Source organism: Syntrophorhabdales bacterium, assembly GCA_035541455.1.
Taxonomy (GTDB): Bacteria; Desulfobacterota; Syntrophorhabdia; order Syntrophorhabdales; family WCHB1-27; genus JADGQN01.
Genome location: DATKNH010000069.1, coordinates 1 through 51,845, shown reverse-complemented (window position 1 = coordinate 51,845; position 51,845 = coordinate 1). Strand labels below are relative to the sequence as shown.

Here is a 51,845-nt window from a genome sequence, read left to right as displayed (position 1 = left end):
TCGGCACATGTAACAGAACACGACTGATTCGGTTGCGCAATTTACCTATCCCGGTTGGGGCGTAGATGTTCCCGGACCGGGATTTTTTTGTGCCGCAATGAAACGTGTACGCTCAAAAGCGAATCGGTGCTACGCGGCGGATGCCCTCTTGACCTTAGAAGTCAGCGCTTTGATCGCCTCTTTGAGGCCATCGAGCGTCAGCTCGTACATGGGGAAAAGGCGGCTGATCGCATCAACAGTCGGATGGCGCCAGTATTCCTTTGGCGTGGGGTTGAGCCAGACACTGTACTCGTAGTGATTCTTGATACGCTTGAGCCAGTCCGCTCCTGCTATCTCATTGGAATAGTAGTAGTCGATGCACCCGTACTTGTCGAAGAGCTCCCCGGGCCCCATTCTCGCGTCGCCTACGAGTATGACCTTGTAGCCGCTGTGATAGGTCGCGAGCACTTTCTCCGTGGGGATCGGCTTTGCGTTCCAGATATCTTCGTAGAGATCCTGGTAGATACAGTTGTGAAAAAAGAAGTATTTGAGGTCTTTGAAATGTTCACTCTGCACGGCAGCCGAAAAAAGCCTTTCACAAAGATCGGCATACGGTGCCATAGAGCCGCCTGTATCCATCAGAAGAAGAAGCCTGATCGCATTCTTTCTGGACTTTGCAAAAACAAGCTCTATCTCGCCGCCTTCCTTTGCCGTCTTGTCGATGGTCTCGTCGATATCCAGTTCTTCCTCGGCCCCTTCCCGCCGCAGTTGTCTCAGTTTCTTCAAGGCAACCTTTGTCTGGCGCACGTCGAGGATGAGGTCATGCCGGTAGTTCTTGAAACGCCTCTCTTGCGCCACCTTGACCGCCGAACCCATCCAGCCGTCTCCACCGACCCTGATGCCTCCCGGATAGTAGCCGTATGCGCCAAAAGGAGACCGGCCACCGGTCCCGATCCACTTGCTCCCGCCGTCATGTCGTTCCTGCTGCTCTTTAAGTCTTTCCCTGAACTGCTTCAGCATTTCCTCGAGCCCCATTTTCTCTTTCATTTCCTCCAGCAGCCTTTTCATCTCCTCAAGCTCTTCGGGGCTCAATCTGGGAAGCTTGTTGAGCGGGTTCTCAAGCCACTCGGTTACTTTCTCCAGATCAAGAGGCTCTGTCGAAATGCCTCCAAAATACTCATTGAAGGCGAGATCGAACTGGTCGTAATAGGCTTCGCTTTTCACGAGAAAGGCGCGGCCGATATAGTAGAGCTGGTTGAGGCTGGTGCCCATGAAACCTTTGTAGATGGCTTCGGTGAAAGACATCCATTCAGTGATAGAAACGGGAACACCCTTTCTGCGAAGTTTATAGAAGAAATCTATGAACATGTTCTACCCTTCAGAATCTCCTTCTGAACCCGGTGGATGCGCCGCTCGCTACTTTTCCGACCTTCTCCGTGTCCTGCTCGGTCTTCAGGAGCGTTCCGAGGAAAGGAAGTTCGGACGAGATCCTGTCCACGTTTACGCCTCCCATGGAAAGCGCTTTTATCCAGTCGAGAAGCTCGCTCGTGGAGGGCTTCTTTCTCAAGCCGTCCACCTGGCGTATCCAGTAAAACTTCTTGATGCACTCTCTTACCAGCTTATCGTGGATATCGGGGTAGTGTACCCTGATTATCCTCTCCATCATCTCTTCGTCGGGGAACTCGATGTAGTAAAAGATGCAGCGTCTCAAGAACGCGTCGGGCAGCTCCTTTTCAGAGTTGCTGGTGATGACAACGATCGGCCGCTGCTTGGCGGTTACCTCTTCGTTCAACTCGGTAATGTGGAAGGACATCTCATCGAGTTCATTGAGAAGGTCATTGGGAAACTCGATGTCCGCCTTGTCGATTTCATCGATAAGGAGCACCACCTGCTCATCCGAGGAGAAGGCCTGTCCGAGCCTGCCGAGTTTGATGTACGCCCGGATGTCCGATATGTCCTTATCCTTGAAGCGCGCATCATTCAGCCGCTGGACCGTGTCGTATACATAGAGGCCATCCCGCGCCTTTGTTGTTGATTTGATATTCCAGATCAGAAGCTTCTTGTTGAGTGCCTCGGATATACTGTGGGCAAGCAGGGTCTTGCCCGTGCCTGGCTCGCCCTTGATTACCAAAGGTTTGGCAAGGTTAACAGCCACGTTGACAATCTCCATGAGAGGCTTTGACGCTATGTAATCAGCGCTCCCATGATATCCTTCCACTGCTTTGCTCATAACACGCCTCCAGATTCAAAGGGAAATTGAGCGAAATCGTTATAAACCGAAAATCTCAGTGAATAATATACGTTTTCAGGCCGTTTTTGTCAATCGAAGCAGCGGAATTCGGGCACGTAGCCCGGGTGAGGCTGCTGCGTGGTCTGTATACAAACCGGAAAGCGAATCGCGGCAGGCGGCTCTGCCCGCGATGTTGACTTTTCGGCGCTTATTGTACATATTCTTACGGCAATGAAACGGGAAATGCAGCGGCTGAAGAAGCTCAGGAACATAGGCATAGCAGCGCACATTGACGCAGGCAAGACTACCGTCACCGAGCGAATACTCTACTACACCGGCAAGACCTATAAAATTGGTGAGGTGCACGAAGGCACCGCAACCATGGACTACCTTCCGCAGGAGCAGGAAAGGGGCATTACCATCACGTCTGCCGTTACCACGTGCTACTGGGACGAACACGAGATCCAGATTATCGATACCCCGGGGCACGTGGACTTCACCATAGAAGTGGAAAGATCTCTCCGCGTGCTCGATGGCGTGGTCGCGGTGTTTTCAGGGGTGGAGGGTGTCGAGCCGCAGTCGGAAACCGTCTGGCACCAGGCGGACAAGTTCAGGGTCCCGAGGCTCGCGTTTATCAACAAGCTGGACAGGATAGGTTCAGATTTCTTTCATGTGCTGGACATGATGGTTGAAAAACTCGGGGCTAACCCGGTGCCCCTTCAGATACCCCTGGGGAGAGAGGATGACTTCTACGGGGTAGTCGACCTTATCACAATGAAGGCCATAGTGTGGGACGAGGAAGATCTCGGTGCAACGCTCCACTATATCGCCGTGCCCGAGGAGGTAAAAGAGACAGTCAGGAGCTACCGCGAGAAACTCTTTGAAAAACTTTCCCTGCTCGATGACAGTTTTATGGAGCTTTACCTGGACGGAAAAGATATAGAGGAGCAGACCATCCGTGACGCGATAAGAAAAGCGACGGTGGAATTGAAGTGCGTTCCTGTGATCTGCGGTGCGGCTCTCAGAAATAAAGGTATCCAGCCCCTTCTGGATGCAATCGTCTGGTATCTCCCGTCGCCGCTGGATGTCCCCCCGACGGAAGGGCGTGACCCGGTTACCGGCGAAAAGGCATACCGCGAGGCGGACCCCGACGAAGACCTCTGTGCCCTTGCCTTCAAAGTCGTGGTGACTGAAGGCAGGAAGCTCGTCTACATCCGGATCTACTCAGGCTCTCTCAAAGTAGGCGACGACATTTACAATGTGAACCTCCAGAAAAAAGAAAAAGTGTCGAGGGTTTACAAGATTCACGCTAACCACAGGGAGAGGATGGACGAAGCCCGGACCGGTGACATCGTCGGTATCGTCGGCTTAAAAGAGACCTCGACGGGCCACACGCTGACGAAGACGAAGCCCATCCTGCTGGAGCCGATAGAGCTTTACCAGCCGGTCATCTCCATGGCGGTTGAGCCGAAAAAGAATGCTGATCAGGAGAAACTCCTTCTTGCCTTGCAGAGAGTTGCGGAGGAAGATCCCACGTTTGTCGTCAAGACAGATGAGAGTTCCTTTCAGACCGTGGTCTCGGGAATGGGGGAGCTTCACCTTGACGTGGTCATGAGGAGAATAAAAGAAGAGTTCGGCGTGGAAGTCCTGGTCGGCAAACCGCAGGTAGTCTACAAGGAATCTATAGAGCGTGCAGCTATGGTCGAGCAGTTGTTTGAGAAAGTGATCAACGGCACGCTGTATCGGGGCTCGGTGACCCTGACGCTTGCGCCTAACGGGCGGGGTAAGGGCATCATGATTATTCCCGATATACTGAAAAAGGAGCCCGAATTCCCATATATCACGGCTATAGAAGAGGGAGTGACTGAAGGGTCTCAGATGGGGGTTATCCGGGGGTTTCCGCTGACAGACGTGCAGGTGACTGTGCATAATGCCTCCTTCAACAATCCTGACTTTGCCCGCCTCACACTGAAAATGGCTGCATACGATGGCTTCAAAAAAGCCTGCCTCGATGCCGGACCAATACTCCTTGTACCGCTCATGTCCCTCACCGTGACCACACCGAACGAGTTTCTGGGAGAGATAATAGCCGACTTGCACATGCGAAAGTGTCAGATCAACAACGTACAGCCGCAAGACAAGATCACGATTGTCGAGGCCGATGCCCCTCTCACCCGAATGTTTGGCTACTCCACGGATATACGCTCTCTTTCCCAGGGAAGAGCCTCTTTTACGATGTTCTTCTCTCATTACGACAAGGTCGAAAGTGAATAGGCTTGGTGAGATCCTTGGTTTCCTGACGGAGGGGGACGAGTATGTCTCCGGGGACTACATATCATCCCGGTTGGGTCTCACGAGGACAGCTGTCTGGAAATATGTAAAGCAGCTCCGGCAGATGGGTTATGCCATTAATACGCTCAAAGGCATGGGTTACAGTCTCAAGAGCGCACCCGATCGGCTTTATCCGTGGGAAGTGGAGCGTTACCTCCGCACGCGCTGCATCGGTCGGAACATCGAGTATAAAGAGTCTACCGATTCCACCAATGCCTTAGCCTTTCGGCTTGCTCTCGGTGGCGCCGGCGAGGGAACCTGTGTCATTGCCGAGGAGCAGAAAGCGGGCAAAGGCCGCCTGCAGAGAACGTGGTTCTCGCCCTTCGGTAAAAACCTCTATCTGTCGGTGATTCTGCGGCCGCGACTCCACCCTTCTCTTGTCTACCCTGTTTCTTTCTTGTCGTCTCTTGCAGTTCATAACACGCTGGTTGAGCTTGGTCTTGAACCAAGTTTGAAATGGCCGAACGATGTGCTCGTGAACGGCAAGAAGATCTGCGGAACACTCCTTGAACTTTCGACGGAAGCCGACCTTGTCCGGTTCGTGGTTGTGGGTGTCGGTCTCAATGTGAACTTGGAAAGAGCAGAGATGCAAGACGATATACGATCAAAGGCAACATCCCTGCACCTGGAGACGAAAATTGTCTATGAAAGAGCCCGCGTTTGTGGCATGCTATTGGGCAACATAGAGTCGTATTACGACCTTCTGAAGAGCAAAGGCCCGGTGATGCTCGCGAGAATGTGGGAGGAAAAAGCGAAGATCAAGGGGAAGTATCTCGAGGTCACGCAGCAGGGAGAGGTTTTTAGGGGAATTGCTCATGGGGTAGGTGAGGACGGCGCTCTACTTCTCGACGACCGAGGAAAGGTGCAAAGAATAATTGCAGGGGACGTCTCTTTTTAACCATGCTTCTGGTCATCGATATAGGTAATACGAATATCGTCTTCGGCGTTTACAGGGATGACACACTGGTCAACCACTGGCGCTTGAGCACGGCGATACAGAAGACCATTGACGAATACGCCATCCTGCTGAACAGCCTCATCTATTTTGAGAAGATGCGGCTCCAGGATTTTCATAGTGCCATCATATCCTGCGTGGTGCCGCCGCTCTTGATTCCGTTTCATCTGGTCTGCAAGAAATATATGGGTATAGAGCCCCTGGTGGTTGAACCGGGCATAAAAACGGGCATGCCCATTCTTTACGATAATCCGCAGGAGGTTGGGGCCGACCGGATTGTCAACGCCGTGGCCGGTTACGAACGGCACAAGAAACCGCTTATCATTGTAGATTTCGGAACGGCAACCACCTTTGACTATGTAACTGCCAAGGGTGAATACCAGGGTGGCGTCATCGCGCCTGGCATGATGATATCTCTGGAAGCGCTGTTTGAGAGGGCGTCAAAACTGCCGCGTGTCGAGCTTGTAAAACCGAAGGAGATAATCGGCAAGAACACCATCACGGCAATGCAGGCAGGCATCATATATGGCTACGTCAGCCTTGTAGACGGCATAGTAAGACGCATGAAGGATAAAGTGAAGACTGATCCTTACGTGATCGGAACGGGTGGGCTGGCTAACCTTATCTATAAAGAGTCAGAGACCATTGATGAAGTGGATGAGCTCCTCACACTTAAAGGTCTCAAAATCCTTTATGAGAAAAACAAGGACCAGCACAAGTTCAAGTAAGCCTCTAATTCCAGAAACCAAATATCTCAATTGATCGGTGAGTGCTTTACGTGAATTGTAAGCACTCGAGAAACAAGACCAATGAACGTATTCGCTTTGAAAGGGGCAGCATACGTGGTAGGCTTAGGTTCGTTAAAGTCGAATAATCCCGTTGGGCGTATGATGATGAAGGAGGCGAAAAGGACGATGTCTCGCTGCGCGCTCCTTTCGTTGATGCATGCTTTAGTGCTTGTAATCTTGTGCTGCCGCGTGTATGCAGAGCCGCTCTACCTCCCGGAAGGGCTGAAAATGGTCACGGCCGAAAGCAGGCTGGTAAAGATACGGGAGCAGGAAGAGAAGACTACGGAAGCCGATACGCTGGTGGCGCGGGCAAGGCTCCTTCCCAATGTCTATGCTTCGGCCGGCCAGAGCTATCTGAATAATACGCCGTCAGTGAAACTGAATAACGTCCATGCCCCGATCAGCCAGGAAAATTATTATGCGTACAGCGCTGCAGTGCAGCAGATTCTCTTTGACTTCATGGGAACGGCTTCCCAGTATAAGGCAAGTGTGGCTCTCCTGGACGCAAAGAGGCTGGATACAAAGAGGACGCGAAACCTTGTCGCGCTCGATTTTGCCTTTCTCTATTTTGACGCTCTGGAGTCGGAGAAGTTGATTGCGGTGGCGGAAAAGGAGAAGGAGAGTCTGGAAGCCCATCTGCAGGTTGCCCGCGACCTGCACAGCTCAGGTGTCATAACCAAGAATGATCTTCTGCAGGCGGAGGTGAAACTCTCCGACGCTAAGCAGAAGTTGCTCACGGCCCAAAACTTAAGAAGGATCAATGGAGCCAGAATAAACACGATGCTGGCACGCTCCATTTCCATGCCCGTAGAACTGATGGAACCGGCTGCCGCGGACCGAGAAATGATTTCTCTTGAGGCTGCGGCCGATAAGGCTGAAAAAGAGCGACCCGAGGTCCAGATGGTTGATACCACGATGAAGGGGTTGGGCTTTGAGGAGACAGCACGCAAATCGGAATACTACCCGAGATTTCTGGCTCAGGGCGGCTATAACTACACGGAGAATAGGTACCAGGTGTACGAAGGCATCTGGTCCGTGAATCTTCTCATGAACATCAATATTTTCAGTGGAGGCGCCACCAAGGCTGAACTGGATAAGATCAGATCCCGCAAGATGACCCTCGCAGTTCAGAAGAAAAAGCTTCTGGAGGATATCAGGCTTGAACTGGAGAAGTACTATCTCGATTGTGCCAACGCAAAGGAGCGGATCGTTGTAACAAAGAGTGCGATTGCACAATCGGAGGAGAATCTCAGGATCAATAAGGCGAGATACGCGGAAGGCGTCGGGCTGGCGTTGGATGTTACGGATGCCATTGCCCTGCAGAGTCTGGCGGAAACCAACTACTACAAATCCCTGTATGATTACTACCGGTCGGAGGCCGGCTATCTTTACGCCATCGGCAGAGAGTTGAGGGAAGCTTATCAATGAAAGAGCAATCGGAAAATTTCCGGAATCACCGCACAAAGCTGTTCGTTGTTGTCGGTCTCATAATGGTGGCAGGTATTGTCTCCATTTTGCTCTATGTGAAGTATAAGGCTACGCATATCAGCACGGATGATGCCTTTGTAGAGGGCAGGATCCACAGTATAGCCTCAAAAGTGGTGGGCACGGTAAAAAAAGTCAACGTGCAGGACAATCAGTTTGTCAAAACCGGCGAAACGCTTCTGGAGCTCGATCCCATAGATTATGACGTCCGCGTTAATGAAGCATCTACCTCGCTCGAGGCAGAGAGGATGAAATTAAACGAGCAGGAGAGCAAGGCAAAAGCAGCCGGGCAACAAATGGTTGAGTTGGAGGCTCAGCTGAAAGCGGCAAGAGCCAATCTGGCCGCTGAAGAAGCAAACCTCGCCCAGTCAAGGACAGACCTTGTTCGTTATGAGGGCTTGTACAAGAAGGACGCTGTTTCCAAAGAGAGGTATGAACGGGTGGCAACAGGGTTCAAAGTAACCGAAGCACAACTGGAAGCAGCGCGGGCGCGCCTCAAGCAAGCCGAAGCAGCCATTGCTACTCAGACAGCCGTTGTAAAGCAGGCTGAAAATGGGGTTACCACCCAGAGGGCGCAGATCAAGAACAAGGAAGCCATGCTTGCGCAGGCGGACCTGAACAGAAGCTATACCAGGATCCTGGCGCCTGTGGATGGCTACGTGACGAAGAAATCGGTCGAAACCGGCAACCAGGTAAGTGTAGGAATGCCTCTTCTTGCCGTGGTTCCACTGGATGATATCTGGGTGGTGGCAAACTACAAGGAGACTCAGCTTAAAAATGTCAGGCGTGGCCAACAGGTCAGCATAAAGGCCGACATGTATTCCGACAGAAAGTTTAAGGGGGTTGTGGACAGCGTTATGGCAGGAACGGGGACCGTTTTTTCACTCTTTCCGCCCGAGAACGCTACAGGCAATTACGTGAAAGTGGTGCAGCGGATACCGGTCAAGATACTATTGGACAAAGAATCAAACCGTGACCACGTATTGCGCGTCGGCATGTCGGTCGTGCCAACCATAGTCGTAGAATAAAGCGGGCAGTCAGTGGTGACGGGTGAACAACATAACGTGACAGTGAGCAGTGAGCGGTGACAAATGCGAACTGACGAGTTGGAAGTCACCCAGCAAAGCTATCAGGATTCAGCTTTAAGTCCTTCAGCTATGAGCCACGTGCAAAAAGGTTCCTAGTCGCACTTATCCCAGGATAAGGAGGTCTTTGCGGCGGCAAAGTAAAAAGCTCCAGCTGCCAGGCGCTCAAGTCGCGAGGAGCGGAGGCGTACCTTGCGGTACGTCGGAGCGACGCGCGGTGCAGTCAACGACGCAGATGGACTTTTGACAAAGCCGCCCTTCTCAGATGAATAAGTGGATCGTCGCTATTGTCGTCATGATCCCCACGTTGATTGAGATCGTGGACATGTCGGTAGTGAATGTTGCCCTCGATCACATCAGAGGAAGTCTCTCTGCGGGCATTGACGAATCAACGTGGACGATCACGACGTATCTCGTCTCCAACGCAATCATAATTCCTATAACAGGGTGGCTCAGCCGTGTCTTTGGAAGGAAGGTCTATCTTCTTTTCTCTATAGCACTGTTCACTGCGAGTTCTCTTCTCTGCGGCCTTGCATGGAACCTGGAAAGTCTCATCGTGTTCCGTATCTTCCAGGGACTCGGCGGCGGTGCGCTCCAGCCTATTTCGCAGTCAATTCTTCTCGAGACTTTTCCGCCCCGGCAGCACGGCATCGCCATGGCGTTCTTCGGCCTCGGCATTATGTTCGGGCCGATCGTCGGTCCCTTGATGGGCGGCTGGATAACGGACAACTGGTCATGGCACTGGATCTTTTTTATCAATGTCCCCATAGGTGTACTGTCTCTGCTATTGACCTTCCTCGTCATAAAAGACCCGCCTTACATGATGCGGATCAGAATGAAGATGGACTATCTGGGCCTTCTCTTTATCGTGCTCGGCCTGGGCTGCCTTCAAGTAGTGCTCGATAAAGGAGAGCGGGAAGACTGGTTTGCCTCGAATCTCATCGTCTGGCTTTCGGTCACCTCGGTGGTATCACTCGTTCTTTTTGTCCTCGCAGAACTCAGGGCAGAGGCGCCGGTGGTGAGCTTAAAGATTTTCAGGAACGCCTCGTTTTCGGCTGGCAACACCATCATGTTCTTCGCATTTTTCATCATGTTTTCTAGTATCGTGCTGTTGCCCCTGTATCTTCAGACGCTCATGGGCTACACGGCTACACTGGCAGGCGTTGTTCTCGGACCCGGCGGTTTTGCGACGGTCATCGCTTTGTTGATCGCCGGGCCGCTCATAACTAAAGTCAATCCCAAGGCCATCCTTCTGTTCGGCGTGCTCATGCTGGCGCTGTCGGTTTATCTGATGTCCGGATTTAACCTGCTGGCGAGTTTTGAGTCTATAATGTGGCCCCGCATCATTCTCGGTTTCGGTATGGGGTTCATCTTCATTCCTCTTACCAATCTTACACTCTCCACCGTTCGAAAAGAGGATATGGCCAATGCAACCGCCATATTTAACCTTCTTCGGAACCTCGGAGGAAGCTTTGGCGTAGCGTTCGTGACGACCCTGCTGGCGCGGCGGGCGCAGTTCCACCAGCTACGTCTGGTAGAACACCTCACGCCCTTTGATCAACCGTATCAGTTCATGCTCCAGAAAGGGCGGGCAATTTTTGGCAGTCATGGCATCGGAACAATGCTCGCGGATAAGGGTATCCTGGGGATGACGTACAAGAACCTCATCAGGGAGGCTACCATGCTCTCATTTAATGACACCTTCTACCTGCTCGGTATTATGGGTGTCTGCTTGATCCCGTTGGTCTACTTTCTGAGGAGGGGGGCGCATACGGACGTCGGGGCCATGCATTGACGGAGACGTGTTGCAGTCTCAATTCTTCTTTGTCAGCCTGCTTTTCGGCACCGGGGCTTCGGAAGGGTAAACTGGATTTGCGAGCGTCCACCAACCGGCCTCTCTCTTAGTGGTGAATTCGATCCTTGCCACAAATTTACTTCCCTTGTAACCAAGGTCGTAGGGCGAGACCACGCGCAGAGGCGCGCCATGCTCGTGCGGCAGAGGCTTGCCGTCCAGCGACAACGCGAGCAGGCATTCCTTCTTCGGATCGAGCAATTCTTCGATTGAAAACGACTCGACATAGTGATCGAGCGTGCCGGCAGGGGACTCTGTTTTTCCAAGTGAATGAAAAACCACATACTTTGCCGGGGGACGTAGTGCGACCTTTTTCATGATTTCACTGAAACGGAAACCGCCCCAGCGCAGCGCCTTGACCGACCAGCCCTCGACGCAATGAAAATCAGATGACTGCTCTGTTCGGGGCAAGGCTTTGAGTTCTCCATAGGAGAGACGAAGCGGTTGCTGGACAAGTCCATCAACCAGCAAGTAGTAAGGCTCTTCACGCTTTTTATCCGTCCAGTGGATTGAACCGGTTACGGGATTGAATCGGAACGTATCTTTCTCGACAGTCCTGACTTGAAGTTTTTCGACAAAGACCGCCCACACCCACGAGGGCGCGGACGCGGCGAGAGCGCTCCAAGCCGCAATCCTGAGAAACAACCTTCTGCCTATTTGTCGCACCAATGTTAACCCTATGCTGCCTGACCCGGCAGGCACTTCTCCCGGCTACCCGACCTATGAACCGGTGTTCACGCTGCTACGCGATACCCGGCTGCCGTAACGGCTGCTTCGAGATCCTCCCGCTTGACCACCGAATCATCGTAGCTGAGGCTGGCTCGACCGATTTGGACGTCGAGCGATAATATGCCGGGAAGAGTTTCAAAGGCCTTTTTCACGCGCATCACACAGTGCTGGCAGGTCATGCCTTCAATCTTGATCATTGCTTCCGCCATAATTCCTCCCTGAAAAAAAGGAGCCGATGATCAGTGAGCAGTCATCAGCGTTCAGCGTAACGTCTATGCTGAACGCTGCTCGCCGGCCACGGGCATTATACCCAAATATAGTGACGCTGCTGAGTATATGCAAGGGAACGTCGCGTTTACACGGGGCAGCCAAAAAAGGTAGAATAGCAAAGAGGGATGTATCTATGAACTGGGTGGCGGTTGTTGTTGCTCTCGTAGCAGGTTTTGTTCTCGGATTGGGCTCTGCTTTTCTGCTGCGGATCGTACAGAACAGAACTGCGCGCGAATTGGCCGGGGAGCTTTTTCGGGAGAGCGAGAGTGAGCGAAAAGCCCATGTCGACGCGATAGTGGAAAACGTGAAAGCCGCTTTTGGCTGTCTCTCTCTGGACGCGCTTGCCAAGTCCACCGAAGAATTTCTGAAGCTTGCCCACCAGCGACTGGAATCTGAGCGTGAACTGGGTGTAAAGGAACTGGATGCCAAGAAAGGCCTTATAGATCAGCAACTGCAAAGAATGACAAACCAGCTGGAATCGGTTTCGGTTCTCATGTCTTCTCTGGAGAAAGACAGGGTTGAGAAATTCGGAGAGCTGAGCAAGCATCTGAAACTTGCCGGCGAACAAACCGCAACGCTTGCCCAGACCACGGCCATGCTCAGGGAGGCTCTTGCAAGCACAAAAGCGAGGGGACAATGGGGCGAGCGTATGGCAGAAGACATACTGCGGTTGGCAGGATTTATCGAAAGCGTCAATTACGTGAAGCAGAAAGCCATAGAGGGCATAGGGTCGCGACCCGATTTTACCTTTCTTCTCCCCAAGGATCTGCGGTTGAACATGGACGTCAAGTTCCCCCTTGATAACTATATGAGATTTCTTGAGGCTGCTTCCGATATGGAAAAGTCAAGATTTCGAAGCGACTTTCTGAAAGATGTGAGGGCCAAAATAAAAGAGGTCACTACGCGGGAGTATATAAACCCCGAACAGAATACAATTGATTATGCCCTGCTTTTTATACCCAACGAACAGATATATGCATTTATCTACGAACACGACAGTATGATCGTCGACGAGAGCTTGCGAAGCAAGGTGCTCTTCGTTTCGCCGCTAACTCTCTTTGCCGTGCTGGCAATAATCCGTCAGGCGGTGGATGCCTTCGCGTTGGAGCAGACCTCGAACGAGATACTCTCTCTCCTGGGAAGCTTCAAGAAGCAATGGGATGAGTTTCAGAAGAAATTTGAAGTTCTTGGGAAGCGCATTGAGGATACCCAGAAGGAGTACGAGGCCCTCACAACAACGCGCAGGCGACAACTTGAGAAGCCGCTGAACAAGATAGAAGAACTCAGGAACCAAAGGGGACTGCCCGCCTCGTACGCCCCCGACGAGTGATTCTGTCGGCTAAGGACGCCGGGCCGAGCCAATGCCCCGTAAAGCCCTGTAAAATGGGGCAAAACCGGCTTGACAAACCTGGCGGATATCATTAGTTTATTACAGGTGTCAGAGTACCCCGGTCTGAGGCACGGCCGGGAATAGACCGATGTCTGGTAGCGCTATGGAAGCATTGAACGAGCGAGAAGTCAAGATTCTGGAATTGATCGTAACGTCGTATATCACGTCGGCTGAGCCCGTGGGTTCAAGGACGCTCTCAAAGCTTCTGGGACACCGGTGGAGTTCAGCTACTATCAGGAATGTCATGTCTGACCTTGAAGAGCAGGGGTTCCTGTTCAAGCCCCATGTCGTGGCAGGAAGAATCCCGACCGGTAAGGCTTTCCGGTACTACGTAAACAGTCTCTTGGTGTATCGAGGTCTGGGCCAGAACGAATTGCGCGTGATGGATGCTCTTTTTAAGCACCAGTACCCGTATACTGAACAGGTCATGGAAGACGCTTCCCGCGTCCTCGCCAACCTCGGGCAATATGCCGGGATAGTGGTTGAACCAAAAGCGGACACGATGTTTTTCAAAGAGATCGAATTCGTGAAGCTTTCCGGCCAAAAGGTCCTGGTTCTTTTTGTGACGTCGGCAGGTATAGTCCATTCCAGGCTTGTGATAACCGAGGAAAACCTCAGCCCGCAGCTCCTGCAGGGCATGAAACAGTACATGAATGAGCGGTGTGAGGGCATGCCCTTCTATGCGCTCAAGAAAGAGATCTACGAGGACATAAGACGCGATAAAGAGGCATTCAGCACATTGATGCGAAAAGTGCTGGATGTCCTTGACACGATCGTCGAAGACGAGGACCACAGGGATGTTTACATCGAGGGTACGTCGACGATTATTGGAGTCCCGGAGTTTTCAGACATCAAGCGGTTGAGGGAATTGTTCCAGGCCTTTGAAAAGAAGGAAAAACTACTCGGCCTTCTCGACCGGAGCCTGGAGGATGAGGAGATACACGTGATGATAGGTACAGAAACAGGCGTCCAGGAGATGCGTGACGTGAGCATCATTACGTCTGTCTACCGCATCGGTTCAAGAAACCGAGGAATACTCGGTGTGATGGGTCCGGTTAGAATGGATTACTCCAGGATCATCCCCATTGTCAACGAGACCGCGAAGATGGTGACACAGCTTCTGAGTACAATGTGAGGACAAGCATGCAGAATGACGGCAACGGCAAAACGCCAGAAAGCGAAACCCTGCCTTCAGAGCAAAAAGCTTCTGAGGCACACGAGGAACACAAGAAGAAGAAAAAGAAGGAAGAGATCATAGAGGAACTCAAGCAGAGCCTGGAGAATAAAGAGAAAGAGCTCGGGGAACTCAGGGAGCGGCTTCTTTACCAGCAGGCTGATTTTGAAAACTTCAAGAAACTGAAAGCCAAGGAAAAGGATGAGGCAGTTAAGTACGGCAATGAAAGACTCGTTAAAGAACTGTTGCCTGTTATCGATAATCTTGAGAGGGCTATAGAACACGGGGGCAAGACCGATGATTCAAAGGCCATCGTTGAAGGGGTCGAACTGACCCTGAACAGCTTCCTCAAAGTGCTGGAGAAGTTTAAAGTGACGAGGGTGGAAGCGCTTGAAAAGGAGTTTGATCCGAACGTCCATGAAGCCATTGCTCAGGAAGCATGCGAAGACAAGGCTCCAGGAACGGTCGTTACAGAGCTTCAGAAGGGCTATATCATGGACGGGCGGCTGCTGAGGCCTTCAATGGTCACTGTAGCTAAACAACCCGGGGAAGAATAAGACGTCACAGCCATGAGGAAGGATTACTACGACATACTCGGTGTACCAAGGACTGCCACCGATGAAGAGCTCAAGAAAGCCTATCGCAAGCTTGCCCTGACCCACCACCCTGATCGGAATCCCGACGACAAAACCGCGGAAGAAAAATTCAAGGAAATAAACGAAGCTTACGCGGTATTGGGCGATTCGGAAAAACGTTCGGCCTATGACCGCTTTGGAACGGCCGAACCGGGAGCGGGTTTTGACTTCGGGTTCGGCGGCAATTTCAACGATATCTTTGGCGACCTGCTTGGTGATTTCTTCGGCGGCACCCAGCGCAGGCGGCAGAGAAAAGGCGAAGATCTCCGCTACAACCTGGACATCGAGTTTGAGGAAGCAATTTTTGGAACAGAAAAGGAGATCGAGATACCGAAGGATGAGCGCTGCCCGCAGTGCAAGGGATCGAGGGTAGAGCCCGGGTTTCAACCCGTAGTCTGCAAACACTGTAGCGGTCGGGGCCAGGTACGGTACAGCCAGGGGTTCTTCACGATCAACAAGACCTGTGAATATTGTAATGGTGAGGGACATATCATCAAGGATCCGTGCAAGGCATGCAAAGGGCGCGGTTACGTCAGAAATTCGAAAAATATCAAAGTGAACATTCCTGCGGGTGTTGACACCGGAGTAAGGCTGAAGATGAGAGGAGAGGGTGCTCAGGGGTTACATGATGCGGTCCCCGGTGACCTCTACATTGTCCTCAGGGTCAAAGAACATCCTGTATTTGAAAGAGAAGGCGACGACGTTGTTTTGCATACGGAAGTACATTTCCCGCTCCTCTGCCTGGGTGGCGAGATTCGAGTCCCCACGGTAGAAGGCGAGACGGTCATCAAGCTGGGTCCCGGCACCCAACCGGGGAAGAGCTTCAGGCTCAAGGGGCTTGGGGCACCTAAAGCCAACGGCTACGGCAGAGGTGACGAAATTGTATACGTGTATGGCAAGGTGCCGACGAAGCTTACCGACAAACAGAAAACCCTGCTTGAAGAGCTGTCAAAGGAGCTGAATGGGGACAGTCCTGTTACACAGGCGAAGGGCATAAAGGACCGCTTCAAGGAATTTTTCGACCGCCAGTAGTCCTTGGGGGGAGACGAGCCGGGTAGGACGGTTTTCTCCGCGAGCCCACGCCACGGTTTTTGTTTGACATCGCGCACGTTTACGGTTACAAATCTACTAATTAAAATCAGGAGGCGTCGCATGAAGAAGAATGTACTGCTCTCCCTAATGATACTGTTTTGCCTGGCCGCAGGGTATGTGCCCTGTGCTGATGCAGCTTCCGCTGTCATCAAAGTAGGGGTAGTCGACACCTACTCGGGACCAGCCACTGCCTACACGATGGATGTCCTGGACGGTTTCAAAATGGCTATCAATGAGGTGAATGCAAAGGGTGGGGTGCTGAAGAGAAAAATAGAATTCGTGACGCGGGATGACAAGTTCAAACCGGACATTGCGCTTACCATGACAAAGGAGCTGGTAATGAGGGAAAATGTTGACTTGCTCATGGGCTCGACTAACAGCGGCGCTGCTCTGGCCATGTCCGATTTTGCAAAGAAGGAGAAGATCCCCTTCCTCGTCACCGATGCAAAGAGCGATAAGATAGTCGGTGAGCAGGGGCATCGTTATGTCTTCAACCTCAACGAAAACACCATGATGGTCGGAAAAGCCACTGCCCTGGCACTCTCCCGGAAGCCTTACGTTAAATACTGGATCATGGGTGAGGATTACGAGTTCGGCCATGCATGCGCCGAGGCCATCTGGAGCAATCTGAAAGTTCTTAAGCCAAACGTCCAGCTTCTCGGCGAGTCGTGGAGGAAGGTGGGGGAAACAGACTTGACGCCTTATCTCACCGCAGTCATGCAGGCAGCACCTGACTGTATCATCAGTGCTTCGGGCGGAGGCGGCATCGTCAACTTCATGAAATCGGTCAAGGCGCTCGGACTTGAAGGAAAGATTCCCATTTACCAGCACTATGCGACTGACCAGCTCGCCCTCGCTCCTCTGGGTCTCGACGCCCCGGAAGGCATCATGGGAAGCTCCTGCTATCACTTCTATTACCCTGCAAGCCCTGAAAACAAGTCATTTGTCGAAGCTTTCAGGAAACTTTACAAACGGTATCCGGGCTCTACCGCACTCTACGGGTACACTGCAGGTATGTTCATCGCGGGAGCTTACCAGAAAGCCGGCAGGGTGGACAAAGAGAAGTTTATCGACGCGTTGGAGGGCCTAACGATAGACAGTCCGATTGGCAAGCTGCAGATGCGCGCGTGCGACCACCAGGTGATCTTGCCCATGTATTACGGCGTTACCAAGAAGGTGCCCGGATATGATTTCCTCATAGGATCTGATATGGTAACGATTGCTGGTAAAGATTATCTGCCGAGCTGCGAAGAGATGATGAAGCTGCGCAAGTAATTGCTATTGGACGCAGCATGAGAATATCGCTGAAACATGATCTGTGGGGAAAGGATGACGCATTCGAACTTGACCTCCCTGAGCGTTGGAATGTGGACGTACTTCGCATGGAAGGAGATCGCGAGAGGCTCCTCGACGATGACGGCTACAGAAAGGCGCTTGCGCCGCTCGAGAGATTGCTGAAGGGCAAGAAGGAAATCTGCATCGTCTTCGACGACACTTCGAGGCCCACCCGCGTCTATCGTATCACGCCTTACCTGATTGAACTGTTCGACCGATGCGCCGTGCGCGATGAGCAGGTGAGATTCCTTTGCGCGCTGGGCACGCACGTACCTCTTGATAATGCGGCCCTGAGGAGAAAACTGGGCGAAGAGGTGCCGGAACAATTCGCAGTCTACAATCACAACCCTTACGAGAACTGTGAGTATCTGGGCCGGACGCGCCTTGGGACCCCTGTACTGGTCAACAAGGAGTTCTTGAGCTGCGACCTGAGAATCGGTATCGGTTCTTTTGTGCCTCACGGCTTTTGCGGCCTTGGGGGAGGATACAAGATTATCATGCCCGGGGTTGCTCACATAGATGCGATCATACACCACCACGGCAAGCTTCTGCAGGAGAACCTTTCGGTGTGTAGACCCCTCAGCTACCGGGATAACCCTCTCCTTGAGGAAGTGAAGGAGTTCGGCCGCACAGCCGGGCTCCACGCGAAGATAGACCTACTGGTGAACAGTGAAGCTGAGGCTGTGGCCATTTCGGCCGGCACGGCTGAAGATTCATATTCGAAATTTTCCGAGCGTTCACTCACTCATTACGGGGCGGCCGTTCCATGGAAAGCGGATATTCTCTTTGTCAACACGTTTGCCAAAGGCAACGAGGCAACGATTGGCCTTTCTCAGGCTTCTGCCCTGCTGAAAGAGGAGGGCGGTTACGTGGTGCTGCTTGCGGATGTTTCCAGAGGGCAGGTCGTTCACTATCTGCTCGGACGATTTGGAAGAGACCTATGGGGCAGACTCGGGCGCGGTGAGCGCATGAAAGAAAAGAACGTGCGAAAGATATTCGTGGTTTCCCGGCACAAAGATGTGGCGTCAACATACTGGTTCGGCAAGAAAGAGGACGTGTTCTGGTGCCGGGACGCCGCAGAAGTTGTGCGTATCCTGGACGAGGAATACAAGAAGAAAACTCCCGATGTTCATGTCATCCCGGACGGCACCCTTCAGGTTTTCAGGCAGTCGCCAAGCACGTGCGAGGTAATGGGTTAGGAACAGCAGACAGTAAGCAGTCAGCAGCGAGCAGTGAAAAGCCGGTACAGGCTGCTGCAAAGCGGATTCCACGATGAGCGGCACCTGGTGAATACGCAGCTGTATCTGATTCTACTGCTCACTGGTTACCGCTTAGTTCCTGATTTCGGAGAGAGCAGTCCTCTGAGGATGAGGCCGGAAAGCACTACAATGCAGAGTAGAACGAAGTAATCCCCGTGTTTGACATAGAATGTTGTTCCATCTCTCATTGCGAACGTGCCTTGCAAGACTCCTCTCGTGAATAAATCGGTCCGTGCAGTGATCCGGCCGCGGGGATCAATTATTGCGCTTATGCCCGTATTGGCAGCCCTGAGCACAAACCTGTCGGTTTCGATCGCCCTGAATGTATAGAATGCCAGATGCTGATACGGCGCTGAGGATCTGCCGAACCAGGCATCGTTGGTGATATTGACGAATACCTGCGCACCCCTTCTCGCCGTATCGACGGTGACGTAAGGGAACACCCCTTCATAGCAGATGAGAAGCCCTATCTTGCCGAGATCTGTCGCGAGGGGGTTGTGACCGCTTCCAGAAAAAAAATCACCGGTCGCAACACTGATCCTCTCGAGGAAGGGGAAGTAATCCCGAAGCGGTGTGAACTCCCCGAAGGGAACGAGGTGAACTTTCTCATACCGGCCTACGACTTGACCTTTCTGCCCCAGGACATACGCCGCATTGTAAAATCTGCCCTGTCCGTCTCTGTACAGTGTCCCGAAAAGTAGCCGAGTGTTAAGCGCCTCCGGAACTTTGCTGACCACGTTGCGGATGGGATCGGCATCAAAGACGAAAGGCATGGCTGTCTCAGGCCATACTATGAGGTCAGCACCATGCGCTTCCTTCAGCGTGAGTCGCGCGTATATGTCGACGGTTTTTAGCTTGAATGGCTCATCCCATTTGACATCCTGAAGGATATTGCCCTGAATGATAGCGGTCTTGAGGGCCCCTTCCGGTTGATCCTGCAAGCGGACGTAACCGAACAGAAGGGATGCGACAATGAGCACTGCTAATGAACCTGTAAAGAGAGCAGGTGCCGGCTTTCGACGGAGAAAGGAGAAAATGACAACATTGACCCCGGCAATAAGAAACGAAATAAAGTAGGTTCCTGTCAGGGAAGCAATCTGGATCATGGGCAGAAAGTTGTGCTGCGAGTGGGCGAGGTACGACCAGGGAAACCCTGTCAGAAACCAACCTCTCCAGTATTCGCAAATGACCCACAACAGAGGTACGCTCAGATAGAGAGGCACCCTCGCTGCCGTTTCAGCGAGAGGGCAGAGCCATGTGATAAGGCCGAGATAGAGAGCGAGGTAGAGGACAAGGAGCGCCAGAATGAGTATTGCCAGGGGAATGCTGATCCCGCCATAGGTGTTCATGGCTATCACTACCCAGTAGACAAGACCTGCGTAGGCCATGATGCCTGTGATGAAGCCTGCCAGGAAATTATCACGGGGCTTGCTTTTTTCAAGCGAAAACAACAAGGGGACGAGCGCGACGTATGCGAGCGGGAAGAGGGAAATTGGCGGCTGTGAGGCTACGAGCAGAACCGCTGAGGCGAGCGGGAGGCTAAACTGTCGGCTCTTTATAAAGTTGATGGTTGCGGACATAAGTGAGCAGCTTCTTTTCTCTGTGCCTCATCCTCTGTGCTTCCCGTTTTTCCTTTTCATGGTCAAAGCCTTGAACATGAAGCAGCCCGTGAATGATAAGAGAAAAAATCCGTTCATAGAAGGGTATGCCTGAATTCTCTGCTTCTTCGCGGGCCCGTTCCAGTGAGATTACCAGATCGCCTACTACTTCGCAAGGTAAACCGTCCATATAGGAGAAGGATATGACGTTGGTCGCACGGTCTCTGTTGAAGTAGATTTTGTTGATCCGTTGAATTCGTTTGTTATCCGTGAACAGGATACTCAGATCTCTATCCAGGCCGGCATACGACAACAAATCCTGGGTGATCGCTCGAAACTGTTCCCTGTCCACGGTGAACAGGTTTTGGGAATTTTTTATGAAGACCGCCATTGCGTGTCCCTATGGGCAACCGTTTTGTAGATACCGGGGAGAGTGAGTGGGATTATGATTGGCCGTTCTCTGTTGGATTTTCTTTCTTTTGGCCGGGAGGCTTCTCCGCCCGCGAAGCCTCTCTTCTCTCGTACGCTCTGATGATTTTCTGTACCAGTGGATGGCGTACCACGTCCCGTTCCGTGAAGTAGATGAATCGTATACCCTTCACGCCCTTTAGAATGTGTTGCACTTCTACGAGTCCTGATGAGCGTTTGTCGGGCAAATCGATCTGTGTGATGTCACCAGTCACGACACACTTGGAAGAATACCCCAGCCGTGTCAGAAACATTTTCATCTGTTCCGAGGCACTGTTCTGAGCCTCATCCAGGATAACAAACGCGTCGTTGAGCGTTCTGCCGCGCATGAATGCCAGAGGCGCTATTTCGAGGACGCCCTTCTCCATGAGTCTTCCCGCCCTGTCCATGTCCAGCATGTCGTAGAGCGCATCGTGCAGAGGCCTCAGATAGGGATTCACCTTCTCGTACATGGTGCCGGGAAGGAAACCAAGTTTCTCGCCCGCTTCAATAGCAGGCCTCGCGAGTATAATCCGCGAAACCTCCTTCTTGTAGTAAGCCGAGAGGGCCATAGCCATGGCCAGGTAGGTCTTGCCGGTTCCTGCGGGGCCTATGCCGATCACAATGTCATGTTTTCGTATTGCATCGACGTATGAAATCTGATTCTTCGTTTTCGGTACGACGACCTTTCGCATGGGGGGGATAAATATCTGATCTTTGTATAGTTCATCGGCCCCCTTCTGCGTGTGTGCGACGTACCTTACAGCCTGATCGATGTCAGAAGGCCTGATGACGAACCCCTTCTTTACGATTGTTGCGAGTTCGTTGATTACCTTTCCGGTGCTTTCGACCTCTTGTTTGTCTCCGATCAGGGTGAGGTGGGTGCCGCGAATGCTTGTCTTGACATTAAAATATTTCCGGAGGTGACGGATGTTTTCTTCTCTGGGGCCGAACAGGTTGCGAGCGACGTGTGTATCGTCAAAAGAAAGTCTCAGGACGTTTTCTTCTGAGTTGTTCTCCAATATAGGTTCTGGTACCTCCTGTTTGAGAATGTGTTCAGAATACTATAACACAAAAGCCGGGGAGGATAAAGGTGGGCCAAGGCGATCCCGGACGGGCGAACGATAAAGGTAAAGGCTTAATAGCCTCAGCCCTTTGGGCTATCAAGATGCTCTTGCTCGCGGACGATAAGGAGCCAGGCACCCCTCTGGGGCAACAGAAGCTGGAGGAGGGCCCCGAAGAAAAAGGCCATGTGTCCTGCCGGTCCGAAGAAAAAAGCTGCAAAGGCCCTCGCCATTGTCGTAGGACTGATGCTGCTTTTTGTCTGTATCCCCACCGCAGAGGGCCAGATTGCAGACGTCCGCACGGTATCCTTGTCTCCGACGGTCAGCAGGAATCATGTCCACCCCGCAGACTACGACCGAATCATGACCGCACTTGCCTCGATCCTGAGGGAAAAATTCGAACTGCCTGTTTCACAGCCGAAGCTTTTTCTTTATTCAAGTCGTGAAGCCTTTGAGTCAAACCTCGTCAAGCTAGTACGGTTTGATCCTGTCTACGCTCGGGAGGTGGCAGGGTGGGCGGCGGCGGTAGGAGCACCCGAGATGGTGCTTGCGAATGAGGAGGCTCTTGAACGCGTCTCCTGGCCGGAGCGGATCCGTGTACTTGCGCACGAACTGGTGCACACAGTCCAGTACGGACTGACTGGCGGTCGTCGCGGTACATCTGACCAGTGGCTGCGTGAGGGTTTTGCCGACTGGATCGCCTACCGTGTACTGGAGTCCCTTGACATGGGCAGCCTGTCGTCGAGGCGGGCTCTCCTGCTTGCGCGCATCAAGGGCACAGCGCGTCGCTCTTCCTGTGCACCTCTTTCTGACCTGGTGACGCTCGAGGACTTCACCAAATCGCGCGGGAGGCTCGGCGGCTCGTCAGTATATGGGGAGTCCCTCCTGGCCACCGAGCTTCTGGCGGAGAGACATGGGGTGCAGTCGATTCTCCATTATTTCAGCTTGTTCAAACAGTCCGAGGATCGGCTTCGGAACTTCCGCACCGCCTTCAATGAAGATCTGCCTGTGTTTGAAAAAGAGTTTCTGACTTATCTGGAAACCTCCCGCTGAAACACCAATGAACCGTAGATTGTCCGCAGGTTCCGTTTCGCTGTTTCTGCTCACCGCTCACTGCTTCTTGGCCGCCAGGTGCGTAACCTGAGCGGTGAGGTTAAGCAGATAGGCGTCATCGGGCTGCTTAAGGCCGGTTTTTGGATCGTGCTCCCTGGCCTTGATCAAACTCACGACGCGCTCGATGGAGCCTCCCTCGGAACGTAGCAACTCCTCCACACGAGCTGCAAAATCTTCGGATGCTTTGAGTGACTGTTCAAGGAACGTTCGGACAGCCTCTCTTCCCACGAACACGTAATGATGCCCCTGCGTAAAGATTTCAGCCGGGATAGCCAGCAGACGCTTGATGGATGCGATGTACGAATCGTAGTCGGCCAGAAATTCAACGCTGATACTGCCTGACGGTTCCAGGCAGCCCGCAGCCTCACCGCCTATCAAGATCTTTCTTTCCGGGATATAGTAGCTGAGATGGTCTCGGGTGTGCCCGGGCGTTGCCAATACTTCGACCGTCGTCTTTTCGTCCACGCGGATCACCTGGCCGTCATGCAGCACCACATCCACATCGAATGACCTGAAAGGCTCATCGATCAAGAGTGCGCTGTCCACTCCGTCAAATGTTGCCACGACCGGGATGACACTCTTCCCAAGTTCTGTCATGCGTCTCTGGACGCTGGGCCGGCTGATGATCTCGGCTGCCCGGCCTGAGGCGGCGACTTCGATTCGCGGAAAGACATTCCTTATATGGCTCGTTGCACCGCAATGGTCCCAGTGCACGTGCGTGAGAAAGATGGTGTGAGGCTGTCCCCCTCGTGAGAATTCCTTGAGTTCTTTTTCATAGAGCCGCGCTGCGCACGCAAAACCCGTCTCAAAAATAAGTGGCGGGCTGCCTTCAATCAAAAAAACGGGTGACCATGAAATACCGCAAACATATAATCCTTTCGAAACGTGGCCCGTCTTGCTAGAAATCATGTGAAGATACCTGCGTGCGGTAAGCGGTACAAAGTGAGCGGTGAACAGTAAGCGGTAAGCAGCGAAAAGCAAGCAGCGAACAGAAGGGTTCGGAAGCGTCAGGGGATCCACCGGGCATAGGGCATCTATTGGCTTCGCTCATTCGCTGTTCGCTACTCACTGTTTACTCCGTTCTGTTACTTTTTTTCTCGCGGCCAGATGGGCGACCTGAGCCTGTACGTTAAGCAGATAGGCCTGCTCGAGCTGCTTCACATGAGGATTCGTGTCATACTGCTCAGCCTTGATTCGCGCGACCACGCGTTCGACAGAGCCCTCCTCGGCATCCAGAAGTTCGTGGACTCTGGCCGCGTAAGCCCTGGCTTCTTTCCTGGACAGAGCGAAAAAATCCTTAACCTCCTGCGCGCCGGAGACGACGTAGTGATGGCCCTGGCAAAGGATTTCTACCGGTAGGCTTGCAAGCCTGTCAAGAGAGGCGAGATAGGCGTCGTAATCCACCAGAAACTCTGTGATGAACTGCCCTGCCCGGTCAATGCAGCCGCTTGCCTCAGTAGCTATCAGTATTTTTCTTTCAGGTATGTAATAGCTCAGGTGGTCCCGCGTATGTCCCGGGGTGGCCAGCACTTCAACCGTGATACCAGCCCCCTGCATGCTCACTTGCCCGTCCTGAAGAACCACATCAACGTCGAACGGAAGAAAGGGTTCGCGGCTCAACCCGGAGGCGTCGAGGCCCTCAATGGCTGCTACTTTGCCGGTCACTTGAGCGTTCAGTTCCGCAATCAACGTGACCGCATTCGGCCTCTTTATTATCTCGGCCGCCCTGGCCGATGCGCCGATGGACATTCCCGGGAAAGCGCGCCGGAGATAGCCGGCTGCGCCGCAGTGATCCCAGTGAACGTGCGTCAGGAAAAGCATTGCCGGGTGCCTCTGCCCCACTATCGAGCTGATCATCTGCCGGGAGAGCCGCCAGGTGCATGTAAAGCCTGCCTCAAAGAGCACGGGCTGATCCGCATCGAGGAGATAGACGGGGGACCAGGGGATCCCGCACACGTAGAGTCCATTTTCTACCAGGCCGGTTCCGCCGAACACCATGGTTTTCTCCTGAACCAGTTGGTTGTGCGCTGCCCTTTGTATGCAAATAGGCCGGACACAGGTCAAAAGCCGTGATCCGCAAGTTATACATGAAAACCCCCTGCGGAGGCAAGGGGGAAGCGGGCGAGTCGGATTTGTCGAGCCACTTCGTTGATCTTCGGACCCGGCAAAAAGGCTCCGGTCCAACCCTCAAAACAGTTGACATAAGTTGCCCGAATTAGTTATGATTGGCAAACTATGTGAATTTTTTTATTATCTCACTGGAGGTGGTAGATGGAGATCAAGACAATAGGGGTACTTGGTGCAGGAACGATGGGCAATGGCATCGCGCAGGTGGCCGCACAGGCTGGCTTCAACGTCGTCATGAGAGACATTGAGGATAGATTCGTACAGGGCGGTCTCAAGAGCATTGACAAGTTTCTCGCCAAGAGCGTGGAAAAGGGCAAGATGACTGCTGACCAGAAGAATGCGGTCATGGGACGTGTCAAGGGTACGACCAAGCTGGAAGATATGAAGTCCTGCGATTTCATCGTCGAGGCAGTGCTCGAGGTTATGGACCTGAAGAAAGAGGTATTCAAGGCACTTGACGAGATGTGTGGCCCGGAAGTGATTCTCTCTACAAACACTTCGTCCATGTCGATTACCGAAATCGCCACAGCGACGAAGAGAGCGGATAAGGTGGTCGGGATGCATTTCTTCAATCCTGTACCGCTCATGAGGCTTGTGGAGGTTGTAAGGGGTCACTTTACCAGCGATGCAACTGTGGCTATCTGTATGGACATGGTGAAAAAGCTGGGGAAAGAGGGGGTGGAAGTCAGGAAGGATGTGCCTGCCTTCATCGTAAACCGGCTGATGATCCCCCATTTCATTGAAGCCATGACGCTCCTCGAGGAGGGAGTCGCAAGCAAAGAGGACATCGATAAGGCCGCAAAGCTGGGCCTGAATTACCCGATGGGGCCTTTTGAATTAATGGACCTGACAGGCCTCGATATCAATCTGAATGTAAACGAGTATCTGCGCAAAGAACTGAAGTCGGAAACAAAGTGGCAGTCCTCCCACACGCTGAAGAATCTGGTCAAAGCAGGTCGTCTCGGCAGAAAGACCGGAGCCGGCTGGTACGAATACAAGTAACGAGGGAGGTCCCTATGAGCTACGAAACACTGTTGCTCGAAAAACAGGGCGCTGTCGCAGTCCTGAAGATGAATCGTCCCCCTGTAAATCCGCTCAATATAAGACTGTACCTCGAACTGTATGACGCACTGTGCGAACTTGAAAAGGATGATTCGGTGGCCGCCATCGTCATTACGGGAGCGGGAGAGAAGGCCTTTGCGGCCGGACTTGATGTCAAGGATGTTGCAAACAAGAGCGTAGCGGAAATACTCGAGTTCCAGAACACCGTTCCCAAGAAATGTTTCGAAAAGTTGACCGGCATAGCGAAACCGACAATAGCAGCAGTCTTTGGCCTTGCGCTGGGAGGCGGAAGCGAGGTTGCCCTCTGCTGCGACCTGCGCATTGCCTCGTCTGACGCCGTCTTCGGTCTCCCTGAGATCAATCTGGGGATAATACCTGGGTCAGGTGCCACTCAACGCCTCTCCAGGCTGATAGGAGCGTCGAAAGCAAAAGAGTTGATGTTTACCGGTGACACCATTGGCGCTGATGAAGCTTTCCGTATCGGGATGGTCAATAAAGTTGTACCGCGTGAAAAGCTAATGGAAGAGGCGATGGCGCTGGCCAACAAACTATCAGCAAAACCGAGAGTTGCCCTGTCCTTAATAAAGCAGTGTGTGGACAACGGAATGAATATGGATATTGGCTCCGGCTTAACGCTGGAGCGCAACTCATTTGTCATCGCCTACGCGTCGGAAGACGGGCGCGAAGGTTTGAGCGCCTTTATAGAGAAACGAAAACCAAGCTACAAAGGCAAGTAATGTAGCTAACATCTAAGGAGGAACTTATGGCAAGGAATGCGTGTATCATCGCTGCCGGCATGTCCAAATGGGGCGTGCGCGAAGCGAGCCTCGTGGATGTGTTCCAGGAGGCAGGAAAAGCCTGTGTTGAGGATCTGCCCGGGTTCAACAAGAATGACATTGACGGGTTAATTGTGGCCACATCGTACGCGGGAAGATGCTCGTTCCAGGTCAACACGGCGCCGGTAATCGCCGAGCGTCTGGGCTTGAAGCCCACGTCGATCTGCGCGCGCGTGGACGTGCTCTGCGCAGGTGGAAGCGCCGGTATGATCCTGGCGAAGGGGCTTGTCGAATCGGGCATGGCCGACTGTGTCATGGTTGCCGGTGGCGAGAAGCTCTATACTCCCCAGAAATGGGAAATATTCTACAGTGAGCTGGCCTCGATTGACCATGACTGGGATGCCCCGCACGGTCTTGGCCTGCCGCCGCCCGTTTTTGCTATGACAGCTTCAGCCCATTTCAAGAAGTACGGTAGCAAGAAGGAAGATCTGGCCGCGGTGTCGGTCGCGAACTATAACTACGCGAGCGACAACCCCAAAGCCCAGATGCAGCGCAAACTCACCATGGAAGAAGCCATGAGTGCGCCGGTTGTCACGTTGCCGCTTACCCTGTACGATTGCTGTCCGATTACCGACGGTGCTGCTGCGGTGGTCATTGCGAGTGAAGAATTCGCGAAACGATTCAACCGGCCACTGGTCTATATGAGAGGCCATGCACAGTATGCTCAGCACAGCGTCTCCACGAACTGGCCCGGCGAGCACGCAGCTGACTGGGCACACACCCGTATCGCTGCCGCCAAGGCGTATGAGCGCGCGAAGCTGGCCCCCAAGGACATCAACGTCGCACAGACCCATGACTGTTTCTCAATCTCGGAAATAATCGAGGCAGAGGAGCTTGGATTCTGCAAAAAAGGTGAGGGTGGCGATTACGCCTCTTCAGGGCAGATTCTTGTGGGCGGCAAGGTTCCCATCAACACTGATGGTGGCCTTCTTGCATGCGGCCATCCGTTCGGTGGCACGGGTTGCCGGCAGGGTGGCGAGCTGATGCGTCAGCTTCAGGGACGTGCGATTCACCAGGTGAAAGATCCGGTCTTCGCGCTCCAGCATAACCTGAGTGGCATGAACGTCGAGCACACCATCATCATCTACGGCAAAGAGCCGGTAAAGAGATAGAGAATCCCCACTAGCGAGCACGGCCCGCGAGAGGGGGAGGCTCCATGTGGCTTTGCCACTGGAGGGGGCGACGTGAGCCCCATTAATAACAAGGAGGCGAATATGGCAGTATTAGGAATCCCCGTATTGGAAGATAAATATCCGGTAACTATGGATATGTGGCCGATCGAGTGCAAGGAGTTCAACCGGGTCTGGCCCTTTTACGAAAACCTGAAACAGGGAAAGTTTACAACGACGAAGTGCAAGGGCTGCGGCAAGGTATCGTACCCGCCGCGAGTGATCTGCCCCGAGTGCTACAGTGAAGATCTGGAGTACACGGAGTTGCCCACCAAGGCGAAGGTTTTTGTATTCTCTGAAGAGCTGAAGGGCGTGCCGCTCGGCTACGATTCTCCACTCATCCATGCAACGATCGAGTTCCCGGCAGGAAGCCCCATCAAGAGCATGGTTACCAAGATTGTGAACTGTCCGGCAGGCAAGCTGAAAGAAGGTGATGAAGTGCAACTGGTCATCTTCCCGGTTCCGGCGCACCCGGTTGACGTGAAGGGGGGCGTCGCGATGAAGGAAAGAGTCTTCTTCGCGTTCGAACCGGTGAATAAGTAAGCAATAGCAAGAACTTAATATAAAAAGGGAGCGGCATGTCCGCTCCCTTTTTATATTGCCAGTTACGCATGCGGCTCACGGCCGCAGCCGCATCTCAGAAGAACATCCCGATACTGATGATATTCGCGTTAATGGACTGGTTCGGCCAGGAAGTGCCGCCGTTCGAGTAATGCCTGTACCTGTCTTCGATGAAAAAGTTTTTGTAGCGATAGCCGGCAGCGCCCTGCAGAATGAAGAAGGCATGGGTGCCCTGCTCGACAAATCCGAGTGTGCTGTACGCGCCACCAGTGCCGGCTGTAATGTAGAAGCCTGAACGGTCACGACTAAAGGGGTACACCTTTAGCTCCAGGTTTATACCCACGTCCATCCCATCAGTAGGATTCGTCACGTAGGAAAGAAATGGCCCGGCAGTGATAAGCCATTTTGGAGAGATCGGCTTCTCGTACGAGTAGGAAGCCACCACGAAGTTGTAGTATCCCTCCGAGACCCTTCCCAGGCTATGGCCGCTACTACCGAGACCAAAACCGTAACCCACGGAAAACGCCTGGTCAGCCGCTTCCACCGGGTGCCAGACCGATAGCAGCAAGATTATGAGAAGAGAAGTCAGCAGAACGTTCCTCATGGGGCCTCCACATGATAGAAATCTAGAAAATATAATCTGCCGCATGCTGCAAGTCCAGAGAGATCGGAAAGCCGTATGCTATTTATCACAACTGCAAAATATTGTACAATCAATTCTCAATGCGCCGATCCATTTTTTTGCTTCCCCTCCTTCTTCTCGCAATTCTTCACACCCCTTGCCTGAGCAAGGAATACACGGTGACCAAAGTGATTGACGGCGACAGTGTGCTGCTCGACACCGGTGAGCAGGTGCGTTACATCGGGATTGACGCGCCGGAACTCGGTAAACAGGCAGGCGGGCCTCAGTTCTACGCCAGAGAGGCAGCGGCATTCAACAAGCATCTGGTGCTCCTGAAGAAGGTGAGGCTTGAGTTTGACCAGGAGAGACATGATTCGTACGGCAGGCTTCTTGCTTATGTGTTTGTGAAGGATGTATTTGTGAACGCCGAGTTGGTGAGGCGTGGTTACGCAAAAGCCTTGATCAAGCCTCCCAACGTGAAGTACAAGGACTTGTTTGTAAAATATCAGAATGAGGCTATGTCAAAGGAGATTGGTCTCTGGCAGGAGAAAAAGAGTGACACGGCTTCATATTACGTCGGGAACAAGAGAAGCTATGTCTTCCATAGGCCTGATTGCCCCTACGCGGCAAAGGTGCCTGAAAAAAACAAAATCATCTTCAGAGACCGGCTTGACGCTATTAAAATAGGCTATACACCCTGCAAGAGATGCAAACCCTGAGGAAGAACCCGCTGAATCTCTTCTCATGCGCAATTCGTCCGCTCTTTAGTTTTAAAGAAAAAATCGAAACATGCCGATGAATCTGTCATGAGCTCCGAGTATCTCGGTTACTGGGGTTTGGACAAAGAACCCTTTCATCTCGCACCCGACGAGGAGATGATGTACCTCGGAGGACAGTACTACGAGTGCTTCGAAAGGCTACTCTACGCAGTCAACACTAACAAGGGAGGCGCCTTAATCGTCTCGGAGGAAGCGGGGCTGGGAAAGACAACCATTCTCCTCCGGCTGCTCGGTGAGCTCAGGACAGAGCACGGGGAGGGGCTGAGATACGCCATGATCGACCATCCGACGCTCACTGTTTCCCAGATGGTTGCCAGTATACATGCAGGCTTGACCAACACCCGACCCGAGGACGACAAGTTCAGGAATCTCCTCGCTATCAAAGACACACTGATGGACTTAAAGAGATCCGGAGGCAGGGCGATCATTATCGTTGACGAGGGGCAGCTGCTCTGCGACCGGAAGGAGGTGCTCCAGGAGTTGAGAATCCTCCTTAATCTGACGCACAGTAAAGAGTACCTGGTGACGGTAATCCTCTGTGGCCAGAGGCCTCTGTGGAACACGGTGAAGGGTATCCCTGAATTGTGGCAGAGGCTCCCCGTCAAATACTATCTCATCCCGCTCACCCTGCAAGATACCAAGGCGCTCATAGAATGCAGGCTTTCAAAGAGCGGCCTGGATGACGAGCGTGATATTTTTACAACAGAGGCCCTTGAAATTATCTACCGTTTTTCGAAGGGGCTGCCGCGAACGATCGTTGCGCTCTCGGATCTTGCACTGCTCGTCGGTTTCTCTTACCAGGCTACAAAGGTTGGATTCAAAGAAGTCTCAAAGGCGATCAATGCCATGTCCGGCAGGGGCGAGAGCGAGAGCCTCCCCTACGTGAGTGAAAAGGTGGCCACTGCGCCCGAAGAGCCGGGCAGTTCCATCATCGGTAACATCATCAGAAGACTTCGCGGCTGATTTGGCTTCTGCCAGGTCCGAACTTTGTCTTGACAAGAGTGCAGGTTTAATCTAACGTTTCGACGCAGATTATCACCAAGCACGGAGGTAGCAGCGTGATCATCGATGTCCATCGCCACTTCATGCCGAAGGAGCTTTTTGAGCGCTACGGAGCATTGGGCAAACCAACCTGGCGTTATCAGGACCCCGTTCTGGAGTTCACATTTTACCACAAGCTCTACGAGATCGACCAGCAGCTTCGGGATATGGATGAGGCGGGGATCGATATAGCGGTGCTCAACCTGGCGCAGTGGAGCTTGAAAGGTACTGAGATGTGCCGGCTAATCAATGACAGCATTGCGCGCGTTGTCAGGGAGCATCCGGACAGATTTATCGGCTGTGTGCATTTACCGCTTGAGGACACCAAGGCTTCATTAGAGGAACTGAAGCGCGGACTGGATATGGAGTTGAAAGCCTGGGCGATTCTCTCATCATTTCTGGACATCACCCTGGACGACGAGAGAATGTATCCCCTCTATGATGAAGTATCGCGCCTGAACCTGCCCATCGTCATGCACGCCTCGCTTCTGCCCAAGGGGGCCGAATCTGCCTTTACTATCGGACGCACCCTTGCAAGAGCCTACGACATTTCGGGAGCGGCGCTGCGCATCATGTACAAGGTCTTTCAAGGGTGGCCCGATCTGAAATTCATTCTTCCCCACATGGGGGGAGTATTACCCATGATGAAGGGGAGGGTCATGGCTTTTTTTGAACCACCACCCGAATTGGGATTCAACCTGGAATATCCGGAAGAGATTCGCCCGCTGCCTAAAACCTTGAACGAACTGGAGGCAACCGGTGCGATACCTTACTTTGATAAACTTTTTAGCAAGCTCTATTTTGACACGGCAGGTGCCTGCGGATGGATGCCGGCTATGCAGGCGGCAGTGAACGCCTATCTTCCGGAACAGATTTTGTTTGCTACTGACTATCCTATGGAATTCCACTCGGGTAGGGATAAGAAATGGTTCATCGACAACATCAACGCGATGAACATTCCCGCCGCTGACAAAGAGTCAATTTTCAACAGCAACGCCAAACGTTTGTTCGGCATAACTTAGTAATCAGAAGAGACTCACGCCGATCACTTTGTCGCAGCAGCTGACCCCGCACCCTTGAGTAGCTTCTTCACCATCTCGTACTCACTTGTCATCATCTTCTTGTACTCAGGGCCCGGCACGTAATCTTCGACCGCTCCCAGCTGCTCCATTGCCTTGACCACCTCAGGGGCTTTAATGGCTTTTTCCAGAGGAGAGGCCAGTGTCTTTTTGACTGACTCGGGTGTGCCCATGGGAGCGTAAAAGGCAAAGAGTACCGAAGACATGTCGTTCTTGTAGCCGAGTTGCTTCATGGTCGGGATATTGGGAAACTCAGGCGTCTTCTTGGAGATCAGAAGCGCCCGCAGTTTGCCCGCCTGCAGTTGTGGGTGAATGAGGCTCAACGAGAGCACTGACATTTCTACGTGTCCTCCCATGAGCGCAGTCATTGCGGGCGAGGCCCCCTTGTAGGGGATCATGTTGATCTGCGCCCCGGTTTCATTCATGATGACTTCGAGATTAAAGTGGCCGACTCCACCCACACCGGTGGAGCTCGCGCGGACCTTCCCCGGGTTGCTCTTCATGTACGTAACGAGTTCCTGGAAAGTTTTCCATGGGGCGTCTGTGTTGACTGCGACGGTCAATGGCGTAGACACGGCAAGGCAGAGGGGGTCCAGGTCTGTCAAAGGGTTGTAGGGAACATCAGCAGGGTTCATGGCGTGTGCGTAGTAGATATTCGAATTCGCAAAGAGCAGGGTGTAGCCATCCTTCTTGCCCTTGACTACAAAATCGGCGCCTACTGTTGATCCGCCGCCCGGTTTGTTATTGACAATCACGGGATTCTTGAGGATCTTCGCCAGTTCAGTGGCGATGGCCCTGCCGGCAAGATCAACCGTATCGCCGGGAGCCATAGGCACGATGAGCTGAATGGGGTGCGCGGGATACGTCTGCGCGTTTATCGGCCATGGTACACAAAGAAGTGAAGCTACTGCGATTGTCACGATTAACAAACTCGGTCTCCTCATGCGGCCTCCTTGTGATAGGCACTCTTCAAATCCGAATCTTAGCATACCCGGTGCCAACCTCAAAGGAAATCTTTCTGAAGTCAAAGAGTGAACGAACCTCGCTGGTTCTTATTCTTTTCACTCTTGACATGCTGCCGAATGTTTGTCAGACTTGAGGCCATTATGAAAAGCACGACCCCCCTACTTCGTGCGGAACAGGTGCGTAGAATCTATGTGAGGGATGGGCAAGAAGTTCCTGCCTGCGCTAACATCACGTTTTCAGTTAATAAAGGGGAATTTGTCTGTATTGTCGGCCCTTCGGGATGCGGTAAAACGACACTGCTCAAGTGCATCTGTCACCTCTTAAAACCGACTGATGGCAAAGTCTTTATCAATGAGAGAGCGATTGACCGACCGCCCAAAGAAATGATCCTGATTTTCCAGGATTACAGCCGTTCTCTATTTCCATGGCGCACCGTATTAAAAAATGTTCTTTTTGTGCTTGAAAAGAAAAACATGACCAGGAAAGAAAGAGTCGATGTCGCCAGGTCGGCCCTGGCCGCGGTATACCTGAGCGGATTCGAGAACCATTATCCCTGGGAACTCTCCGGAGGAATGCAACAAAGGGTTGCGATCGCCCGGGGGATAGCCTTTAACCCTGACATTCTGCTCATGGACGAACCTTTCGCATCTGTGGACGCCCAGACCCGCAGCGATCTGGAGGATGCAATCCTCGAAATCTGGAGCAAGTTTTCCCAGACCATTCTTCTCGTCACACACGATATCGAAGAGGCAATTTATCTGGCAGACAGAGTTCTCGTGCTGAGCGGGCGGCCTTCGGAAATCCGTGAAGAGATACAAATCGATTTGGGCCGGCCACGGAATCAGTTGACCACCAAAGAGGATAAACGATTCATCGAATATCGTCATCACATTTACACCTTGATACGGGAAGAAGGACAGAAATGTGAGCGTCGGGATGTATGTCAGGAGGAATGAGTGCAAGCGGGACAGGATAGATAGCCGTGCACACCATCAGGAGAGCGATCCTTGAGACCCGCGCTTCCGGCGCTCTGCTTCTCTTATTCCTGATCGTACTTTGGGAGATTCTTCCCCGCTCCGGTATTGTGTACGCCCGCTATTTCCCCCCTTTTTCCACGGTGATGGCAGCCCTCTTTGAAGGAATTCGATCAACAGAGATACTCAAGCAGGCGAGCATCAGCATTTACAGAGCGTTTTGCGGATACTGTCTTGCGATCCTTATTGGTGTTACCCTGGGCACACTCACAGGAACCATTCGATGGGTTTCTGACTTGCTGGAGATCACCATCGAACTCTTGAGACCTATGCCCTCGGTTGCCTTGGTTCCCATTGCCATTCTCCTTTTCGGTACGTCCAACAGCTATAACATTTCGATCATCACCTTCGGCTGCACCTGGCCTATTCTTGTCAACACGTATGAGGGCGCGAAAAGTGTTGACACACAATGGATTGACACCGCAAGGATCTACGGGGCTACGCGCTCTGAACTGCTCAGGAAGGTGGTGGTGCCCGCTGCCCTGCCGTACATCGTGAGCGGCCTCAGGATAAGCCTCGCGACTTCGATCATCATAGTCACGGTCACGGAAATGCTCGCAAGCTTTAAGGGACTCGGCTTCTTTATCATGGACACGTATAACGGCTATCGCATTCCACAGATGTATTCCGGCATCATCACGATCGGGCTGGTTGGTTACGCTCTCAATCGTCTCTTTATGATTGCAGAGGAGAGATTTATGGCCTGGCATAAAGGGTGGACCGCAAAATCTGTATGAGAGAATTTTTTTCGACGAAGATCAAAGGAGTATGCTTTCTCCTCTGCCTTGCGCTTCTCTGGGAGATTGTATCGAGAAACAAGCTCATCTCGCCTCTCTATTTCCCTCCCATATCCAAGGACCTGGTAACGTTCTATCAACTGATGCTGGACGGTACATTACCCTTTGAATTGATTCGGAGCCTTGGCAGGATCTTCGCCGGGTTTTTTCTTGCCGTTGTCCTGATGGTACCCCTGGGAATCGTCATGGGACTCTTCAGGCCGGTGTGCAATCTGTTTGAACCGCTTACCGAATTACTGAGGCCATTGCCGCCTCCGGCAATCATTCCTGTGGTGATGCTTTTTGTGGGTATCGGAGAGACCATGAAGATCATCGTGATCGGGTTTGCCTGCTCTTTTCCGATCCTCATCAACACAATGGACGGAGTCAGGAGTGTTGAACCCACGCTCGTTGATACTGCAAAGACATTCGGAAGAAGCCGCTACGAGATCATCCGACAGGTGATTCTGCCTGCGTCTCTGCACCAGATTTTCACAGGGTGGAGAGTCGCCTTGCCTATCGCGTTGATTGTGGATATTATTGCTGAGATGGTGGGAGCCGTCAATGGGATCGGTCGATTTATCTTGCTTATGCAGCGCAGGTTTGATATTCCAGAGATGTACGCAGGCATCTTTCTCGTTGCAATTGTCGGCTATGCACTCAATGCGCTGCTCCGTTACCTGAACAAGACCCTGATAGGTTGGCATAAAGCAAAGTTTGAAGCCATAACGTGAAAGGAGTACAGACAGCGGTTGCACATGGCCGTGATAAATCCAAATCCGGGAGGAGAAGATGAAAAAAGTATCGGCAATGCTTGTGGGTATTTTTCTTATGTTTGCATTTGCTACAGCGGACTCCGGAATTGCCAAGGAACTCATTCCCATGAAGGTTTCCTACATTCCCATCATGGATTGCCAGCAGCTTTATGTTGCGTGGGAAAAGGGTTATCTCGAGGAGGAAGGACTCAAGGTGGAAGGGCAGACTGTCCAGTCCGGATCCATGAGCCAGACGCTCGTGGAGAGCGGGTCCGTGGATTTGGGTTGGACTGCAGTAGTCCCTCTTTCACAGGCATACGTGAAGGGTTTTGATTTTGTCTTCATTGCACCCGGGTCTTTTGTGGACAGCACTAACCGGAAGACCGTCGGCATAGTTGTGAAGAAAGATTCCCCGATACAGTCCATGAAGGATCTGGCCGGCAAGAAGGTTGCCATCAATGCCCTCCAGTCCATAAACCATCTGGGCGTCCTCGTGCTTGCAGACTTCTACGGCGTTGATGCGAAGACAATGAAATTCGTTGAAATCCCTATGCCCAGCCAGATGCCAGCCATCAAGGAAGGCGCAGTGGACGCTGCCCACGCTGCCGAGCCCTTCATAGCAGCCGCAGAGGCCGAAGGCATAATACGGATGATTGTACCGGGATACTATCCTCCTGAAGTTGCTGAACGCATGATGGCTGCGAGCTGGTTTGCCAAGAAAGCATCTCTTGAGAAGAACAAGGACAAGTTGACCAGATTTCTCAAGGCCATGAACAAGGCAACGGATTTTATCAACAAGAACCCTGATCAGATACCCGCCATAGTAGCAAAATATACAAAAATGGACGTGAACCTTTTGAAAAAGGTGGTACCGCCGAGATTCTATACCAAGGTCAACAAAAAAGAGATCCAGGTATCGATTGACCAGTGCGCCAAATACGGCTTCATCAAAAATGGATTCGACGCGAAAGAGATTGTTGCGACTAATTTGATGCCCCTGCAATAGGATAGGCACTAACAGAAAAGGAGAATGCTTGTGAAGCTCAATTCAACACTTGTTGAGAGTATACGCCAACCGATCTCCACGGCTGAACTGGAGCGGCGATGGGCCGTAACTAGAAAAGCCATGGCCACGCAAGGCATCGATTGCCTCGTGATGCAGAACAGTAATCAATACCTTGGCGGCTACGTACGCTGGTTCACCGATATTCCTGCCCAGGAGGGTTACCCCGTAACCGTGATCTTTCCCGTCGATGACGAGATGACGATGATCACGAGTGGTGGAGCCCCCCTGCCGCCCGGTCCGCCCGAGTGGGCTGTGCGGGGAGTCAGGGAGAGAATCGGCCGACCCTATTTCCGGACGCTCAACTACACCAACACCATGGACGCCGAGGCAGTGGTCAGTCAACTGAAAGCCCGCGGCGCAAAGAAAGTTGGGATCGTGGCCAAAGGTTCCATGTCGGCCCCGACCTACGAGTACATCCAACAGAATCGCGGGCAGATGGAGATCGTAGAAGTCTCGGATCTGATTGATCCGATCAAGGCAGTGAAGAGCCCAGAAGAACTGGAACTGATCAAGAAGACAGCAGCCATCCAGGATGCTGCTATGGCTGCGATACCAGCCATTGTGAGGCCTGGCAAGAAAGAGTACGAAATAATTTCAGCCGCCATCCACATGCTGATGGATATGGGCAGCGAAGAACAACTGCTGATGATCGGTTCTGCTCCTCCCGGCAAGCCTACGGGTCAGAGGAGCGACTACTACACCAACCGGACGCTAGAGCCAGGGGATCAGCTTTTTCTCATGATCGAGGTGAACGGGCCGGGTGGCTTTTACGCCGAACTGGGCAGAACGTTCTGCCTGGGGGAGCCGCCTAAAGAACTGCTCGATGTGTGGGAAGTTGCCAAGGAGGCGCAGCGCCGCACAGTAGAACGCCTGATCGCGGGTGCCAGGCCTGCTGATCTGCTCAAGGCTCACAATGAGTTTATGACCGGCAAGGGTTTTGGTGCCGAAGGGAGGCTTTTTGGGCACGGCCAGGGTTATGACCTGGTGGAGAGGCCCGCCCTGCGGGCAGATGAGAACATGCCACTTGCTACCAACATGAACATTGTAGTTCATCCCATCGCGGTGACGGACAAAGCGTATGGCTTCTGCTGTGACAACTACATCGTTGGCGACAGGAAAGCCATGCCGATTCACAAGACGCCACAAGAAGTCCTGGTACTGTAGGAATTGCTTGAGCAGCAACTACCGAACTCGAGGGGCCCGCTTCCTTGAGTTCGGTCTATCTTGCCCCGCAGTGTTCCCTCTCTGAACCTCGCGTCCCCCTATCGCTCGCCGTACTCACCAGATAGGTTCCCCCGAGAATCTATTCGTGAAACACTGATCCGTGCGTAATTATCTTGACACATAGTCATGCCCAGAATAAGATTGCCTCAGTTAGGCCTGTTTTTGTGTGGGATATTTAGAACTTAAATAAGGGGGTATTAGCATGGGAGACGAGGAGACAGTCACCAGGCGGTCAGGTATGACGCGGAGAGAATTTATTCAGAAAACGACCATCGCAGGAGCGGCTTTGAGCATCCCAGCGCTCACTCGACGTGCCTCTGCTGCGAAGAAAAGGGATTTCATATTGATAGGGAGGGTCAACCCGAACTCGGGTGCTCTTTCCTCCTTCGGCGAGACAACGCCGTGGGTTGATGATCGCGTACTCGCGGAAATCAACAAGGACGGCGGGATTTTTATCAAGGAGGCGGGAAAGAAGCTGCCCGTTCGCATCAAGCTGATGGATTCGGAGAGTGATCCTACCAAGGCTGGCGACGTGGCCTCCAAATTGATCCTCCAGGATGAGATCGACCTCATGATCACACTGCACACGCCTGACACGGTCAACCCGGTAGATGCCATGTGCGAGCGCTATCAGATTCCGTGCATCTCTTCGAATGCGCCTGTTGAGTCGTGGCTCACGGGTGGCCCGTATAAATGGAGCTTCCATTTCTTCTTCTCCGTGCCGCAGATCGTGGACACCTTTGTTGCCATGTGGGACAGTGTTGCCGATAAGACAAACAAAGTCGTGGGCGGGCTGTGGCCGAACGATCCTGACGGCAAGACCTATGCGGAGATGTTTACCAAGCGATTGAATGAGAAAGGCTACAAGGTGGTGGATGCCGGCAGGTTCCCCAATAAGACACCGGACTATACTTCCTTCATTGATCTCTGGAAAAAAGAGAAAGTCGAGATACTGACCAGCATTCAGCCTCCGCCTGATTTTGCGGCAGCGTGGCGTCAGTGCTTTCAGCAAGGATTTATCCCGAAAATGTGTACGGGCGGGAAGCCCATTCTCTTCCCGTCTGCGGTCCAGGCCATCGGAGGGAACCTGCCCAATGGACTCACCACCTGCGTTTGGTGGAGTCCCTATCATCCTTTCAAGTCATCCGTGGCCGGGTACGGCTCCAAAGCTCTCTGCGATGCCTGGACGGAGAAGACCGGAAGGCAATGGACCCAGATACTTGGCTTCACCTATGCCACGTTCGAAGTGGCCATAGATGCCCTGAAGAGAGCCGGAACCGTTGACAAGGACAAGGTGAGGGAAGCTATTGCCCAGACAAATCTAACTACCATAGTCGGCCCTCTTAAGTTCAATAACCAGAATTATTCCAAAACACCGATGGTCGGTGGACAATGGGTAAAAGGAAAGAAATGGCCGTGGGAACTGGAGATCGTTGAAAACAACCAGTATCCCGAGATAAAGAAAACAGCCAAGCTTATTTTTCCCATACCGAAATCGTAGACTGAGCGAGCGCTTTGAGCAAGGCCCCTTGCCGATTTATTACAGCGAGGGGCCTTGTTATGTTACGTGTACTTTTCTGGGAACACGATATAATGTAAACTATATGTGACACGGCTGTGGCCCTGTGCAGTAGTTACGGTGGACAAACGAACGCTCGCAGCATGCGGGAGTGAGGTATGAGCAGTAAGCGATCTTCATACGAAGAGATCATGGGCGGGTTGAAGCCGCCCGAAGGCTGGGCTGAGCTTTCTCCTTACAAGTGGAAGCAGGTCGAGCCGGGTTCCGAGGGAGAGAAGAAGACGCTCTTCGGCCTCTGCCGTGCGTGTATGCAGGGAGATTGCGCCACGCTCGTGCATCTGGAGGACGGTGTGGTGGTTAAGGTGGAAGGCAATACAGGAGCGCCACCCAACTGGGGAACGCTCTGTCCCAAAGGGAACGCCGAGATCATGGCACTCTACAACCCCTACCGCATTAAAGCTCCCATGATCAGGACCAACCCGGAAAAAGGTCTCGATGTCGACCCGAAATGGAAAGAGGTCTCGTGGGATGAAGCCCTGGACTATGCAGCCGAGGGTTTGAAAAAGGTGAGGGAGAAAGATCGGAGAGGATTGGTGATCTGTGAGGGTTGGGGACAGCGGGACACGATCCTGCGCGGTCCGTTTGGCAAAGCATTCGGAACGCCGAATGAAACAGGTTCTCACGGAGCCTTGTGCACGGTCCATTTTCCGTCAGGTCTTGTTCATTCCGGATATCCGGTTGCTATTGTTGACCTGGAGTATTGCCAGTACCATATAACCATGGGTCGCTCTCTGGGGCCGAATTTCGGTGCTGTGCCGGGCATGCGCCGTTTCGCCAGGGCTATCGAGAGAGGAATGAAGCTCGTTGTGGTTGATCCCAGAAGCTCTTACGAGGCGTCAAAGGGCGAATGGGTTCCCATAAGGCCCGGAACAGACCTGGCATTTCTGCTGGCCATGGCGCATGTCATGTTGCACGAGATCAAAGTTTTCGACGTCTGGTTTCTCAAGAACCGCACCAACGCTCCCTACCTGATCGACGCGCAAGGTGAGTATTGCAGGAATCCGCAAACTGGCAAGCCCATGATGTGGGATCCGGTTGACAACAGGTCAAAGCCTTACAATGCCGAATTCAAAGAGATCGCCCTCGAAGGCTCTTTCACGGTGAACGGTGCGGCCTGCAGTACCGGCTTCACACTGGTAAAGGCAGCGTACGCGCAATATACACCTGAATGGGCCGAAGAGATCACCACGGTCCCGGCTGCGAACGTGCGGCGGCTGGCCAGGGAATTCGTGGAGCACGCCCGCATCGGCAGCACGATCGAGATCGACGGCTTCACCTTTCCCTTCCGGCCGGTCTCACTCAACGTGGAGCGCAACGTCACAAACCGGCGTGGAGGAACGTATGCGGACTTCGTCGGAAAGATCATAAACCTGCTAGTGGGCAATATCGAAGTGCCGGGAGGATGTCTGAGTTGCAGTATACGCGGTCCCATTATGGGCCCGACGGAAGACGGCACATCGGCACCGCGGTACGAGGCGATACCAAGGCCTTTCGCATTTCCTCCTGAGCACGCGACCCTGCAGGAGTTCTACCCCCATCAGCACACGGCACCACACTTGGTGCTCAATTCTATTCTCCACCCCGAGGAATGCTATCTTCCCTACAGGGTGGATGCGTGGCTGTCGGTGGGTGGAAACCCTATCCGGCAAAACGCACAGCCGGAAAAATACGTGGAGGGATTCAAGAAACTCTCTTTTGTGGTAAGCGTCGCCTTCCACATGGACGAGCCTGCAATTCTTTCTGACGTGCTTCTTCCCGAGCACAGCGCCCTGGAAAGGTTACGAGTAGTGCCCTTTTATCTCCAGCATCAATCGATTGATGATGAAGTGAACGGGTTGAAGATGGTCCAGTTGAGAGAACCGGTGCCGACTCTTTTCAATACAAAGAATGCAGACGACATCTTCATGGAGTTGGCCGATCGCCTCGGTATTCTCTATGGCGAAGGCGGGCTCTATGACTGTCTGAATAATGGGTTGGACTGGGTGGATAAAGAAGACGGGCTCAACATGAACGGCGAGTGGAAGCTCGATCTCAACCGGAGATATTCGTTGGAGGAGATCTTCGATCGCCAGATACGCGGTTGGCCGTACGGCGGCGGCAAGGGTCTTAAGGAACTTCGAGAAAAAGGATACATCGAATACTGGAAACAAAGAAAAGAGTTTTACCTCTACTACTATTTCCCGGACAACAAGACTCGGCACCCTTTTTATCTGATGGGCCTCAAAGAAGTGGGAGACCGTCTGAAGAAGAATCTGCTCGAGCACAAGATTTCCTTCCCCATGATCGACGACATGGACTACATCCTTGACCTCTACCAGCCGATTCCGCACTGGGTGGAAACTTCAGAGTTCCGGGCACCGGCCGAAGGTTATGACCTTTGGGCCATTAACTGGAAAACTCCCTATATTGCCAACGATGCCGGCAACCTTACGGGCAACCCCTGGCTTGCTGAGGTTTACGCGAAGGATCCGTGGGAGTCGGTGATCCTGCTCAATCCGGCGACGGCATCGAGGAAGAAATTGAAGGACGGAGAGACCGTGGTGGTGGAGTCGAGGTATGGCAGAATTGAAGGCCGGCTCAAAGTTTCGGAACTGTTCCATCCTGACACTGTCGGCATAGGTGGCAGTTATGGTCTCGGCACGTGTCAGTCGAACCCGTTGAACTGCCTGGGGCCCAATTTCAACGCCCTCCTTTCTATCGACCCCAGGACCTTTGATGGGGTGAGTGCCGGCCAGGACACGGCGCCTGCGGTGAAGGTATACAGGAAGGAGGGGCGCCGGTGAGATACGGGATGGTGATAGACCTGAAACGGTGTGCGGGCTGCAACAGCTGTACTGTCGCGTGCAGGGCCGAAAAGGGCACTCCTTCCGGAATACTCTACCACCGGGTTGAAAAATATGAAGCGGGCAAATACCCTGCTGCACGCATGAAATTCCGTCCGATGCCATGCATGCATTGCGAGCAACCGGCGTGTCTCGAGGTTTGTCCCACGGGTGCGACGTATAAGCGGGATGACGGTATAGTCCTCGTCGACCACACCAAATGCATGGGATGCCGGTATTGCGTTCTGGCCTGCCCGTATGAGGTGCGCTACTATCTGAAGCGTATCGACAACTATTACGGACTCGCCGCGAGGACTCCGTATGAGATGATGAAACAAAAGGATTTCGACAAGGGAACCGCTGTTAAATGCGATTTCTGCGTCCAGAGACTGGAAAAGGGGCGCCTGCCCGCGTGCGTGGAGACGTGCCCGGCTCAGGCGAGACATTTTGGCGACCTCGACGATCCCGCAAGCGAGGTCTCTGAATTGATAGCAGTATTCCGGGGTGAAGTGCTGAGAGAAGAGCTGGGCACGAAACCTTCGGTGTATTACATAAACGGATAGCGAGGGAATGATGGACCGGATGGAAGGCCAGAGGGAATGGGGTTGGCTGATAGCCATCTACGTGTTCCTTGCAGGGTTGGGCGCCGGCGCTTTTGTTTTCAGCTTTATCCTTATATTCATAGGCAAATATACTGCCGTGGCCCGAATTGGGGCGCTTGCAGGCCCGTTATCGGTTGCGGTGGGCAGCGCCTTGCTTCTTTTTGACTTGGGCTCGGTGACACGGGCTTACAGGCTTTTCACCACGCCGGCTACGCTCCTCACTTCGTGGATGATACGGGGCGCATGGATCCTTACTGCTTTCATTATTCTCGGTCTTGCTTACGCGCTGCCCGGCTTTGCTCTTTTCGATTGGCTGCCCTGGGAGCAGACATCGGGTTTCGGAGTGGCACTGGGCACCGTGACGGCCTTGCTTGCCTTGGTAGTTGCAGTCTACCCGGGCCTGCTGCTCGGTGTGATAAAGAGCATTCCGTTGTGGAACACGTCTGCGCTTCCTCCCCTCTTCTTTCTGTCGGGAATGGATACGGGATTGGCAACTCTCGTCCTTATGTCTCTTGTCATTCCTTCGGCTGTCGGAACGGACGGTCTTCACCTCCTCGGGATTATCGATGCGAGCCTCATAGTCTTACTGCTGGTCGCGCTTGGAGCGTATATGGAAATAGTGCGCCAGTCTGGAGCGACTGCAGCCGCTTCGGTTCGCCTGCTCGCAAGCCCTTTCTTTATATGCGGAGTCATACTATCCGGGTTGCTGCTACCTCTTGCCATGTACATCTGCAGCGCCTATATGTCTGATGCGCCTTTCATCCGCCTGATGGACGGCTTGGCCAGCCTGTTGCTGCTTTGTGGCGGACTGTTGTTGAGATTGAGCGTCATCAGGTCGGGCGTACGGATTGTGGTACGTTAAGAGGCGGCCCGGACGACAAATTCCAAGTCCCAATATCGAAATCCTAAACAATATCGAATGATGAAAATTAAAAACGTAATGCATCTCGGACTTCCAGGTTTGGGGCACTTGATATTGGAACTTGTTTAGGATTTAGATATTCGAATTTGAGTCACAGCCTGTAAGAGACTAACCCCTGGTGCGCACTAGACGGGCACCCAAAAGATATACACGTGAAGACAAATTTATATGATATCGCGTCAGGAAGGGCCGCCTTCTACCAGCTCCTGGTAGCTGTTTTTGAGCTTCTACCGGGTCAGCTTCTTCTCGCAAAGATCAGAGATGGTGAGTTTCAGCGGATGCTCGAAAGTTATTCGCGGTTGGGTGAGGAGGGTTTTGGCGCGGGATTGGAGCTGATTAGTCAGTATCGCTTCCATATACGGGATAGAGCGGATGAAGATGTGCTCACAGACTTAGCCGTTGATCGGACCAGGATTATGAGAGGCACAGGCCACACTGACATGAAGCCTCCCTATGAGGGACTGTACAAGAAGGGCAGGGCCTTCGAGCACTCTGTGCTGGGGGTCAAGCGATTCTATCGCAAAGCAGCATTGCTGCCCGATGAAACAAATAAGGATTCAGTCGACTACCTTTGCGTAGAACTGGACTTCATGAGACAGCTCTGCCTTCGGGAAGAAAACTTACGTTTGAAAAACGCTGCCGGGGAAACGATCGCCTCGGTGCTTGCGCTGGAGGAGGAGTTTCTCAGGGTGCATCTGGGAAGCTGGATTTCGGAATTCTGCAGCGCAGTGAAAAAACATGCGTCCACAGATTTCTTTCGCGGCTTCGCACTCATCCTCAATGCTTACATACGTACTGAAAAAAAATGGCTGGAGAGCGTTGTTCGCAGGGCTTGAACACCAGAGCTTCTTACCACAGATAAGAGCTGATAAGAACTGCGATAAGGTGGATGGTTTTTCTTTGGCCGGAGCTGTGATAAAGCGGCGTCTCCGGCCAATCTTCAACGCCCCCGGTGGGGTAAATCACTCGCGAAGCGTCACACACATACTCATCTGCTTACATCTCTTCTGCCTTCATCTGAGCACATCTGCGATAAAATTCAATTTTTTGCCTTTTCATTTCTGCATTTCATAAGCGGCGCTTATTACCGCATCCACAATCTGCTGATACCCGGTGCACCGGCAGAGATTACCCGAGATTGCTTTTCTCACGTCAGTGGTCGTGGGCTTCGGGTTCTTGTCCAAAAGGGCTTTGGCCGACATGATCATGCCGGGCGTACAGAAGCCGCACTGTATGCCTCCCTTTCTTACGAAGGCTACCTGAAGGGGATGAAGCTCCTCGCCCCTGGCAAGTCCTTCGATGGTCAGGATCTTTTTCCCCTGGGCATCGAGCGCAAGCACCAGGCAGGATGCCACCGGTTTGCCATCCATGATGACTGTGCACGCACCGCATTCTCCTTCATTGCACGACTTCTTGGTGCCTGTGAAGCCAAGGGTCTCGCGCAGAACTTCAACGAGGGTCCGGTGCGGTTCAATCTCCAACTGATACTCTTCGCCATTAACATTGAGTGTGATCTCGACTCTGTTTTTCATAGCTTTACCTCGTTCCATTTGTGATGCGTCTGAATGCTTCCATGACCGCTCGCCTCGTGAAGACTTCGACCATGTCACACCGATAGCCGAGCGATGCCCGGACATCACTGATTGGACTGCAGATGGTGCCGGCTACCTTGCCGGCCTCATCAACCACGCTTTCCGTAATTTCCTTGCCGGTGAGTAGTTCTTCGGCCATCGGCGCTCGTATAGGTGTCGGTGCCACGGCTCCCAGTGCGATCCTCACCTCTTTGCAAGTCTTGTTGTCCTTGTCAAGGCAGATGTAGGCTGCGGCGCCCACCAGGGCAAGGTCAAGGGCAGCCCGCCGCATCAGCTTGAGATAGGCAGCGCAACTGTTGACAGGCTGTTTGGGAATCTGGATGTACGCCAGGATCTCGTTCCTTGCAACCCTCGTCTCCGCCGGACCCTTGAACAGTTTTTCAACGGGCACCGTGCGCTCGCCCTTGGGCCCGATAAGCACGGCTTGTGCGCCCATGACAATCAAAGGCGGTGCGGTGTCTGCGGATGGAACGGCGCTGCAAATGTTGCCCCCGATGGTGGCCAATGTCTTAACTTGCGGAGAAGCCATGACGAGTGCCGCATCCCGGAGGGCAGGAGCTTTCTCGCGGACGAGAGAAGATTCTTCGAGATCTGCGCACGTCACGAGTGCGCCTATCTTGAGCCCCTTCTTCTCGTTGTACGAAATGCCTTTCAGGGCTTTTATATTCTTGATATTGATCAAATGTTCAGGCGTGACCGCTCTCTTCTTCATGGCCAGTAACAGATCAGTACCGCCGGCGAGCACTCTCGCTTTGGTGCCATAGGTTTTTAGGAGCTTAAGTGCCTCCGCTACCGACGACACTGTGTGATATTCGAATTTGGGTAGTCTTCTGATAAACATTACTTTCCCCCCTTCTCATTCTTCTTATCTTTCTCTTTCAATGCTGCCAAAATCTTTTCAGGAGTGATGGGCAGGTCTCTGATGCGTACACCGACCGCATCGTAGACGCCATTGGCGATCGCCGCGAGGCTCGAACAGGAGCTTGCTTCGCCCGCGCCCTTGGCACCGAAGGGGCCGTAAGGATCGTGCGTGTGTACGTGCTCCACGATGTATTCGGGCGCATCCAGGGCTGTTGGCTGTTTATAGTCGCGCCACGTGAAGTTGAGCATCCGTCCCTTCTCATCGTAGAGCGAGTCTTCCAGAAGCGCGTGTCCTGTCATGTGGGCACTCCCGCCGTTTACCTGACCTTCGAGCATGACCGGGTGAATCGGCTGCCCGGCATCATCTCCGTGAGCAGCTCTGATCAACCTGACCTGGCCTGTCTCGCGGTCCACATCCATCTCTATTGCCGTGGCTATAAAATCGATGCCATGCGCCAGGTTGCCGCGGCCTGTCTTCCAGTCTACGAGATCAATATCTGTGGCAGCCCAGTAACCGCGGCCATAGAGTGGCGCGCCGATATCGTAATAGGCAATCCTTACTGCCTTCAGCATATCCATCCCTTTGGCTGAATCACTCTTTACATGGATGCGGCCCTTCTTGAATTCCAGATCTTCGGGATTCACGTTTAACTCTTTCGCCGCGATTTCGGCGAGCTGGCGCTTGAGGTCATTGGCAGCCGCAATAGTAGCATTCCCGTCCCAGAAGGTACACCGGTCGGAGAACATGCCCGAATCGAGTATGGCTGTGTCAGAATCACTTGGTCCTTGAATCACGTCTTCGAAAGGAATGCCGAGGACTTCGGCTGCCATTTGGCAGAATACCGTGTTGGCGCCCTGACCGATCTCGGTGCCTCCGTGCGTAAGAATAACCTTGCCGTCCTCCTGCAGCTTGAGAAGGACCGAAGAGCCGAAATGGCCGCCGAGGCGCACACCGGAAGGATGCGACGCGCAGCTGAAACCAATGCCTCTTCCCTTGGGCCTTGATTTTCTGCTCTCTTTCCACCCGATCGTCCCGGCAGCCTTGTCTATGCATTCGGGAAGTCCCGATACGTCGACCACGATGCCATTGGCGGTTGTAGAATTGTCAGTCATCGCATTGATGGCGCGGATCTCCACCTGGTCTATGCCGAGGTCTTCGGCAACGATGCCGATCATTGAGTCGACTGCGTATTGGGCGAGCACGATCTCCTGTCCCCTCACGGTGCCGCAGGGCGCCCTGTTGGAATAGACCAGCTTGCCGTGATATTCGATGGCAGGCACCTTGTAGGGAAGGTTGAGCCACGCACCAAAGAAATAGATATTAAACGGTCCTATGCCTGCGATGGGGCCTCCTTCGAGCACGCACTCGGCTTTGAGCGCCATGATCTTTCCGCTTTTCTTGAGCCCCATCTTGAGCGTTGCGTTCATCGCATTGCGCTGGCGATAGCCGGCGAGCACTTCATCGTAATTGAGCACGATCTTGACCGGTCTGTTGGTGATCTGTGCCAGCTTCACGGCTGCGAAATCCACATCGAAGGGATCATGCTTGCCGGAGAACGCGCCGCCCACGAAGGGTGTCACCAGGCGCATTTTAGACAAGGGCAGATCCAATGCCCTGCACATGTGGCGCCACGTGGGATAGGGACTCTGCTTCGATCCCTGCAGGAGCACCCTGCCGGTTGCATCTACCTCTGCCAGGCAGGCGTGCGGTTCGATAAAGCCAACAGCAACCCGTTGTGAGCTGAACTTTTCTTCTTTGACATAATCCGATTGCCTGAAGCCCTCCTCCGGATCCCCGAAGACAAAATCAGAGGTGTAGGCGATATTGCTCTTGCAGAATTCATTGACCAGCGGTGCGCCCGGCGCCAGAGCATCCTCCGCAGTTAAAACGACGGGCAGTTCCTCGTAGTCCACCTTAATAAGATCGAGCGCTTCCTCAGCCGCATCCTCGTCCACTGCTGCCACTGCAACCACACCTTCGCCAAAGTGATGCACCTTGGTGACGGGCATGGGAAGCTGGTCTCTTGTGTCGGCCCGTGTGCCAAAGGGAATGCCGGGAAAATCTTTTCCGGTTATTATGGCTTTCACGCCGGGAAGCCTGCTCGCCTTACGTGTGTCGATATTCAGAATTTCCGCGTGGGCTAAAGGGCTCCTTAACAGCTTACCGTAAAGCATGCCGGGCGCCACCAAATCTCCCGCATATTTAGCCTTACCGGTTGCCTTTACTCTGCCGTCGGTTCTCTCGACGGGTTTGCCTACGACTTCATACTCTTCATTGTGCATCTTTTCCTCCTCTTAATGCTTCGCTCGCAATGAAACACGACTGGTTTATTCGCCTGACCGCAAGATTGTAACGTTCGCTACAGCTTGCGCTTATGCCTTGCCTTCCTGCTCCATTTTCTTCTTTATGATTTCACGGAGCAGTTTCTTATCCACTTTGCCTACCTTGGTCATGGGTATTTCATCGATTATCTCGATCCGCTCCGGCAGTTGCAGGACTGATGCGCCCTTGGCTTTCAGATAGGAAACCACCTCGTCCAGCGCCACTTTTGCCCCGGGCTTGACCGTGACGTACGCGCAGGTCCTTTCACCCAGTATCTTGTCAGGCATTCCGACCACCGCAGAATCAACAAGGCCCGGAAAACCGCTCATCAGGCTTTCGATCTCGACTGCGCTGATGTTCTCTCCTCCCCGGATGATAATGTCCTTGATACGGCCTGTGATCCAGATGTTGCCCTCGGCATCTTTTTTTGCCTGATCACCTGTTCTGAAAAAACCATCTGCGGTAAACATCTGAGCCCTGTCGGCTGTGGATTTGAAGTAGCCGGTGAAGATGCCGGGTCCCTTGGAGACGAGTTCGCCGTCCACACCGATGGGAAGTTCGCCCCCATCTGCGTCTACGATCTTCAGCTCATCATACGGACAGATAGCCTTGCCTACGCTCCCGCAGATAAGATCGATGCTGTCGCCCAGTTTTGTACTGGCGCAGGTGCCTTCCACAGAACCGAAGCCGTTGACAAACTGCGCACCGATTTTATCGTGGACGCTCTTAACCAGCTCAGGCGTGCTGGGCGCGCCACCCACCGATATCTTCTTGAGAGAGCTTAGATTGTATTTGGCGAGATCGGGCATTTGGACCACTCTGGCAACCAGGGCGGGTACTGTGGGGATCGCGGTTACCTTCTCCCGTTGCACCCATTCGCAGATATCTTCGGGCTTAACCGAATCGAGGAGTACCAGCTTCGCGTGGAAGAAGAGCGCTGCCGCCATCCCCCAATGGACGCTCAAGTTGTGGCCCAGAGGCGTTATGACCATGATTGTATCCTGGTTACTTATCTCCCACCGGTAGCCATGGTATTCCACGTTATTCATGTAACAGTTATGAGTCCGGGGGCTTACCTTAGGGAGCCCTGTAGTGCCACCCGTGGGCAGTATCTGTGCGACTTCGTCAGGATCAGGCCGCCGTTCCTCAAGAGCCTTCAGCGCAGATGGAGTCAACTCAGCCTGCTCCATCAGTTTCTCTAACGCATAATACTTCGTGGCGCCGCCTGTTCTCACCTGGATGACATTCTTGATTCCAGCATTTTCCCTGAGCACATCATCGATGACCGGTTGATAGTCGATCTTGCCGTACTGCGAGGGCAGAATCCATGCCGTTGGCTCGGTGAGCTTACTCAGGTGATTGATTTCACTCTGGTTGTGGCGCGGGATCAAGATGACGATAATTGCCCCTATTTTCTGGAGGGCGAGAAAAGAAAAGACGAACTCGTGCCAATTCGGGAGTTGAAGAAAGACACGATCACGCTGCTTGATTCCGATATTCATCAGGCCGATTGCGAGTTTGTCAACAGCCGTGCGAATCTCCCTGTTAGTCCAGCGGCCTGTCTGATCGACGAGCCCGATCTTATCCGGAAAGACATCCGTGTGCTTATTAAAGAGATCCCCCCAGGTCTCTCCCAGCCACCAGCGCATCCTTGCGTACTTTTCGATATCTTCCTTCGCATAAGGTGTGCACCCTTCAATGGGCATATTCATCATCCCCCTTCCTTTGTTAATAACGGTTCGTCGGAGCTGCCAGGACTAGAGTTTGCGGCCATTCTAACACGCAACTCTCTGACTTAGCGGGGCACTCGCGACCACCTTCAAAAATAGAAAGCCGCCAATTTTCTTCGCGGGTCGCACGCTGCGTCATCGTGACTCCTCGGTGTTTGCCACCCGCGAATGCAGGTTCTGGTGACCGCGGGTGCCCGGCGAAAGCAGTTGGTTCGTCCGATTCCTTGCGCCTCGATATACATCAAACCCGTCCTGCCAGTTCCGAGCGAAGCTTGCGCCGCGAGCGCAAAGGCTAGACGTTATTTCTTTCCTTGTGATGCCGGTTCTACCAAACTGCTTATGAACTCCATATTTGTGTAATATGTAAAATTGGCTCATCTTTCCTTACGGTTGGATTTGTCGGCGCACGGTTCAAATCCGAGCTGCCGCGAAATATGGGCCGCGGCATTGCGCAAGTGCGGTTCGATAAAACGCTTCTGTCCGGCATTAAACCTGATGCTCGGCATGGTAACCGTGACGGAACCTGCTACATCCCCATAGAAATTGAAAACAGGCGCGGCGATTGCGCTGACACCCTGCTGATATTCCTCACGACTGTACGCAAACCCTCTTGTCCGTACGTTCCGAAGCTCGCGCATCAGGAGCGCACGATCGGTTATAGTGTTCCTTGTCGTCGAGGACAGCTTTACCGCCGATACATACCGGGAGAGATCATCCTCCGAAAGATGCGCCAGAATGGCTTTCCCCGCACCAGTGGCGTACATGGGTGCGCGGTCACCGATCTCAACCGAGAACTTCAGGGGATGCGAGCACTCTTCTTTACAAACAAAGAGGATTTCAAGCCCCTTCATAATGGCGAGTTCGGCATCTTCGTTGATCTGTTGCACGAGCTCGCGCAGGATTGGTCTGCCGGCATGTACAATATCGAGATGGGAAAGATAGCGCCCCGCAAGAACAAGAAGTTTCGGCCCGAAGCTATAGGTCTTGCTCGAGCCGTCGAACGCGAGGTAATCACGCTGAACAAGGTTGGACAGAAGCAGAGAGAGGCTGCCCTTCGGGATTTTGAGGTTCATGGAAAGTTGACTGTGGGTCAGACCTTGATCTCTGGACCCGACAGCCTCGAGTATCTGGGTTACCCTGTCAGCGGATTTGACGGTTGCCATAGCAAAACAAGTTCACATATATAAACTAAGTTTCAGTATACTGAAAGGAGTATGGCACCAGCAAATGGCAGTGTCAAGAAAAATATGGAGCATGAATCCAGAACAGGAAGGACTTGGAAGACAGGATCACACTTTTTCTTGACATCCATTTTCCGCGACCTATAACATTAGGGGTATTTTCTCTGCGAGAGCGCACAATAATTTCATGAAATGGCATATTAAGGAAAAGAGGAGGGCATATGAGCAGTGCTGTTGAAAATAAGGCCCGGGCAGGCGCCGGTCAGGAGACGAAGTCCCTGGTCTGGGTTTTGATTGCGCTTGCGGCAGCGGTCGTCACCTACCT

The 51,845-nt window shown here is 52.9% G+C and carries 46 protein-coding genes; 30 read left to right on the top strand and 16 right to left on the bottom strand.

Annotated elements, in window-relative coordinates; translation table 11 throughout:
• Positions 1-129: 129 nt before the first annotated feature.
• Together VMT71_07145 and VMT71_07140 are read right to left on the bottom strand one after the other, a co-directional pair.
• The gene (locus tag VMT71_07145; protein HVN23730.1) at positions 130-1,347 is read right to left on the bottom strand and encodes a VWA domain-containing protein; all 1,218 of its coding nucleotides are present in this window, start codon (positions 1,345-1,347) and stop codon (positions 130-132) included.
• Positions 1,348-1,357: 10 nt separating this feature from the next.
• Complete coding sequence (locus VMT71_07140; protein ID HVN23729.1) at positions 1,358-2,209, bottom strand: MoxR family ATPase; 852 nt, start codon at positions 2,207-2,209, stop codon at positions 1,358-1,360.
• A gap of 138 nt (positions 2,210-2,347) precedes the next feature.
• On the opposite strand from VMT71_07140, the gene fusA reads away from it, so the two are divergent.
• The 6 genes from fusA to VMT71_07110 all read left to right on the top strand — a co-directional run bounded on the left by fusA (position 2,348) and on the right by VMT71_07110 (position 10,648).
• A complete protein-coding gene (gene fusA / locus VMT71_07135) occupies positions 2,348-4,483 on the top strand; it encodes an elongation factor G (GenBank protein ID HVN23728.1) in 2,136 nt (711 codons plus the stop codon).
• On the top strand, positions 4,476-5,438 hold the full coding sequence (locus VMT71_07130; protein ID HVN23727.1) for a biotin--[acetyl-CoA-carboxylase] ligase: 963 nt from the start codon (positions 4,476-4,478) through the stop codon (positions 5,436-5,438). Before fusA ends, VMT71_07130 begins: the two co-directional genes overlap by 8 nt.
• Before the next feature lie 2 nt (positions 5,439-5,440).
• Complete coding sequence (locus tag VMT71_07125; protein HVN23726.1) at positions 5,441-6,223, top strand: type III pantothenate kinase; 783 nt, start codon at positions 5,441-5,443, stop codon at positions 6,221-6,223.
• Positions 6,224-6,304: 81 nt separating this feature from the next.
• Positions 6,305-7,711: a TolC family protein gene (locus tag VMT71_07120; protein HVN23725.1), complete on the top strand. Its 1,407-nt coding sequence runs from the start codon at positions 6,305-6,307 to the stop codon at positions 7,709-7,711.
• Positions 7,708-8,796 (top strand): HlyD family secretion protein, encoded by a 1,089-nt coding sequence (locus VMT71_07115; protein ID HVN23724.1) that lies wholly within the window; start codon positions 7,708-7,710, stop codon positions 8,794-8,796. The genes VMT71_07120 and VMT71_07115 overlap by 4 nt, the downstream gene beginning before the upstream one ends.
• A 322-nt stretch (positions 8,797-9,118) precedes the next feature.
• Entirely contained in the window at positions 9,119-10,648 is a 1,530-nt protein-coding gene (locus tag VMT71_07110; GenBank protein ID HVN23723.1) for a DHA2 family efflux MFS transporter permease subunit, read from the top strand.
• An 18-nt stretch (positions 10,649-10,666) separates the two neighbouring features.
• On the opposite strand, the gene VMT71_07105 is transcribed toward VMT71_07110, so the two are convergent.
• Positions 10,667-11,371, bottom strand: a complete 705-nt coding sequence (locus VMT71_07105) for a molybdopterin-dependent oxidoreductase (GenBank protein HVN23722.1) — start codon at positions 11,369-11,371, stop codon at positions 10,667-10,669.
• Between the two features lie 68 nt (positions 11,372-11,439).
• Complete coding sequence (locus tag VMT71_07100; protein ID HVN23721.1) at positions 11,440-11,643, bottom strand: cation transporter; 204 nt, start codon at positions 11,641-11,643, stop codon at positions 11,440-11,442.
• 194 nt (positions 11,644-11,837) lie between these two features.
• Here VMT71_07100 and VMT71_07095 point away from each other — a divergent pair, with 194 nt between their 5' ends.
• The 6 genes from VMT71_07095 to VMT71_07070 all read left to right on the top strand — a co-directional run bounded on the left by VMT71_07095 (position 11,838) and on the right by VMT71_07070 (position 18,529).
• Positions 11,838-13,034: a DNA recombination protein RmuC gene (locus tag VMT71_07095; GenBank protein HVN23720.1), complete on the top strand. Its 1,197-nt coding sequence runs from the start codon at positions 11,838-11,840 to the stop codon at positions 13,032-13,034.
• 148 nt (positions 13,035-13,182) lie between these two features.
• On the top strand, positions 13,183-14,229 hold the full coding sequence (hrcA, locus tag VMT71_07090) for a heat-inducible transcriptional repressor HrcA (protein ID HVN23719.1): 1,047 nt from the start codon (positions 13,183-13,185) through the stop codon (positions 14,227-14,229).
• A gap of 8 nt (positions 14,230-14,237) precedes the next feature.
• Entirely contained in the window at positions 14,238-14,825 is a 588-nt protein-coding gene (gene grpE / locus VMT71_07085) for a nucleotide exchange factor GrpE (GenBank protein ID HVN23718.1), read from the top strand.
• Positions 14,826-14,837: 12 nt separating this feature from the next.
• Complete coding sequence (gene dnaJ, locus VMT71_07080) at positions 14,838-15,935, top strand: molecular chaperone DnaJ (protein ID HVN23717.1); 1,098 nt, start codon at positions 14,838-14,840, stop codon at positions 15,933-15,935.
• A 120-nt stretch (positions 15,936-16,055) separates the two neighbouring features.
• Entirely contained in the window at positions 16,056-17,270 is a 1,215-nt protein-coding gene (locus VMT71_07075; protein HVN23716.1) for an ABC transporter substrate-binding protein, read from the top strand.
• A 17-nt stretch (positions 17,271-17,287) separates the two neighbouring features.
• Positions 17,288-18,529, top strand: coding sequence for a lactate racemase domain-containing protein (locus VMT71_07070; protein HVN23715.1), 1,242 nt, complete (start codon positions 17,288-17,290; stop codon positions 18,527-18,529).
• Positions 18,530-18,654: 125 nt separating this feature from the next.
• Here VMT71_07070 and lnt read toward each other — a convergent pair whose 3' ends face one another.
• The 3 genes from lnt to VMT71_07055 are packed head-to-tail and all read right to left on the bottom strand — an operon-like array spanning position 18,655 to position 21,656.
• A complete protein-coding gene (gene lnt / locus VMT71_07065; GenBank protein ID HVN23714.1) occupies positions 18,655-20,169 on the bottom strand; it encodes an apolipoprotein N-acyltransferase in 1,515 nt (504 codons plus the stop codon).
• On the bottom strand, positions 20,129-20,578 hold the full coding sequence (gene ybeY / locus VMT71_07060; protein ID HVN23713.1) for an rRNA maturation RNase YbeY: 450 nt from the start codon (positions 20,576-20,578) through the stop codon (positions 20,129-20,131). Before ybeY ends, lnt begins: the two co-directional genes overlap by 41 nt.
• A gap of 52 nt (positions 20,579-20,630) precedes the next feature.
• Positions 20,631-21,656 carry a PhoH family protein gene (locus VMT71_07055; GenBank protein HVN23712.1) on the bottom strand — a complete coding sequence of 342 codons (1,026 nt, stop codon included), beginning with the start codon at positions 21,654-21,656 and terminating at the stop codon, positions 20,631-20,633.
• A 228-nt stretch (positions 21,657-21,884) separates the two neighbouring features.
• Between VMT71_07055 and VMT71_07050 the strand changes: the two genes are divergently transcribed.
• A complete protein-coding gene (locus tag VMT71_07050; protein HVN23711.1) occupies positions 21,885-22,751 on the top strand; it encodes a hypothetical protein in 867 nt (288 codons plus the stop codon).
• A gap of 57 nt (positions 22,752-22,808) precedes the next feature.
• On the opposite strand, the gene VMT71_07045 is transcribed toward VMT71_07050, so the two are convergent.
• Positions 22,809-23,720 carry an MBL fold metallo-hydrolase gene (locus tag VMT71_07045; protein HVN23710.1) on the bottom strand — a complete coding sequence of 304 codons (912 nt, stop codon included), beginning with the start codon at positions 23,718-23,720 and terminating at the stop codon, positions 22,809-22,811.
• A gap of 156 nt (positions 23,721-23,876) precedes the next feature.
• Complete coding sequence (locus VMT71_07040) at positions 23,877-24,809, bottom strand: MBL fold metallo-hydrolase (protein HVN23709.1); 933 nt, start codon at positions 24,807-24,809, stop codon at positions 23,877-23,879.
• Between the two features lie 273 nt (positions 24,810-25,082).
• Here VMT71_07040 and VMT71_07035 point away from each other — a divergent pair, with 273 nt between their 5' ends.
• The 4 genes from VMT71_07035 (at position 25,083) to VMT71_07020 (ending at position 28,548) form a co-directional block, all read left to right on the top strand.
• Positions 25,083-25,940: a 3-hydroxyacyl-CoA dehydrogenase NAD-binding domain-containing protein gene (locus VMT71_07035; protein ID HVN23708.1), complete on the top strand. Its 858-nt coding sequence runs from the start codon at positions 25,083-25,085 to the stop codon at positions 25,938-25,940.
• 14 nt (positions 25,941-25,954) lie between these two features.
• On the top strand, positions 25,955-26,737 hold the full coding sequence (locus tag VMT71_07030) for an enoyl-CoA hydratase-related protein (protein ID HVN23707.1): 783 nt from the start codon (positions 25,955-25,957) through the stop codon (positions 26,735-26,737).
• 26 nt (positions 26,738-26,763) lie between these two features.
• Positions 26,764-27,948 (top strand): thiolase family protein, encoded by a 1,185-nt coding sequence (locus VMT71_07025; protein HVN23706.1) that lies wholly within the window; start codon positions 26,764-26,766, stop codon positions 27,946-27,948.
• A 102-nt stretch (positions 27,949-28,050) separates the two neighbouring features.
• Positions 28,051-28,548 carry a zinc ribbon domain-containing protein gene (locus VMT71_07020; protein ID HVN23705.1) on the top strand — a complete coding sequence of 166 codons (498 nt, stop codon included), beginning with the start codon at positions 28,051-28,053 and terminating at the stop codon, positions 28,546-28,548.
• A gap of 94 nt (positions 28,549-28,642) precedes the next feature.
• Here the strand turns inward: VMT71_07020 and VMT71_07015 are convergent, their stop codons facing one another.
• Complete coding sequence (locus VMT71_07015; protein HVN23704.1) at positions 28,643-29,170, bottom strand: acyloxyacyl hydrolase; 528 nt, start codon at positions 29,168-29,170, stop codon at positions 28,643-28,645.
• A gap of 197 nt (positions 29,171-29,367) precedes the next feature.
• On the opposite strand from VMT71_07015, the gene VMT71_07010 reads away from it, so the two are divergent.
• The 3 genes from VMT71_07010 to VMT71_07000 all read left to right on the top strand — a co-directional run bounded on the left by VMT71_07010 (position 29,368) and on the right by VMT71_07000 (position 32,030).
• The gene (locus VMT71_07010; GenBank protein ID HVN23703.1) at positions 29,368-29,907 is read left to right on the top strand and encodes a thermonuclease family protein; all 540 of its coding nucleotides are present in this window, start codon (positions 29,368-29,370) and stop codon (positions 29,905-29,907) included.
• A gap of 87 nt (positions 29,908-29,994) precedes the next feature.
• A complete protein-coding gene (locus tag VMT71_07005; protein HVN23702.1) occupies positions 29,995-30,930 on the top strand; it encodes an AAA family ATPase in 936 nt (311 codons plus the stop codon).
• 95 nt (positions 30,931-31,025) lie between these two features.
• On the top strand, positions 31,026-32,030 hold the full coding sequence (locus VMT71_07000) for an amidohydrolase family protein (protein HVN23701.1): 1,005 nt from the start codon (positions 31,026-31,028) through the stop codon (positions 32,028-32,030).
• Positions 32,031-32,053: 23 nt separating this feature from the next.
• On the opposite strand, the gene VMT71_06995 is transcribed toward VMT71_07000, so the two are convergent.
• The gene (locus tag VMT71_06995) at positions 32,054-33,031 is read right to left on the bottom strand and encodes a tripartite tricarboxylate transporter substrate binding protein (GenBank protein ID HVN23700.1); all 978 of its coding nucleotides are present in this window, start codon (positions 33,029-33,031) and stop codon (positions 32,054-32,056) included.
• A gap of 162 nt (positions 33,032-33,193) precedes the next feature.
• Between VMT71_06995 and VMT71_06990 the strand changes: the two genes are divergently transcribed.
• From VMT71_06990 to VMT71_06945, 10 genes are all read left to right on the top strand, one after another.
• A complete protein-coding gene (locus VMT71_06990) occupies positions 33,194-34,009 on the top strand; it encodes an ABC transporter ATP-binding protein (GenBank protein ID HVN23699.1) in 816 nt (271 codons plus the stop codon).
• Between the two features lie 26 nt (positions 34,010-34,035).
• Positions 34,036-34,824 (top strand): ABC transporter permease, encoded by a 789-nt coding sequence (locus tag VMT71_06985; protein ID HVN23698.1) that lies wholly within the window; start codon positions 34,036-34,038, stop codon positions 34,822-34,824.
• The gene (locus VMT71_06980; GenBank protein HVN23697.1) at positions 34,821-35,597 is read left to right on the top strand and encodes an ABC transporter permease; all 777 of its coding nucleotides are present in this window, start codon (positions 34,821-34,823) and stop codon (positions 35,595-35,597) included. The genes VMT71_06985 and VMT71_06980 overlap by 4 nt, the downstream gene beginning before the upstream one ends.
• Positions 35,598-35,655: 58 nt before the next feature.
• On the top strand, positions 35,656-36,624 hold the full coding sequence (locus tag VMT71_06975; GenBank protein ID HVN23696.1) for an ABC transporter substrate-binding protein: 969 nt from the start codon (positions 35,656-35,658) through the stop codon (positions 36,622-36,624).
• A gap of 30 nt (positions 36,625-36,654) precedes the next feature.
• On the top strand, positions 36,655-37,848 hold the full coding sequence (locus VMT71_06970; GenBank protein HVN23695.1) for a M24 family metallopeptidase: 1,194 nt from the start codon (positions 36,655-36,657) through the stop codon (positions 37,846-37,848).
• 262 nt (positions 37,849-38,110) lie between these two features.
• Positions 38,111-39,409 (top strand): ABC transporter substrate-binding protein, encoded by a 1,299-nt coding sequence (locus VMT71_06965; GenBank protein ID HVN23694.1) that lies wholly within the window; start codon positions 38,111-38,113, stop codon positions 39,407-39,409.
• A 176-nt stretch (positions 39,410-39,585) separates the two neighbouring features.
• Positions 39,586-42,270, top strand: a complete 2,685-nt coding sequence (locus VMT71_06960; GenBank protein HVN23693.1) for a molybdopterin-dependent oxidoreductase — start codon at positions 39,586-39,588, stop codon at positions 42,268-42,270.
• The gene (locus VMT71_06955) at positions 42,267-42,872 is read left to right on the top strand and encodes a 4Fe-4S dicluster domain-containing protein (GenBank protein HVN23692.1); all 606 of its coding nucleotides are present in this window, start codon (positions 42,267-42,269) and stop codon (positions 42,870-42,872) included. The genes VMT71_06960 and VMT71_06955 overlap by 4 nt, the downstream gene beginning before the upstream one ends.
• Positions 42,873-42,891: 19 nt before the next feature.
• Positions 42,892-43,773 carry an NrfD/PsrC family molybdoenzyme membrane anchor subunit gene (gene nrfD / locus VMT71_06950; GenBank protein ID HVN23691.1) on the top strand — a complete coding sequence of 294 codons (882 nt, stop codon included), beginning with the start codon at positions 42,892-42,894 and terminating at the stop codon, positions 43,771-43,773.
• A gap of 212 nt (positions 43,774-43,985) precedes the next feature.
• Positions 43,986-44,669 (top strand): molecular chaperone TorD family protein, encoded by a 684-nt coding sequence (locus VMT71_06945; protein HVN23690.1) that lies wholly within the window; start codon positions 43,986-43,988, stop codon positions 44,667-44,669.
• Positions 44,670-44,888: 219 nt separating this feature from the next.
• Here VMT71_06945 and VMT71_06940 read toward each other — a convergent pair whose 3' ends face one another.
• The 5 genes from VMT71_06940 to VMT71_06920 all read right to left on the bottom strand — a co-directional run bounded on the left by VMT71_06940 (position 44,889) and on the right by VMT71_06920 (position 51,502).
• Entirely contained in the window at positions 44,889-45,365 is a 477-nt protein-coding gene (locus VMT71_06940; GenBank protein HVN23689.1) for a (2Fe-2S)-binding protein, read from the bottom strand.
• A gap of 4 nt (positions 45,366-45,369) precedes the next feature.
• On the bottom strand, positions 45,370-46,266 hold the full coding sequence (locus VMT71_06935; protein HVN23688.1) for a xanthine dehydrogenase family protein subunit M: 897 nt from the start codon (positions 46,264-46,266) through the stop codon (positions 45,370-45,372).
• Positions 46,266-48,569, bottom strand: coding sequence for a xanthine dehydrogenase family protein molybdopterin-binding subunit (locus VMT71_06930; GenBank protein HVN23687.1), 2,304 nt, complete (start codon positions 48,567-48,569; stop codon positions 46,266-46,268). The genes VMT71_06935 and VMT71_06930 overlap by 1 nt, the downstream gene beginning before the upstream one ends.
• Before the next feature lie 90 nt (positions 48,570-48,659).
• The gene (locus VMT71_06925) at positions 48,660-50,324 is read right to left on the bottom strand and encodes an AMP-binding protein (protein ID HVN23686.1); all 1,665 of its coding nucleotides are present in this window, start codon (positions 50,322-50,324) and stop codon (positions 48,660-48,662) included.
• Positions 50,325-50,713: 389 nt separating this feature from the next.
• Positions 50,714-51,502, bottom strand: a complete 789-nt coding sequence (locus tag VMT71_06920) for an IclR family transcriptional regulator (GenBank protein ID HVN23685.1) — start codon at positions 51,500-51,502, stop codon at positions 50,714-50,716.
• Positions 51,503-51,845: the final 343 nt, after the last annotated feature.

Coding starts and splice junctions, on each gene's coding strand:
- VMT71_07045 (HVN23710.1), bottom strand. CDS start 23,720: ATGATTTCTAGCAAGACGGGCCACGTTTCGAAAGGATTATATGTTTGC.
- VMT71_07075 (HVN23716.1), top strand. CDS start 16,056: ATGAAGAAGAATGTACTGCTCTCCCTAATGATACTGTTTTGCCTGGCC.
- VMT71_07005 (HVN23702.1), top strand. CDS start 29,995: ATGAGCTCCGAGTATCTCGGTTACTGGGGTTTGGACAAAGAACCCTTT.
- VMT71_07015 (HVN23704.1), bottom strand. CDS start 29,170: ATGAGGAACGTTCTGCTGACTTCTCTTCTCATAATCTTGCTGCTATCG.
- nrfD (HVN23691.1), top strand. CDS start 42,892: ATGGAAGGCCAGAGGGAATGGGGTTGGCTGATAGCCATCTACGTGTTC.
- VMT71_07035 (HVN23708.1), top strand. CDS start 25,083: ATGGAGATCAAGACAATAGGGGTACTTGGTGCAGGAACGATGGGCAAT.
- VMT71_06980 (HVN23697.1), top strand. CDS start 34,821: ATGAGAGAATTTTTTTCGACGAAGATCAAAGGAGTATGCTTTCTCCTC.
- VMT71_07145 (HVN23730.1), bottom strand. CDS start 1,347: ATGTTCATAGATTTCTTCTATAAACTTCGCAGAAAGGGTGTTCCCGTT.
- VMT71_07070 (HVN23715.1), top strand. CDS start 17,288: ATGAGAATATCGCTGAAACATGATCTGTGGGGAAAGGATGACGCATTC.
- VMT71_07120 (HVN23725.1), top strand. CDS start 6,305: ATGAACGTATTCGCTTTGAAAGGGGCAGCATACGTGGTAGGCTTAGGT.
- VMT71_06995 (HVN23700.1), bottom strand. CDS start 33,031: ATGAGGAGACCGAGTTTGTTAATCGTGACAATCGCAGTAGCTTCACTT.
- VMT71_07040 (HVN23709.1), bottom strand. CDS start 24,809: ATGGTGTTCGGCGGAACCGGCCTGGTAGAAAATGGACTCTACGTGTGC.
- grpE (HVN23718.1), top strand. CDS start 14,238: ATGCAGAATGACGGCAACGGCAAAACGCCAGAAAGCGAAACCCTGCCT.
- hrcA (HVN23719.1), top strand. CDS start 13,183: ATGTCTGGTAGCGCTATGGAAGCATTGAACGAGCGAGAAGTCAAGATT.
- VMT71_07140 (HVN23729.1), bottom strand. CDS start 2,209: ATGAGCAAAGCAGTGGAAGGATATCATGGGAGCGCTGATTACATAGCG.
- ybeY (HVN23713.1), bottom strand. CDS start 20,578: ATGGCGGTCTTCATAAAAAATTCCCAAAACCTGTTCACCGTGGACAGG.
- VMT71_06920 (HVN23685.1), bottom strand. CDS start 51,502: ATGGCAACCGTCAAATCCGCTGACAGGGTAACCCAGATACTCGAGGCT.
- VMT71_07050 (HVN23711.1), top strand. CDS start 21,885: ATGTGTCCTGCCGGTCCGAAGAAAAAAGCTGCAAAGGCCCTCGCCATT.
- VMT71_06965 (HVN23694.1), top strand. CDS start 38,111: ATGGGAGACGAGGAGACAGTCACCAGGCGGTCAGGTATGACGCGGAGA.
- VMT71_06975 (HVN23696.1), top strand. CDS start 35,656: ATGAAAAAAGTATCGGCAATGCTTGTGGGTATTTTTCTTATGTTTGCA.
- VMT71_07030 (HVN23707.1), top strand. CDS start 25,955: ATGAGCTACGAAACACTGTTGCTCGAAAAACAGGGCGCTGTCGCAGTC.
- VMT71_07100 (HVN23721.1), bottom strand. CDS start 11,643: ATGGCGGAAGCAATGATCAAGATTGAAGGCATGACCTGCCAGCACTGT.
- dnaJ (HVN23717.1), top strand. CDS start 14,838: ATGAGGAAGGATTACTACGACATACTCGGTGTACCAAGGACTGCCACC.
- VMT71_06960 (HVN23693.1), top strand. CDS start 39,586: ATGAGCAGTAAGCGATCTTCATACGAAGAGATCATGGGCGGGTTGAAG.
- VMT71_07020 (HVN23705.1), top strand. CDS start 28,051: ATGGCAGTATTAGGAATCCCCGTATTGGAAGATAAATATCCGGTAACT.
- VMT71_07110 (HVN23723.1), top strand. CDS start 9,119: ATGAATAAGTGGATCGTCGCTATTGTCGTCATGATCCCCACGTTGATT.
- VMT71_07095 (HVN23720.1), top strand. CDS start 11,838: ATGAACTGGGTGGCGGTTGTTGTTGCTCTCGTAGCAGGTTTTGTTCTC.
- VMT71_06925 (HVN23686.1), bottom strand. CDS start 50,324: ATGATGAATATGCCCATTGAAGGGTGCACACCTTATGCGAAGGAAGAT.
- VMT71_06935 (HVN23688.1), bottom strand. CDS start 46,266: ATGTTTATCAGAAGACTACCCAAATTCGAATATCACACAGTGTCGTCG.
- VMT71_07125 (HVN23726.1), top strand. CDS start 5,441: ATGCTTCTGGTCATCGATATAGGTAATACGAATATCGTCTTCGGCGTT.
- lnt (HVN23714.1), bottom strand. CDS start 20,169: ATGTCCGCAACCATCAACTTTATAAAGAGCCGACAGTTTAGCCTCCCG.
- VMT71_07115 (HVN23724.1), top strand. CDS start 7,708: ATGAAAGAGCAATCGGAAAATTTCCGGAATCACCGCACAAAGCTGTTC.
- VMT71_06990 (HVN23699.1), top strand. CDS start 33,194: ATGAAAAGCACGACCCCCCTACTTCGTGCGGAACAGGTGCGTAGAATC.
- VMT71_06940 (HVN23689.1), bottom strand. CDS start 45,365: ATGAAAAACAGAGTCGAGATCACACTCAATGTTAATGGCGAAGAGTAT.
- VMT71_07025 (HVN23706.1), top strand. CDS start 26,764: ATGGCAAGGAATGCGTGTATCATCGCTGCCGGCATGTCCAAATGGGGC.
- VMT71_06930 (HVN23687.1), bottom strand. CDS start 48,569: ATGCACAATGAAGAGTATGAAGTCGTAGGCAAACCCGTCGAGAGAACC.